Origin of the sequence: Acinetobacter chinensis (genome assembly GCF_002165375.2) — a bacterium.
Taxonomy (GTDB): Bacteria; Pseudomonadota; Gammaproteobacteria; order Pseudomonadales; family Moraxellaceae; genus Acinetobacter; species Acinetobacter chinensis.
Genome location: NZ_CP032133.1, coordinates 1 through 57671 on the forward strand (window position 1 = coordinate 1; position 57671 = coordinate 57671).

Sequence of the window (57671 nt, forward strand, 5' to 3'; positions counted from 1 at the left end):
GTTCAATTTGGTTAAAGCGATGAATTAAATGACCGTCAATATCCGGTCAGCGCTAACAAAAGAAACGTAAGAGAAATGGGGATTTGAGATAATGAAATCTTCATGCTGAGTACCTGTAGTTTAGATTTTACTATCTACAACCATCTTTTTCCACGAGATGGAGGTAGACCAAACAGGGGTGGAAATACCGCACTACAGAAGACGGCCAGTCATCGACTGCCCTGCCTGGCCTACCATAATGGCAAGCTAAGCATAATAAGCACAAAAAAACCGCTTAAAGCAGTTTTAATGCTTCTGTAGTAATTTTCAGGTTTCCACGCCTGATTACAGATTTTACTGTAATGTAATTATCATATTTGTATCTTTTTCTTTGGTCAAACCAAATTAGACTTTTTTTAATCATTAATTCTATGAAAGGACCTCAATAAATTAAAATATTGAGCATTATTAAAACAAAAAATCAAATTCGCGGATTCCCAGGCCTTTGCTTGGCAAATCAGATTTTGACAAAGCAAAGGCCTGGGCCCCTTTTGAACCACTTATTAAGCTTAGGCTATTTTTAGAATATTTATGATTAGCAGTTTTAACTAAAGGCTAGAATAAGGAATTTTCATTTATGAGCATTAACTCATCAAAACAGATTAATTCAACTTAAATACAGTTTCTATCTTCAGCAATGTATAAAATTGATTAAAAATTATCAACATAATATGAAAAAACGTACTTTTTATTTGGTTAAAAAACCAAAAAAATCAACCCAAAATAGAGGGTTACATTATTTAAAACTGATTCTCCAATTAATTTAAAACAACACTCAATTTCATATTAAATCGCTTTTAATTTATTATTTTATTAACAACAAAAGGTATTATTTATATCAATAATATTTCAATTAATTTTAACGTAGCGTGATTATTGTCTTGCGTCTCAACAATGCTGTTTTTTAGGCTAAAAAACACTCAAAAAGCCTAAAACCCGGGGTTGGATTTTCACCCTTAATTACCCAGTTTTTGAGCGATAAAAACTCACTTTTCTGCAAAAATATGCTAAAAAAAACAAAGCTGTAAAATCAACAAAAATATCCATCTGATTTCAATGTGTTTTTTTTGATGAATTTCCGTTGATATCGTCAACCTCTGATAGAACCTCTAGGCACTCTTTCATCTTGTAAAAGACGCTTTGCAACAGCATCTTTTGAATAAAATTATTATCTTTTTTATTCCATATTTTATATTTTTTTATTTTCACCTCACCCTTTTTTACATTATTAAATTCACCCGGAATATATTCATCCCATTCAAAATTATCTAAATCTTTTGAATAAAGTTTATTGATAAAATCTAAGAATCTTTGATAGTCAATCAAGTCATTTTTAGATGATGCCTTAAAGTTCAAAATAGGACGATCTTTTTCAAGTGAAATTTTATTTTCTAAACAATCAAAAAAATGTTTAAGATCTTTCTGGGTTACATTTTTATTTAAGTTAAAAGGTTGCTCAATCTCATAGAGAGTAGACCATGTCACCATTTTATTCCAAGTAAAACCGATAAGATCCTCATGATTAGCATCATTTTTGACGTGACTTGTATAGAGAGAAAACGGCTGGCTGATCGATTGAATGAACTTCAATACTTCAGGATCGATCGTTGCTTTTTCTTTTTTTTCCCGCCACTTCCGGTATTCCTCTAAAAACGTTTCACGGTATAAAAATACGTCCTGTTGTTGAGGCTGCTTCTGCTTTTTCTTGCTCTTTAATGCAGCAGTTTGAGAATTATTTTCTGTGTGTGAATGAATCTTCTTCATCAATTTTAAAATATCTCTTTCATTCGACTGAAATTCAACTTTGAAATCGCGATGCATCAACTGACTATCGCCTAATAATGCCTTGATCAATTGAGGTGAATATTCACGGTTTGCTTGATAAAACATGTCAGCAATCAGGATATTCAGATGATGCAGATAATGTCTTGCAGTGATCCGAATGTCTTCATGCCCCATCAGATGCGCAAGTCGAGACCAGGCTTGGGCACTACGCGATGAAGCATCCTTCATACTGGGTAAAATGTGCTTTTTAAGCTTACGCCCAAACTCGGAATCATAGTCAGTAAAACAACGTACCAGTGCTATGCTGCCTTTTAAAAGGATAGCCAAATGTGAAGCGGTACTATGCCTGAAAGCGTGAAAGGTATATTGATGATCGTTTGTCCCTAATACAGTATTAAACAGCAACTGGGTAATTTTTGATAAATTTGTACTGGATAAAGGTTGTTCACCCAGCATAAAGAGCTGTTTGGTTTTTCTATTGCAGACTGCTGCAGTCGGTTTAGAGCCAGGTAACAGGTTTTGATAAAAGCGACAAAATCCTGTGAACTCGTCCGGTGCTAAGAAATGAACTAAATCAAACTGACGCGTGGCATTATCACTTTTCAGATCACGCTCAGAATTTAGACGAATCCTGAGGGTGAGATCATCAATATCACCCATTGTTTTTCTCATTTTATGGTCAGATCGATCGTCTTTCTGCTGATCTAAAGCGGATTCAAACACATAATAGAGCTGTCGATTGTCAGGATGTTTTCGTAACTGCGGAGATACAAAATCATCGATACAGATCCCGGCAGCTTCATCAATACGCAAGCCCAGTCTAAATGCCAATGTATAAACCCATTCTAGACAGGTTGCATCCTGCTCAGTCAGACCCAAAGCTTCTGGGTATCCTCTAAGAATCCGTATCATCAATTGAAACATCTGCGGACTAATGAGTCTGGTTTTTAAAAATAAACCGTCACTTTGACGTTCATATAAATATTGCACAATCGGTGCACGATGATTCTTGACTAAGTATTGGTGAAAAGCTTTCAGCCGATCAAAGGCATAACCCGAGGTATTGTATTTTTTATTGTTGTTGGTTTGGGCGGTCGTTTTATGATTTCTCTGATCATTCAGCAGTTTTTCTTCAACAATCGTGCGATACATTTCCTCAAACTGCTCTTCAGTGGCTGTATCTAGATTGATCTGCTGTTCTAGAATACAACAAAGTAGGTCAAGCACAAAACTACTATAGTAACGCTTGATCGTGGAGACTTTAATCGCTGCTTTCACATGATAAGCAAATTCGTTTTCTAACCACTGACACACGCGTAAATGTGCAATAGCCACTACATAATCTAGGTACTCGCCATTTCCAGCCTCATACGCAGATTTATAGTCCTCAGATTTTTGGATGCTTTCTTGGAGTTGATCCGCAAGCTGTTTGGGTTTGATATCCTGATGAAAAGATAAAAGCCAGGATTTCAGCTCATGACGTTGACCGGTTCGTCGATCATGAAATGTTTTGACTGTAACTGTAGGCATCTCCAAGTCTAAGAGTTGAGGCTTTTTTTCAAGATTTTTGATTCTAGCTTGAATAGTTTTCCAGCAATCGGGTTGATCATAGAGCTGTGTATACTGCTCATAGATTAAAGGCGAAGTGATGATCTGATTGTTCAGTACACTGGTACTTAACACATCCAGATTAGGAATCTCTTGCCACAAGACATAATCCATATGCTTAAAAATGGCAAAACCGGTCTTTTCCAAGCCTTTTAAAAATAGCTTCACGTGATTAAGCTGTGCAAATGGCTGATCCTCACGTGCTTTTCTAGAGTCCCCCTCCTCCGCCATATTCAGTACAATGTTTAAATGGATTTTAAGTTTTTCTAGCAGTAAGGCTTCAGGCTGATTCCCCGTTTCAATTTCACTCTGTTCTTTTTCCCAGTACAGCAATGGCGAAGTGCTTTGTAATACATACCCTTGCGGTCCATTGATTAGCTCCTGAATCCGTCGATAACATAGCATCGCAAAGGCATTGAAATAAATGTGTTGGGTTTGCCATAACTCCGCCTCTTCTTCGCCATCCTGACGATAGATGTTGCCATACTTTGTCGAGGGCAAGGTGTATGAAAAGACATAAGCCTTTTGAACCTTTTCGGCATCTGAATAGATCGGAAGCAAGCCACTATCTAGGTTCATATGAAAAATCGCATCATGAATGGCTATCAGTCGTTCAGGTTGCATGCATCCCTGATCAAAAATTAATGAAATACAAAGACATTCAAACAAGGTATTCACTAATTTTTGTTGCTCTTTAGCCGTAGAGTCTAAGAGGATACCTTGAGTTTGTTGTTTGAGATAATCCGCCCAATTCACATACAGTTTTTCTTTTACCTCGACGAGCATAGTACCCTGCTGTAACTTTCGTCCTGAAAAAACGTTGTCTAGACGTTTAGGTGTGTAGACTATCCAATCGGGCAACTTAATCTCATAGCTCTCGGCATAGGAAGGGTAATCCTTTTGCCACTGCTGGTTTTTCTCGTTACAAATCCGTTTCACTTGTTTAAAACAGAATTGAAGGTAATCTGCAGCATTGCCCTTAAATTTGGATATTTGGCAGAGCTGCTCTAAAACTGCTCTATAGAGAGTAAACTTGTCCAGAATTTGCTGATCAAGCCACTTAAAATCAATTTGAGCAAGGTCAGAATTTACATCTGTGTATGTAGCAGTGATCAGCTGAGAAATTTCCTTAAAAATGTCACCGATTTCTCTTTTAATGGCATTTTCTAATTGCGTAACAAGTGATGTATCAAGCACAAGATGGTCCTTTAAAGCACTTCAAGCTTTGCGATTTCTAGTTTGTTGAGCAAGCTTTTAACTTGTTGCTGAATGTCGTGTTTGTAGAGATAAGGGCTTAATCCAGAAATGTGACTGAATCCCATGCTCTGCTTATCATGGGTATATAGCGTATTGTGAATGTCACCACTCAGGGCGAGATGATTTTTAGTGAAATGCCTTGGCCAGTTTTTATAAATCTGTACAGTCTCTTTAAGGTAATTCGTGACAAAATCAGCAGACATGGGCTGTAACTCCAAATGCTCCACGACTTCAGCAAGATTCACCTGACCTTTTTGGGACTTGATCCGAGGATGTGAGATGACATAGAGCATAAAACCATCGTTTTCCAATTGCGCTTGCAAACTTTTTATCCCGAGTGATTCGATGGTTTTCGTCAGATATTTTCGATATGCATTGAAATGATCCTGCCAGTAGCCTGTAACAGGAACAGGACGTCCTACTTTTCGTGAATCAGTTTTTTTATCATGCACGTAAAGCAGTTGTGCCTTAGGATCATAATGTTTCAGTAACCCCGGCATGCCGACTATTGGACGCACCGTCAGGCAGATTAAGGAAAGATGCCACATCCAAATGCTGTAAGCATTCAGCTTCTCGATCAGATTCGCTTGAGTATTGGCTAATGTGTTTTTGACAAAATGATAAAGCTGATTAAAAAATTTACTCGCGGCCTCTACAGTCCAGCATCGCTGACTGCCGATACGTTCCTCACGATGAAAAATATGACCAGGGTGTTCATCCTCAATCCATGGTTCACCTTTTCTACGGTCTAATAGAACATTAATATAGCCTTGAAAATGCTGGTCGATTTGATCGATCTGACGCCCTTCATAGTTCCATTGCACGATATGACGGCTATCTCTGTTGGCCAGCAAGTGTGCGACCAGGTTATCATCCGTCTCCATATCCATATAAAAATAGATTTGCCGCTCTAACATACCACAGGTGATTTCGCCAATTGCATGCTCTTTAAAAATTTCCCGCAAAAAATTATTGTACTCAATCACACAAAATTCAGGTTCCTCTAAAGCCTCTAAACTGGTGATCCAGGGTGCTGGCATGCGCCATTCCAGGGTTAAGGCCCGATTATAACGCTGTGCTTTATCTTGCATGGCACCGGAATGATTGGCATTCAACTTAGGATCGATCACCCAATAATAATGGATGACTTTTTTGACTGATTTTTTTTTAATTCTACCAATATCAATCAAATACTTGATCTTTTGAAAGACCGTTGGACTCAGACCGGTCAAGAGACACATCAGACCACACACAGCTAAAGCCGATTGATATGCATCATTTCTCTTATTTTCTTGATAACACTTCTGCAATCGCTGATATACCTCAGTTAATAAACTGGGTTTCAGATAAAGCGGATTAGTTTTACAGGCTAAGTCACGTCGCTGAATTCTCTTAGCTTGCTTTTCGAGCTGTTTCTGTTTGTCATCAGAGAAACTCCCCTTCACCCGCTTGGCGATCTCATCCTGTTCAGGATCGACAAGATTGGCCTCTGTATCCTGTCCAGTATCCTCATTCTCTACATCCAACGATGATGTGCCTGAATCAGATTTATAGGTCATGCCCTTTTTAATATCGTTAATTAAAGCCTGAACATTAATTACTGTTGAATTTAATCTACTATTGGCAATCTCGTTGAAAACAATAATAAATTGTTGAATATAACGGCCAAGATTAAGCTGTTCAAAATCATTTTTTATTGTTTTACGCTCTAAAAGAATTTTTAACTCGTTGGCATCAAATTCATCCATAGCTTGGAGTTTGCGTGTAACTTTTTTATACAACAGTTTATTTTTCTCAGTATTCGATAACTGCTTTTGCAAAAGAAGTTTTAAATTATAAGATACTGTGTTGATTTTATTGTTGTTTTTACAATTATTTAGAATAACCTGTTTTTCATCCTTTTCATCCTTTTCATCCTTTTCATCCTTTTCATCCTTTTCATCCTTTTCATCCTTTTCATCCCTTGTAATCTGAGGCTCTAACAAGATGATTTCCTTCAGTATTTCACACAAGGCTGCAGTACAAAGATAGGAATAGATGAATACTGCTTTTTGTTGGTCGCTTAGTTCTCCTATAGATGCACTTTTAGCCCATTGCGTTAACCCTGCTAATAATTTCTGTTGTGTCACTATCCGATTATTTTTAATCACCACATGTATTTTGTGAGCAGCAGCATACAGTTCCTGTGCCTGCTGATCTTGCGCCAAGAGCTGAGTCAAAATTTGTTTTTTTACACTCAGGGGTTGATTGACCCATTCTTCCAATAGTTTAATTTGCTTGTCAGCTGACAATTCATCAGTTTGGCTCATAAAGCTACCATAATTTTTCAGGGTAAAAATTGATATTCAGGTTTCGTTCGAACTTGAGCTTCAAGTCTTTATTCAGGCCAAAGTATTTTTTATAAGTGTTTGCACTCAATTGAACACAACGCTGCGGATTTTTTCCCACCTTCATATACCGTGATAATGGCAAACCTAAGGTATCGGACAATTGAGTAAAAAAACATGTAAATAGAACAGCATGTACCTCTTTATGTTTGTGCTTTGGAACCTGTTCCAAATCTAAAGAAATTTTATGGATTAACCATTTTAGAATTTCAAATTCATCAACACCTTTATGGGATTTTTCACCCTTGTTAAGAATTCTTTTGATATAAGCATCCAGCTTGTTTTTAAGATTCAAGATAAAATGTCGAATAAAATCTGGTAAATCTAATATCAAAACTGCACTTAACTTGGTCAGGACTTCAAGTGATTTTTTTTGCATTTCCAATTTTTTTCTATCGTAACCATCTCAGCTGATACTGGCTGTATAAACTCAATACTGTTGAAATGGCTAATTTTTAAATTTACAACTTAGGCTCAACAGAATCTGTTAAGCCTAAAAAGGCAGATCATGAAGATAAAAATATTGTTGATTCTGATATGGATGAAATTTTAGATCCATCAGAAGATCAGTTACCGTTCTGGTAAGCATTTTTCCCTTTAACACTTTTTAATTCAATATGTATGATAAATAGCAGTACCCAATATTTAAAAAAATATTGGATACTCAATTATAAATTTCCACAGTGGAAATTTATAATTTTTATGGGTGGTCATCTAAACCGGCAAGAAATTCTTCTAACTTTTCAATCTTTTCTTGATTAAATTCAGCATTTAAACTGGTGCGAATATTTAGGACTGTTTTCCCATTGAGACTTTTCTCGATCTTAATCGAACCAAATTTAAGACCATTTTTATTTTTTAAGATCATTTTGTTTACTAGAGAGGCATTTTCGATGCTTTGATCTTGTTTTTTAGCTGTCTCTTGTACCGTTAGTGCTTTTTCTATTTGATAAATGAATTTTTTTGATGGACGATTTGTTTCTGTAAATTCATTTAGGTACTTTTTCCATATGGTTAACGTGGTATCTTCAACTAGTTGATGGTTAAACTTTAAAACCAGTTTATTTAATTCAGTTAACAATTGTTGTGCGGTTGCACCTGAAATCGCTTTGGGGTGGATTTTTAGATCTTCTTTTATATAGTTTGGCAGTTTATAAAAGCTCATTAATCTAAAGTATTTAGATTGATCTAATTGATATTTTTGAGTAATAAATTCTATATTTTGTATAGTATAACCAAACTCATCGCAGTGTTTTTGTATAGCATTGACTAATTCAAAATCACTAAGATTTGACCGATGTAAATTGTCAATCAATGAAATTAAAGCTGTCTTTTCTGTAGATTTATCATCTCGAATAATTGCACGAATAGTCTTATGTTTTAATACATCACGAACAGCTCGAAACCTTTTTTCTCCACCAACAAGCTCATATGTTTCTTCTTTTTTGATCACAACAATCGGATAAATTTGCCCATTCGTTTCAATACTTTTGGCAAGCTTTTCAACATCTTGTAAAACTTTGTCTGTAATAATGCGAGGTTGATGCTCTGAGAAGTCAATAAGCTCTATAGGTAGATCAACAATATTATTTTCAGTCGATGATACCAATGCAACTTTGCCTGTTCCTGCTGCATTAATAAATGCTTGTTCCATTTCAAAGGCATCATCAAAATCGACAATGAGTGGTTTTTTCGCCATTACAGGATCTCCACCAAAAATTCATTTAATTCATCTTTTGCTTTACTACTACCCATTTCTAATACTGATTTTCCTTCGATCATTGCATCGCGAAATTGTTTGCGATCACGCACAATGGTATTTAGTGTTTTCACAGACTTGACTTGTTGTAGCAACTCTAAAGCAGCATCAATTTCTGTAGATTTGGTATTGGTTGGTGCTTTATTTAAGACTACAAAAGTTTCTAATTTCTTATTTACTTGCTTAGCAGCATTTACCAATCTAAGCACAAATGGCAGCACTTCGATATCTGTTTGACTAGGTTGCGTTGGAATAATAAGAACATCTGCTATTAATAATGCTGAACGAAACTCAGCTGAATCACGTCCTGCAACATCCAATACAATATATTTATTATTATTTTTTAACTGTTGTAGTTCTTCTTTTAAATTATCTTTGAGCGAAATGGTTGTAATCGAGTCTTGTGTTCTACGTTTACTCCATTTTATAGAGGATTGTTGATCATCTCCATCTACAAGAATAGTCTGACCTTTTTTGCTCAGAGCAACAGCTAAATTGGTTGAGAGTGTGGTCTTTCCAACGCCACCTTTCTGATTGGCAATTACGTATATTGTCATGGATTAAATATATAAAAATTAAATTTATATTAGCATAATTTTAAAAATTAAAAAAATATTTTTAATTTTCCACAGTGGAAATTTAAAAAACTAAAAGCCTTTTTTTTCTTTTGTGTAGTCCCGGCATTTGATGGATCGGATCAATCTTAAAAAGTTCAGGTTCATCTATCCACTGTTTGCAGATGAATTCGTAGGGAGTCAGGCCCCTGAGTGTTTTGAGTCTGCGGTCGAAGTTGTATGTAGCAATAAAATCAGCAAGGTGAATGCATAGCTGAGTGTGATCGTCGTAAGGCTTTGTTGCACAAACCTATCTGTAAAGGGTTTTTCAGCGATATAATTTTCAAATGAAGAAGCCTACACACAAAATCTACCGCACAACCAATTGGCCCGCATATAACCGAGCACTCATGAGTCGCGGAAATATTGTCATTTGGTTTGATCCTGCTACGCAATGGTATGCTCCATCAAAAGGCAAACAAGGGCGAAATCAAACCTACTCCGACGCAGCTATCCAATGCTGCTTAATGATTAAATCCTTATTCCGTCTATCTTTACGTATGGTCACTGGCTTTGTGCAAAGTCTGATTAAACTTTGCGGATTAAATTGGACCGCACCAGATTACAGTACGCTTTGTAGAAGACAAAAGCATATTGATATTGCAATCAGCTACCAAAAAAGTAGCGATGGGCTGCATCTACTCGTAGACTCTACAGGCATGAAGTTTCTAGGTGAGGGCGAATGAAAACGCAAGAAACATGGAGCTGAATATCGTCGCCAATGGCGTAAACTACATATTGGTATAGATGCCAAAACCCTACAAATACGAGCAGTTCAGCTTACAACCAATAATGTCAGTGATTCACAGGTGCTTGGTGATTTACTTAATCAGATTCCACAAGATGAGCAGATTGACTCTGTTTATACCGATGGAGCTTATGACACCAAGCAATGCCGTGAGGTCATTGCAGATCGGCAAGCACATGCGGTGATTCCACCTAGAAAAAATGCGAAACCATGGAAAGATACAAAGAGTAGCTCGCTAGAGCGAAATGAATTACTTCGAACAGTTAAACGTTTAGGCAGGACACTATGGAAAAAATGGTCAGGCTATCATCGGCGAAGTTGGTTGAAACTAAGATGCATTGCATCAAATTATTAGGAGATAAACTCAGTGCAAGGAGTTTTGATAGCCAAGTGAATGAGATCCATGCACGTGTAGCAGTCCTTAACAGATTTACGGAATTAGGTCGACCACTTACCCAAGTTACGCCTTAAATTTGGCTCAATTAGGGGCGCTTTGCATTTCAAATCTTTGTGCAACAAAGCCAATTTAAACTAATTCTAACTGTTCGGCTTCTTCTGTAACTTCAATATCTTCAGCAGCAGAATTTTCAAATTCATCATTTAACCAACGCTGTAATAAACTACGCATTCTTGAGCTTGGTACATAAATATTGATTGGGTTACCTTCACGAATAGCAGAACGCCATATCCATTGGACCATCTCAGATAGAGCGAATACATCTTCCTTAACAGGGAATCCCTTCATAGCTGAAGCTTTAACAACCATTGGATTTGGATATAGGTTCATCAAGTAAGCTAAGTTGGTTTTGTCTTTGTATTCGTTAGTTGCCTTTGTATTGAAGGCTAACCATTCTTCTTTATAGCGTGATCCAGCAATTGCTGAATGTGCTTCTTTAAATGAAGTCCAAAGTCTATCTGACTTTTTCGCTTTAACATGGTTACGGAAATAGTTATCAAGATTTTTTGACAACTGCTCACATAAAGCTTTCTTATTTGATTTGAATTGGCTTGAACTCAATGCTGTAGTTTTAGTACCAATCTCATTAATAAACTTGTTATCTGAAATAGTGACTAAATGCTTAATTTGAGAAGGCTTGTTACCAAAACGGATCAGTTCATACTCAACGCCATACGATTTCAAATACGCTGACATTTGAGAGCCTTCAAACATATAAGTAGCAATCCAGACTTCTTTAAAAGATCTCAGTGTGTCGATACTCAATTCCCAAACAATCAGCTTCTGGTCCACATACAAGAGCTGACCGAGATCACACATTGTTGCTAGGTTTTCATATTTCGTACCCGTCGGGTCACCACCGTTATCACCATACTTTTCACGGTTGAAACGAAGAGTGACAGCATCATCATCAACATGAATCCAACCTAAACGGAAAAGAGCTTCTAACTCTGTAGATGAATGCTCTGTATATACATCATAGACTTGAATTGTTTCGTCAATAATCAGTACATAGTCTTTCGCATCATCCAACATATTTGGTGTTAGGTTCATAAAAAGCTGATGTGTACTGACTACGTTTTCTTTGTTCTTTAACAGGTATTGCAAGCTTTCAGCTTTATTTCCACCCTTATAGCTTGGATGCTTGAAACGTCTTTCCTTCAAAGGAGCATCATCTAAATATGCGTAATGAACGCTTGTATCGTCTTCTGTGGTAATTAAAGGACGTTTTAATACATCTTCAGGATCGTATGTTGTACCTGAAATACGATGGCATTCATCAAGTAATGGAGTGATGTAAAGAAAGTTCTGGTCTTTTTCTGCTGTTCTAATGTTTTCTATAATTTGAGTAGTCTTACCGCTACCCATCATTGCATCATAAACTTTAAACACTGTGCTTATTTTTCCTATTTGCACGTTTTATTATCCTCATTGCATATTGTTGTAATGGAAGACTGTTCTCCCCTCTTGAGACAGATTATATTACATCAAGACAGATAATGTCAATAACTTGTCTTGTGGATCTATTTTTGTCTTGAATTGCTTTATTTGTCTAGCTAAACACTTGTTTTGTTTTTAAATTTAAAACTGTGGATAAGTAAGACAGATTTCGGTCTTAATTGATCTTAGGTTTTATACGGCTTTCGCTGCAATTCGATACTCAAATTACAGTGAATTTATAAAGGAAAATTTAAAGGCTGTAGACAAAACCTTGTCTTAGACATTTTATAACTACTTGTTTTTAAAAATGAAAAAAGCAAAAACCTTAAAACAAAAATGTACGGATTCTAGGTACACATAAGCGCACACAGACATAGCACCTAAAGCCTATTTACTGACCGCCCTCTGTTCCTTCCATTACTGTAGCTATTGCATACAGTCGGTTGGTTGCTCAAACATTTACTTCAGCATAGCTTCGTTGTTACTCGCTATACTTCGTAAAGTTTCGAGCTGAGGTCCATTCTTTTATAACTCAATGTTTTCAACTGATTTTGAAGGAAGCTTAAAAAGTCTTATAAAATAAGGCTAGACAAAACCTTGTCTTGGGACTATCAAAAAAGTCAATCTTTTAGGGCTTTTTTTAACTTGAATCTTAAAGAAGAAATTATAAAAAAATACAGATAACTAATTAATAAATATTTAATTAATTTTTCAAATAAAGAAAAAGAATAGAGCGATATATCGAACTCCTTTCAGTCGTTCTCATATCTTCTTATAGAAAAATAGTTGTTCAACCTATAACAAGCTTCTTATTCATTTCCTTAACAGTCAATGAATAACAACCTTTAACAGTCAGATAATCAATCTTTAATCTGTATCCGTACCTTAACAGGCACGTATCCATATCAAACATTGAACTGACTGCCTACTAATCTGTTTTGTATGCTGTTTATTTTTCAATACTAATCAAATAGAATGAAGCTACAACTTTACATATAACTGTTTAATATGAAAAAGATAGTTTTAACTTTACTGTTGGCTTGTACTGGTACTATGGCTCAAGCTATTGAAGTGGATCATAATTACAAATTTAGTCTTTGTGCTGTAGCGGAGGATATAGCCAAAAGTTCTGTCGAAATACAAAAATATGAAGACATAGGAAAAGAAGAATTTAAGGTAGGTTATTTCAATACTTTAGAAACACAGTTAAACAAGCATTCCTTTTATAAAAACTATTATAAGCAACTAATTAATGCAGTTGTAGATGAGTTCTGGAACGTAAGAGATGAACAGTTAGCAAGTGATGTAGCTTTCCTTACGTGTATGACACTTGTAGAGGGAACTGATTTTAAAGACTACAAATACGAATAGCCTATGCAGAATAGGTATTCTTATTCCTAAAAGTTATAAGGATTGACAGTATAATAAAAATATGTTATATATGTATCTGTTTTCTATAACTAAAAATTATAAGCAAACAGAAAAACAATAAGAATAAAAACAACTTCAAATAAAAAGAGATACAACCATGTATTCAGTATTCATCATCACCAATAAAAAGAAATTCGTATTAGCAACATATCAAGACTTCAGTCCTGAGCTATCAGATCAAACAAAGCTACAGCTTATTCTAAATGGACCTACTGTTCCTGTAACTGTATTTGAACAGTACTTCAAAGCTCCTGAAGACTTTGAAATTAAAACTTTTAAAAGCGGTATCGACAATGCTTTAGAAGCAAGCCTAGAAGTCAACAACATTAATCTGGTACAAGCCAATAAGAAAGCAACAGCAGATGCACGTGTACCTGTATTACCAAAAACAAGAAAGCCACGTACTAAGAAGACAACAAATGAAGATCAAGGGCTGTAAGCGTCAAGCCTTCCTAGATCAAGCTATACTGAATGGCGGTCAACCAATCTTCTACCTAATCAAATGCTGGAATAAGGAAGTGAACCGTACCGGGTTTGTCGGAGACTCAATATTCTGAGAGACTATTCCGATGAAAAAACCAACCTATACCCCCGAAATTAGAGAAAGAGCGGTTCAATTACTAATTGAATCTGAAAAAGATTATCCTTCTACTTGGGCTGCAATCACAGCAATTGCGCCTAAGATTGGTTGTACTCCTGAAACACTTCGTGCCTGGCATCAAAAGCATTTAGATCAGCAAAATCCTATTAAAGTACAACAGATATCTGATCAAGAAAAAATGAAGCAAATGGAACGTGAAATTAAAGAATTAAAGCGTGCCAATGAAATTCTACGTAAAGCAGCCGCTTTTTTCGCCCAGGCGGAGCTCGACCGCCCACACAAATAATGGTGGATTTCATCCATAACAATAAAGACTTATATGGTGTTGATGCGATTTGTAGGATTTTACCGATCGCAGCTTCAACTTATTACCGAACTTTAGATCTCGCTGACAATCCAGAACATCGAGCGAAACGAGATCTACATTATAAGCATCATGCTGAACAAATTAAACGAATTTGGAAGGAAAGTTCAGGTCGATATGGTGTACGTAAAGTTTGGCAACAATTGAAACGTGAGGGTTATGTTATTGCACGTTGTACAGTTGCTCGATTGATGCAGAAGCTAGATATACAAGGTGTTTGGCGTGGTAAGAACAAACAAACTACCCGCAACCGAGATGATCAAAAACGAGCAGATGATTTAGTGAAACGTAATTTTAGTGCTGATCGACCTGACCAATTATGGGTCAGTGACTTTACGTATATTCAAACTCATTCAGGCTGGGTCTATACCGCCTTTATTATTGATGTGTTCTCACGAGCAATTGTTGGATGGAAAGTATCTACACGGATGAATACAGATATGGTGCTCGATGCACTTGAGCAAGCATTGCACGATCGAGGCATGCCAAAGAATGTGATTCATCATTCCGACAGGGGTGTGCAATATCTTTCGATTCGCTATACCAATCGTTTAGAAGCAGCAAATTTACGAGCATCAGTCGATACAACTGGTGATTCATACGATAATGCTTTGGCTGAAACGGTGAATGGCTTATACAAAACAGAGGTGATTGAATATTTAAAAGCAGATTGGCAAGGTTTAGCAGATGTACAACTTGCGACACTAAACTGGGTAGATTGGTTCAATAAAAAGCGTGTACACAGTGCACTAGGTTATGTGTCGCCTTTTGAGTTTGAAGCAATGTACTATGATAAGATTAACCCGTTAGGTCAGGTGGCTTAACTTAAATAAAAAAGTCTCCGACAAAACCGGTACGGTTCATGATTTTCATAGTGGTTTCCTTTGGTTTGGATTTGCATTAATCGGTTATCCCAAAACACCGCCGAAGGCGGCACTAACTATTCTTCCTCTTGGTTTGACCTCTACGTTGACATAAGTAAAGGTCTGCTCAAAGGAACATCATTTGATGATTCACATCAACCATTCATCGTAATTTCATTGTCTTCGATTAAGCTCATCCCCTATCATTTGATTATGTTACATATTCAATTGTTGGGGAGTGAATTGTATGGTTGGACAACGTGGAGGTAGTCGAGATGGTGCAGGTAGAAAGCCTCTATATGATGAACCTACTAAGGTCATTCGTGTGCCTGAGTCTAGAATTCTTGAAATAAAGAATTACCTAACAGGATCAAATAAAGCCAAGTTCAATGATGTAGCATCTATAACCCTAGTGAATCCAAGCTCTGTAATGAGTATTCCTTTGGCTTCAGAAAAGGTTGCTGCTGGCTTCCCTTCTCCTGCCCAGGATTATGTCGACAAAACATTAGACATGAATGAACACCTCATCAAAAATGAAGCAGCAACATTCGTTGTGAGAGTCGCTTCACTTTCCATGAGGGATGCAGGTATTGAGATTGATGACGAACTGATTGTAGACCGTAGCATTGAAGCCAAGCATGAAGACATCGTGATTGCACTGATCGACAATGAGTTCACTGTAAAACGCCTCATGATCGAAGGTGATGATAATCGTTGGCTTAAAGCAGAGAACCCTGAGTATTCCGACATTCATCTGCAAGATGGGCAGGAAATGCTAATTTGGGGTGTAGTGACTTTTGTCATCAAGCCATTCAGAAAGCGTTAGTAGCGTTCATCATTCTTCTTGGTTTCTTAACATGGAATGTAAAAACAAGATCTACGCTTTAGTAGACATCAATAACTGCTATGTCAGTTGTGAACGCATCTTTAACCCAAGCTTGAACAATAAGCCTGTCATTGTGCTATCCAACAATGATGGCTGTGCTGTAGCACGTTCCCAAGAAGCCAAAGACTTGGGCATCAAGATGGGTGTTCCTCTCTTTCAGATCAAGGACATCGTAGAGCAGCATCAGGTGCAGGTGCTATCGAGCAACTATGCATTGTATGCAGAGATGTCTCGCAGATTCATGAAAATCCTGTCCGATTTTGTATCTCCCAAAGAGCAGGAGATTTACTCAATTGATGAGTGCTTTCTGGATCTGACAGCTCATTCAGAGAATTACGACTTGACTGAATATGCCCATCAAATTCGTCAGCGTGTGTTTTCTTGGCTTGGTTTACCTGTATGTATTGGCATTGGCCGCTCAAAGACTGAAGCGAAACTAGCGAACCATATTGCCAAGAAGAACGCTTACTTCAATGGTGTTTGCAACTTGGTTTCAATGGATCCATGCTCTGCTGAAACTCTGCATCAAGCCATAGATGTTGGTGAAATCTGGGGCGTAGGCCGAAAGCATTCCAAGAAGCTCAACAGCCTGGGGATTCATTCAGTTATGGATTTTGTCTTGACTTCCCCTGTGATGATCAGGGACCAATTTTCTGTAGTGATGCACAGAACCTTATTGGAACTCCATGGAATTGCTTGCATTGAACTGGAACATACGCCACCAGCCAAGAAGCAAATTATTGCGAGTCGCTCTTTTGGTCAACGCATCTACCATATTGATGATCTCAAGGAGGCTATGTCGCTATATGTCATGGATGCGGTTAGCAGACTGAGAGATGATAATCTGTTGTGTGGTTGTCTGATTGGTTTCGTACAATCAAACCCATTTGATAGCTCAAAGCCCTTCTACAACAAGTCTTTATCCTTGGCTTTACCAGAACCTACCGACAACTTATTGCTGCTATCTAAACTCGCTACAGCGATGATTGATGGCCTGTATGCCAAGGACATTGCCTTCAAGAAATGTGGCGTGATTCTAACGTGTCTCGAACCAAAGGCAAGCCATGTATATGATATGTTTACCGACATGAAGCATATCGAGATCAGTGACGCTTTGATGGATTCCCTTGAAGCGATTCATCTTAAGTATGGCAAAACCAAGATTGCCTTGGGCGCGAGTTTAATGCCGAACAGAACATGGAATATGTCACGAAATCGGCTAACACAGAACTACTTTAAATGGGATCAACTGCTAACAATTAAAGATTAATCCTTAAAGCTTTCATTCAATGCTTGTTGTACTGCATCAATGCGTTGCTTACAGCTTTTATAAGCTGCCATGGATTCTTCAACAACTTTCATCAGGTTATCAATGTCCGGCTCCTCTTGAGACTCTAGAAGCTCAGCATTCTTCTTTAAGATGTCATAGCCTTCTTTAAATGTTAGTTGTTGTTCACTCATTTGGTTTCACCTGTAAAACTTGTGTATTGATTAAACCATCATGTAATTGAATCGCCAAAGTTTGATCCTTGGCTTGATGAATGGATGTTATAGCCTTCCCTCCACTACGAACGATGGCATAACCTCTAGCCAATACATTTGTAGGGTTTTGGATCAGCGTCATTCGCATCAGCGTTTCCACATTAAGCGTTGCTCGTTTCAATTGTTGCTGAGCAAAGTAATGGACATTCGTCTTCACTTGGTCAGCTTGTTTGCTGGTTTGATTAAGTTGTGCCTGAGCCATAGATTTGGTGATTTGCATTAACTGATCATTTTGGCTTTGGTACGCTTGGATCTGCTGCTGAGAGTACAGTTGGATGGATTGAATGAAAACCTTGACCTCATCTACACGTTCAGCAATATGGTTTCTAATACCGCCAATCACTTTACTTGGTGTATCAAAAGATCGATGTGCAATTTCATCGAGAATGGTCTTATCTCGTTCATGTCCAATACCAACCCAAATAGGTACTGATCGTTTGCAAAGCAAAGCAGCTAGATCGTAATCATTCAAGTAAGCCAAATCATTGACAGCACCACCACCACGAATGATGACAATCAAGTCAGGAGGTGTTTTGTATTCATTGGCCCACTGTCTTAATCCTTGGCTTAAAGAAGCAATTATACTTGCTGCTGCTGTATTACCTTGAAATGTTGCTGAGTGATAGATGAATTCACAGACCCCTGCTTTATACAGAATATCAGCATCCTTTCTAAAGTCTCCTAATCCTGCAGCTTGTTCAGGTGCAATGACGAGAACCTTGTTAATGTCAAATGGTGTAGGGAGTTTCTTATTCTTGTCAATCAAGCCATCTTCTGTGAGTTGCTTTACGATCTGTTGGTAACGTCTCGCAAGATCACCGAGCGTAAAGCTTGAATCAATGTCTTCAATGTTTACTGAGAACCCATATTGTGGGCTAAAGCTGGCTTTGACTTTAATCAGAATATTCAGGTCCTTTGACAGCTCCATTCCACTTTCGTTCTGAAACTTGTACAGAAGCTTAGCTGCAGTGGACTTCCAAATGGTTCCTTTACAAGATGCAATGACTTTATCAGTGCCCTCTTCTTTTTCAGCAAGTTCTAGGTAGCAGTGACCACTCTTGGTGTTCAGGCTTCTAATTTCAGCTTTAACCCATACAGGATCACCAAAGGCAATCTTTACGATCTCTTGGACTGTTTCGAGGTATTCACTGAGGGAAAGCTGTTGATCAGGCATACTTAGTTTTTATGAATTGTAATTGTCAAAGACTATAGAAAGTTTGGCGGCACTGTTGCAAATAGTGATTTGAGTCGATGATGTTCCCTTTAAAAAGTGCTTAGAGACCGAAAACCCTGTTGATTAGACACACTTCACCCTGAGGCTGACCATAATAAAATGACGATGCTTGTCCTTTACGTAGTGCACGCATGACTTCAATACCTTTAATTGTGGCATAAGCAGTCTTCATAGATTTGAATCCTAATGTGGCCCTGATGATTCGCTTTAACTTACCATGATCACATTCAATGACATTATTTTTATACTTAATCTGCCTGTGCTCAATATCTACTGGACATTTTCCTTCTCGCTTTAATCGTGATAAAGCATGGCCATAGGTCGCTGCTTTATCTGTATTGATGACCCGTGGAATTTGCCATTTTTTCACCGTATTGAAGATCTTTCCTAGAAAACTATAGGCTGATTTACTGTTCCGTCTAGCGGAAAGGTAAAAGTCAATCGTATGACCCTGTTGATCAACTGCACGATACAGGTAAGTCCATCGCCCCTTCACTTTGATATAAGTCTCATCCATATGCCATGAATGTAAATCTGTAGGATTACGCCAATACCAGCGTAACCGTTTTTCCATTTCTGGAGCATAACGCTGAACCCAACGATAAATTGTACTGTGATCCACATTTATGCCTCGTTCAGCGAGCATTTCTTGAAGTTCACGATAGCTGATGCCATATTTACAATACCAACGAACAGCCCAAAGAATGATTTCACCTTGAAAGTGCCGACCGTGGAAGGGATTCATCTGCTGTATCTCGAAATAAATAAGATATTTAGCTTATCATGTCAGCCTATTTGCAACAGTGCCCCTTGATTTGCTTCTGACAGTAGCTTATTCAATTCAGGTCGGTCTAACTTCGTACCACTATAGTTTTCCACGTACACAATGGTTTCGCCCAAATTCAAATTTTGGTTTAGATCCTGAAGAATCTGCAAAGCCCTTTCTGCATCTTGATCTTTAGTTGAAGCTCGTAGATAAATACGTGTATTCATTTCTATCATTTAGCCTTAATTCGATTAGATAAATGATAATACTATCATTTAATTATTGCATTAAGTTTAATGATAGATGCTTTATATTATTTGGCTCGCTATCATTCAGCTATACTCTTTTGATAAAAAAAGCATGACTAAAAGCCATGCCTTGGGATTCGTATAACGTGTATTATGTTAATTTTAGGAAAACTTAAGAGACTGTAAATAAAACTGTGTAAACGCTTAAACTATCGTTAAAAGTGTCATTCTAGGTATTCCATTAAATATGGTCATAGCTTATTTATGATTTCACAATCTTTATTTAATCGGCGAATTGATCTGATAAATTTTTTCGGGTCATCAATGCACAGCGGTTGTTCCTGACCATCACGTAAAATTATATACTCGTCTAATTTTTCATAATGCACAGCGGCAACTGGTACGCCTTTATTTTTTTTGTTGAACTCATGATGATTGCCAGGTACTAGTTCCGCATAGGTAAAAATAATCTTATCCGCAATACGAATATAGCTGGCGCTTGTTTTTGACATTCTTGACATATAAAAACCTCCATAGGTGTGAAATTAATATACAACTATTTTACAACTAATTTACAACTATTTCAAGGCTTTTTTAATCACTTAACATAATGGCGATTATAAGAAATTAATGGATGTCCATATAGATTACTTGCATATTGTATTCGATCGAATACAATATGGTGAGAAAACAAGGAATCCTCATGATTGAAATTAAACGTCTGCCAGAGTTTGATGAATGGTTGGATGGCATTAAAGACAATATGACCCGTATTCGCCTGAATCGTAGATTGGATAAGGTTCAACGTGGAAATTGGGGAGACATTAAGCCTCTTCAAGATGGCGTTTGGGAAATGAGAGAGTTCTTCGGTGCTGGATGGAGAATGTATTACATCCAACATGGTGACGTAGTGATTGTAATGCTTGGTGGAGGAGATAAATCGACTCAACAACAAGATATCGATCGTGCAGTCAAATTATCGAAAACATTGGAGGATTAAAATGGTTAAAGTCGCTGATTTACCAAGTTTTGATATGGCTGAGTCGCTCAAAACTGAAGAAGACATTGTGATGTATCTCAATATGGTTCTTGAAGAGAATGATCCAGCTGAATTAGCCCATGCACTTGGCGTTATTGCTAAAGCTCGTGGCATGACTCAAATCGCTAAAGAAGCAGGGATTGGACGTGAGGCACTCTACAAAGCCCTACGTCAGGATTCAGCACCACGTTTTGATACGATTAATCGTGTTGTGAATGCTTTAGGCCTAAAACTCACAGTACAACATGCCTAAGACTTTAAAAAATATAGTAAAAATGGGAGCTAAAGGCTCCCGTTTTTATGTAAGCCCCAAGTAGAAATGTCCGGTTTCTCCAAAGTAAAAATGTCCGCTTTTAGAATATGCACTTTTGCAATTTTCTTAGCGGACGGTTTGATATGTTGGTGTCTATGTCGGATAAAGAACTTAAACGATTGTCGGTCTTGCAAGAAATCTGTGATCAACGCATAACCCAGTCCCAAGCTGCTCAGCTACTTCATATTTCAGAACGTCAGATCAGACGTTTATTGCAAAAATACAAAGCTCAAGGCCCAGCTGCATTAGCACATGCTGCACGTGGCCAAATCAGCAATTCCAGGCTTCCTGAAGAGCTCAGACTCAAGTGCCTCAATATTGTTTCGGATCAACTGCATGGTTTCGGACCCACTTTAGCGCATGAAAAGCTCACCACTGTTCATGGATTCGATATTTCAGTGGAAACACTGCGTTCCTGGATGATTGCAGCCGATCTGTGGATTCCTCGCGCCAAGCGCCTGAAACGCCCGTATCAGCCTCGTTATAACCGAGATTGTTATGGTGAACTGATTCAAATCGATGGCTCACACCATGACTGGTTTGAAGGACGCGCTGCTAAGTGCTGTCTGCTGGTATTTATCGATGATGCCACAGGAAAATTACAGCATTTACGTTTCTGTGAGTCGGAATCAGCATTTGACTATATGATTTCAACACGTTTGTATGTTGAGCAGCATGGTAAGCCGTTGGCGTTTTACAGTGATAAACATTCAGTCTTCAGGGTGAATCAAAGCAGCAAGAAAGACACCAAGATTACCCAGTTTGGACGCGTACTCAGTACCCTCAATATCGATATCATCTTCGCCAATTCACCACAAGCCAAAGGCCGTGTAGAACGGGCGAATAGAACGCTTCAGGACCGTCTGATTAAAGAAATGCGCCTGGAAGGCATCTATTCGATTGAGCAAGCGAATGCCTGGCTGCCCTGCTTTATCGAGCAATTTAATCGTAAATTTGCCAATATGGCCTTTAATCCCAAGGATCTACACCGGACTGTCACTGAAACAGCCGAAGAATTAGATGATGTTTTTACCTGGCGTGAACCCCGCAGAGTCACGAACAGCCTGACGATTACTTATGATAAATGCGTATATTTACTGGAAAATACCGAAGAAAATAAAAGGTTGATCGGCAAGTATCTTGAGTTTCTGGAATACCCGGATGGCACGGTAGCCATTGAACATCAAGGAAGAAAAATCAATTACAGCATCTTCGATAAATTAAGTCAGCTCAACCAGCGAGAGGTTGTTGAGAATAAACGTTTAGGTGCTGTTCTCAATCATATTCAACAACAGCACGAAGAATTAGAACAGCAAAACAAACGCAATCGTTCTCAAAAGATGCCGAGCAGACGTGCACAGAAAACAGTAATCAAAGAACGAAATCTGAATCCTGTGCTTGACTTGGAAGTGTCTGTATAGGACATTTCTATTTGGTTATTAGGTAGGACATTTCTACTTAGGAATAACACAAAAATGGGAGCCTAAGCTCCCATTTTTATTGATGATTTTTTAATTCTTTAAGCATGGCATCCCGTAAAATTTTATTCATTCGTGTTTGATAGCCTTTGCCTTGGGCTTTTAGCCACTGCATGACATCTGCATCGATGCGAACCGTAGTTACTTGTTTAGTCGGCTTGTAAAATGGATTTTGCACTGCATTTTTCCAGAAGCTGTCATCAAGTTCAGGAATATCTGAAAAATCGATTTCACTGTCTGGACGTTTAGCTAACGCTTCCAGTCTTGCCTTTTGTTCTTCAGACAAAACAGGAGGATTATTCAAATCCATTTTGTAGGTAACGGTTTTGCTCATATTGTTTCCTCTCTTTTTTCTCTGCCTGTCGTGCTGAAATAATACGGATATGATCAATCCCATTATGATCTTGTACAGTATGAGCCACCAATAAAACTGTCTGCCCGTGTACGAGACCTATCGCTTGCCAACGATATTCACCATTTTCAAAGCGATCCTGTTTGAAGACGGCATGAGCATCATAAAAAACCAAGGTTGCATCTTCAAAAGCTACACCATGTTTTTTGAGGTTTGTTTCTGCTTTATGCTCATCCCATGAAAACTCAATTTCCATAGTTGCATCGCTTTTGTTAATATAAAAATGTTAATACAAAATTGTAAATTTTGCAAAGTTGTTCCATTTTCTATTGGCAAAATCTTACAGAATCGAACATAAAAAAGCCGACTTGTTTCAAAGTCGGCTTTTTACGGATTTTAGGGTTGAGTGTGAAATTTTAAGTCATTGATTTTTATATTAATATACAAGTGTATTGCGTATAACCACCATTATGTTAAATAGCATGCAATATTGGATACCATACTGAAATAAGTAAAACAGTACCTAATACTCGATTAAAGAGCACCATATGATGAGCTGTAGAAAGTATTTTTTTTGTGATTTTTCCTAAATAAGCCCAAATAAATAAACAAGGTAGAGAAATCAGCATAAAGATGAATGAAAATAGAATGAGTGACTGATAGTAGTTAGCTAGTTGTGCTGTATAAACAGGGCAGAGTAAAACTTGAAGTGCGACATAAACCACCTAATTAATTTAAAGGGTTTATGGAGTATATAAAATTGTCATACCATCATCTTAACTTTGAAGATCGTACTGCATTAATGCTTGAGTCAAGAAAAGAAGGCTTTTCAGCCAGAAAATTTGCTGAACTTATTAAAAGACATCCTAGTACGATCTATCGTGAGCTTAAAAGAAATAGCATCAATGACGTTTATCAAGCTCGATATGCTTCTGATAACACTTTTGCTAGACGTAGACGTGGTCACAGAAAACTCAAAATCGATTCAATCCTCTGGAAATTTATTGTTGAAGCGATCCGTTGTTTATGGTCTCCTCAGCAAATAGCAAAACGTTTAAAGACATTTCCTGATTTGGATCAAACAATGAATGTAAGCCATACAACGATTTATTCAACGATACGAGCATTACCAAAGGGTGAGTTGAAAAAAGACTTATTATCCTGTCTGCGTCATGAAAATAAAAAGCGAAAAGCTAACGGTGAACCTAAAAAAGATTCTATATTACAGGATATTAAAACTATTCATGAGCGCCCAGCCGAAGTTCAAGAAAGAAAAATACCGGGTCATTGGGAAGCTGATTTAATTAAAGGTAAAGACAATAAAAGTTCGATAGCAACACTTATTGAACGAAATACACGGCTCTGTATCTTGGCAACATTACCTGATGCAAAGGCAGAATCAGTGCGCAAGGCTTTAACTGAAGCTCTGAAATATTTACCTGCAGAACTGCGTAAAACGTTGACCTATGACCGTGGACGTGAGATGGCAGAACATAAAATACTCGAAGAAGATTTAGGCATAGATGTATATTTCTGTGACCCACATTCACCCTGGCAAAAAGGCACATGCGAAAATATGAATGGTTTAATTAGGCAATATTTACCTAAAGGGATTGATTTAAATCAGGCAGATCAGCATTATTTAAATCAAGTTGCCATGTCACTGAATACTCGTCCTAGAAAGGCGTTAGATTGGCTTACACCATTAGAGAAATTTGCTCAGCTTGTTGATTATCATAAGACTTTTCAAACTGTCGCACCTCATGTTTGAATTCGCCCCATATTTTTGCTACAGTGAACCAAATTAAGATCATCTATTTACTAGGCCTCGCATTTGCGGGGTTTTTAATGCTGAATAAAAGGAAAACTTGATGGAATTGCCCAATATTATTCAACAATTTATCGGAAACAGCGTTTTAGAGCCAAATAAAATTGGTCAGTCGCCATCGGATGTTTATTCTTTTAATCGAAATAATGAAACTTTTTTTCTTAAGCGATCTAGCACTTTATATACAGAGACCACATACAGTGTCTCTCGTGAAGCGAAAATGTTGAGTTGGCTCTCTGAGAAATTAAAGGTGCCTGAACTCATCATGACTTTTCAGGATGAGCAGTTTGAATTCATGATCACTAAAGCGATCAATGCAAAACCAATTTCAGCGCTTTTTTTAACAGACCAAGAATTGCTTGCTATCTATAAGGAGGCACTCAATCTGTTAAATTCAATTGCTATTATTGATTGTCCATTTATTTCAAACATTGATCATCGGTTAAAAGAGTCAAAATTTTTTATTGATAACCAACTCCTTGACGATATAGATCAAGATGATTTTGACACTGAATTATGGGGAGACCATAAAACTTACCTAAGTCTATGGAATGAGTTAACCGAGACTCGTGTTGAAGAAAGATTGGTTTTTTCTCATGGCGATATCACGGATAGTAATATTTTTATAGATAAATTCAATGAAATTTATTTTTTAGATCTTGGTCGTGCTGGGTTAGCAGATGAATTTGTAGATATATCCTTTGTTGAACGTTGCCTAAGAGAGGATGCATCGGAGGAAACTGCGAAAATATTTTTAAAGCATTTAAAAAATGATAGACCTGACAAAAGGAATTATTTTTTAAAACTTGATGAATTGAATTGATTCCAAGCATTATCTAAAAATACTTGGCAGAGTAAAACTTGAAGTGCGACATAAACCACCTAATTAATTTAAAGGGTTTATGGAGTATATAAAATTGTCATACCATCATCTTAACTTTGAAGATCGTACTGCATTAATGCTTGAGTCAAGAAAAGAAGGCTTTTCAGCCAGAAAATTTGCTGAACTTATTAAAAGACATCCTAGTACGATCTATCGTGAGCTTAAAAGAAATAGCATCAATGACGTTTATCAAGCTCAATATGCTTCTGATAACACCTTCGCTAGACGTAGACGTGGTCACAGAAAACTCAAAATCGATTCAATCCTCTGGAAATTTATTGTTGAAGCGATCCGTTGTTTATGGTCTCCTCAGCAAATAGCAAAGCGTTTAAAGACATTTCCTGATTTGGATCAAACAATGAATGTAAGCCATACAACGATTTATTCAACGATACGAGCATTACCAAAGGGTGAGTTGAAAAAAGACTTATTATCCTGTCTACGTCATGAAAATAAAAAGCGAAAAGCTAACGGTGAACCTAAAAAAGATTCTATATTACAGGATATTAAAACTATTCATGAGCGCCCAGCCGAAGTTCAAGAAAGAAAAATACCGGGTCATTGGGAAGCTGATTTAATTAAAGGTAAAGACAATAAAAGTTCGATAGCAACACTTATTGAACGAAATACACGGCTCTGTATCTTGGCAACATTACCTGATGCAAAGGCAGAATCAGTGCGCAAGGCTTTAACTGAAGCTCTGAAATATTTACCTGCAGAACTGCGTAAAACGTTGACCTATGACCGTGGACGTGAGATGTCAGAACATAAAATACTCGAAGAAGATTTAGGCATAGATGTATATTTCTGTGACCCACATTCACCCTGGCAAAAAGGCACATGCGAAAATATGAATGGTTTAATTAGGCAATATTTACCTAAAGGGATTGATTTAAATCAGGCAGATCAGCATTATTTAAATCAAGTTGCCATGTCACTGAATACTCGTCCTAGAAAGGCGTTAGATTGGCTTACACCATTAGAGAAATTTGCTCAGCTTGTTGATTATCATAAGACTTTTCAAACTGTCGCACCTCATGTTTGAATTCGCCCAGTAATAACAGCAATAGCCATCAACCAGCTTTTAGGGTTGATAAACTGTAAAAAGAAGCCTGTAAAAAAACCATTTTTCTTATTTTGATTTTGGATTTTAGATTTTAGATTCTAGATCAGGTCTATAATTAAAAATTTTCCATCCAATATAGCTTAACCAAATGCCGCCAGTGAAACTTAATATTAATTGAATCTTGGGGTATTCATTGAGTGTTGTACCAATTCCAAGTCCTGTAATTAAGACTAATGATGCAGCACCAATACTTCCACCGAAGATTAAGCCTAATGTTTTTTTAATACTAAATTGATGACTTGTACTAAGAATAAGGAAATTGGTTGGTCCAGGAGTAATTGATGCAACAAAAGAAAAGGCACAAAAAGCTAAAATCGTTTCCAAAATAAAATCCAAAAATTAATAAACTATTTGGCTAGTTTGATAAATATCTTCAAGATATATCTAGAACATTTGTGCACGCTTTTTGATATTGATTCAATGTTATGCCATAACAACGTTTAAACCATCGACCTAGATGACTTTGATCAGAAAAACAAAGATATGAAGCAACAGTTGTTGCTGATAATCCTTTTCTTAACAATTCTTTTGCCTTATTTAAACGGAGTTGGATCAGATATTGATGTGGAGAACAGTTAAAGTTTTTTTTAAATACACGGTTAATATAAAAACGATCTGTTTTCACCAATGTTGAGAGTGTTTGTAAGTCTAAATCATGAAAGAGACTTTCATGTAAAATTTCTTTTAGCTTTAATGCAATATTAGGTAATGTCTGGATAGACTTTTCACGTTTATATAAAATTTTTTTATTTACTAAGGGTAATCCTCCCTAAAAATAATTGAGTTTAAAAGTAGAAAATCGAATAAAGAGGTGGTCCCACTTGTTTGAACAACTAAAAGCGTATTTATAAGTGATATTCCGCTCTAGTTAAGCCACCTTGTTTTGTTGGGGTAGCTGATCATAGTAAAACTCATTTGGTGTCATTTTGTCTAGACTCGAATGAGGTCGTTTCAAATTATAAAACTCAAAATATGCACTTAATTGCTTTTTCGCATCTGTGACACTGCTATAAGCTTTGAGATACACCTCTTCATATTTAACGCTCCGCCATAATCGTTCAACCATCACATTATCTACCCATCGACCTTTACCATCCATACTGATTTGAATGCCATTTGATTTCAATACATCAATAAATGCATCACTGGTAAACTGGCTGCCTTGGTCTGTATTAAATATTTCAGGTCGACCATATTTTTCAATCGCTTCATTTAAAGCCGAAATACAAAAATCCACCTCCATACTAATCGATACCCTATGCGCAAGTACCTTGCGGCTATGCCAATCAATCACAGCACATAAATAAACAAAGCCTTTTGCCATAGGGATATACGTTATATCCGTAGACCACACTTGATTACTGCGCTGAATAGCCAACCCTTTGAGCAGATATGGATATTTACGGTGAGCTTGATTAGCCTGGCTTAAATTTGGTTTGCAATATAACGCCTGAATACCCATTTTCTTCATTAAAGTACGTGTATGACGTCGTCCTATATGATGTCCTTGACGATTCAACAAATCACGCATCATACGACTGCCTGCAAAAGGATATTGCATATGTAATTCATCAATACATCGCATCAGCTTCAGATCTGATGCACTCACAGGTTTTGGGCGATAGTAATAACAACCACGGGAGACTTTCAGCAGCTTAGCTTGCTTAGATACTGAAATCTGAAGTGAGTCGTCGATTAACTTTTGTGGTTGAAGCGGCCCAGTTTCTTCAACACACCTTCTAAAAAATCAATTTCTAATGCCTGCTCACCGATTTTTGCATGTAGTTTTTTTAGATCGATGGGTGGTTCTGTTGGAGCTTTTGATTGATCGAAAGCTTGCGAGGAAGCTGAGATCAATTGATTTTTCCAGTCAATAATTTGGTTTTGATGAACATCAAACTCAGCACTCAATTCAGCAAGTGTTTTTTCTGCTTTAATCGCAGCAAGTGCTACCTTAGCTTTAAAATCATTTGAATGATTTCTTCTTGGTCTACGTGCCATAAAATACTCCATATATTGATGTTTATAACATCATTTGAGGAGCAGAATATCACTTATAGGAGTTGTTCAAATTTACGGATCCATCTCTTAACCTTGATTTAAGGAGATTTTCTATGAAAACATCTAAGTATTCAGACAGCTTGATCATGAGTATCTTGAAGCAAGCTGAAGCAGGAACACCCATACCGAACTTGTGCCGCGAACATGGTATGAGCTCTGCTACATTCTACAAGTGGAAGTCCAAATATGGCGGCATGGATCTTTCAATGATGACGCGGCTTAAAGAACTTGAGGCTGAAAATGCCCGTTTAAAACGCATGTATGCTGATGAGCGGCTAAAGTCAGACATCTTGCAAGATGCACTTTTAAAAAAGTTTTAAGGCCTGTTCAGCGAAAGTCACTTGCTCAGCAAGCTACTGAGCAATTTAAGATTTCAATCAGCATGGCCTGCTTAATTTTTAAAGTCAGTCAAACGTGTTATCGCTATAAAGCTCGTTTAGATGAAGAGAATCAACAGATTGCCGAATGGTTGATTCAATTAACCAATGATCATAAAACATGGGGCTTCAAGCTTTGTTTCCTGTATTTGCGTAATGTTAAAAAATACAAATGGAACCACAAACGTGTCTATCGCATTTATAAGGAGCTTGAGCTTAATTTAAGAATCAAGCCTAATAAGCGGATTAAACGAGAACAGCCAGAAACCCTTGCAGTACCGACAGCTAAGAATGAATCATGGTCAATGGACTTTATGCATGATCAACTCAGTGATGGACGTAGTTATCGAGTTCACAACGTGATTGATGACTATAATCGCGAGTCATTGGATATATTGATTGACTTTTCATTGCCAGCAGAACGTGTACTGAGAGGACTTGATCAGCTCATTGAATGGCGAGGCAAACCTAAACGCATTAGAACCGACAACGGCCCAGAGTATATAAGTGAGCTGATGGAAAAGTGGTGTGATCAGCATGGTATTGAGCATGTATTTACTCAACCAGGCAATCCACAGCAAAATGCATATGTTGAGCGATTTAATCGTACAGTACGTTATGAGTGTCTAAATCAATATTTATTTCGAGATCTGAGCGAGGTGCAGGACTATACAACTGACTGGCAGTACTTTTATAATCATGAACGACCTCATATGTCAGTAAATGGTTGTCCACCTATTTTTAAACAATAACAAGGCTTTAGATTTTCTACCCATTAATTCAATTAAAAATGGGGGTATTACCTAAGTTTTCTAATAAAAGATCTAAATACGTATCTTTCATCAATTGAGATTCATTGTTATTCAATATATTGTAGGTTGAAAGTATCAAATGTGAAAGTTGAGGATCAGAACGTAGGGTTGATTCGATAGCAAGTTCGATAGGCTCATTAAATATTCCTTCATAGCTTTTTTTTAACCATGCTGGATCTAAATGCATCATTTTATAAGTGAAGCCGAGAGGATCTGGTGCATTACCATCATGAACTTCTTCAGGTTCAAGCATGAAAGTTTGACCTTGATAGCTATCAATAATTTTTTTTCTACAATTGAATTGTTGATGTCCTAACTCTGTTACCCCTATAAGATAACTTGAGTGTAGATGAGGATCGTATGCAAAGCCTTTGAAGTGGGCATGAATTAGTTCTATACCTGTAGACTTATCCTGTGTGACATTGACCCAATTGCTCATATTTACTTAATTAGTCCTAATGGATTTAGCTTATCAAAAATTATCTAATGAAGAAATTCTAAAATTAACATAATACACCTTATACAAAATGCCCTTGTAAGCCCTTAATCAAGGGCATTTTTAGTCTCTACTTAACATAAAATTTTGGTGGTGCTTCAAAAAGTATGCTGCCTTTAAATGAAGCCATTATTGATGTAAAAGAAAAGAAGGCTAAATCAAAAGCTTTAAAATGGTTTTCAAGCTTTTTTGAAAAATTACAGCTTCTTCTGAAGCTACGCCTAATTCTATGCCTTATTTTGCAATTATTGCCTTCAATACCTACAGTAAAAAATTTACCAATACTTTGCTTACCATTTTTAAAAGCAGTGATGAAACTGTCCCAATGATCACTTGCAATTCGGGTGTAGTGAATATCTAATTGTTTAAGCTTTGTCTTCAATTGTTAGACTGTAGCTAAATCTCGTTTACCCCAAACATAAGCAACAATTTCACCTGTTTCTCGATGATAGGCGTAAATAAGCCATTGTTTATTCTTTTTATTTCCAACAAAATTCCAGAACTCATCTACTTCGAGAGATTCATAATGACTTTGCTGAGGCTGAATTTCATAGGTTGATTCAGTTAAAGTACGTAAAACTTTACCGATACTGATGCGCTCAACTTCAGCAATATCTCGTATACCGCTGCCTCTGACCATCAACTGTAATATTTTACGAGTAATACCTGACTTACATCCTAGATAGCTCAGTGCATGATCACCAATAAACTGACGTTTACAGTCTTTGCACTGATAGTTTTGTTTCCCATCTACTTTGATACCATTTTTCTTTATACTATCACTGAGGCAGGTTGGACATTTGATTGCTAGAGTTATTTGCATTTCTCTATTTTATCAAAATCCAATCGGCTTTTTCTTCAGCATACTTTTTGAAACACTACCAAAAATAGATTAACCTCAAACTTCTAATTCTTATAAATAATGAAAAACACCCAACTTATCTAGCACATCTAAAGACAATTGTTTACGTAGAGCAATATCATCACCAGCTTTCATTTGCATATTTAAAGCAAATGCCACCACTTGCCCATCTGCCTTTTCAACAAAACCCACATACCAACCCACTTGCGGGTCTACAGCCATTCCCCAGCCACTTTTAGCATATAGACGATTCTCCCCTCTGCGCTCTACATACAACATCTCTTTCACTTGTTGCTGAACTTCAGGTTTAAAAGGCAATTGCCCTTGGGCTAAATCATACACAAACTTTACTTCTTGTATAGGTGTAATTGTCAAAGGCCCTTTCAACCAAAATTGATCAACTTCCGTGCCTATTTGCATATTGCCATAACCAATACGTTGCAATTCACTTTGCATTAAGCTTGGACCAATACGACGTGCCAATTCTTGATATACAGGCACTGTAGATGCTTGCATGGCTTCGCCCAAAGTAAAATCTTTGTCCCATGCTTTAAAAAAACGTGGCTTTCCATCCCACTTAAATATTTCTGTAGATGTTGCTTTATGATTTTCTAAACCAATTAGTGCATTGGCAATTTTAAATGTAGATGCAGGAATATAAGCTGTTTTTGCTCGGTCTAAATGCGTGCCATATTTTTTAATATTTTGACCATCATATGTGACAAACACAGCATCAGCTGAGATTTCATTAAAAAGCGCTTGAACATTCTGATCGATGATTGAGTTATTCACTTGTGGAATTGTACTTGTTTTTGCTCGACTCATACTATGCTCAGCACAAGCCCCAATACTTATGCTTAAGCAAACTAAACTCAATATTTTTAATAATTTCATGATATACAACTTTAAAATTTGGTAGTGTTTCAAAAAGTATGCTGAAGAAAAAGCCGATTGGATTTTGATAAAATAGAGAAATGCAAATAACTCTAGCAATCAAATGTCCAACCTGCCTCAGTGATAGTATAAAGAAAAATGGTATCAAAGTAGATGGGAAACAAAACTATCAGTGCAAAGACTGTAAACGTCAGTTTATTGGTGATCATGCACTGAGCTATCTAGGATGTAAGTCAGGTATTACTCGTAAAATATTACAGTTGATGGTCAGAGGCAGCGGTATACGAGATATTGCTGAAGTTGAGCGCATCAGTATCGGTAAAGTTTTACGTACTTTAACTGAATCAACCTATGAAATTCAGCCTCAGCAAAGTCATTATGAATCTCTCGAAGTAGATGAGTTCTGGAATTTTGTTGGAAATAAAAAGAATAAACAGAGGTGGTCCCACTTGTTTGAACAACTAAAAGCGTATTTATAAGTGATATTCCGCTCTAGTTAAGCCACCTTGTTTTGTTGGGGTAGCTGATCATAGTAAAACTCATTTGGTGTCATTTTGTCTAGACTCGAATGAGGTCGTTTCAAATTATAAAACTCAAAATATGCACTTAATTGCTTTTTCGCATCTGTGACACTGCTATAAGCTTTGAGATACACCTCTTCATATTTAACGCTCCGCCATAATCGTTCAACCATCACATTATCTACCCATCGACCTTTACCATCCATACTGATTTGAATGCCATTTGATTTCAATACATCAATAAATGCATCACTGGTAAACTGGCTGCCTTGGTCTGTATTAAATATTTCAGGTCGACCATATTTTTCAATCGCTTCATTTAAAGCCGAAATACAAAAATCCACCTCCATACTAATCGATACCCTATGCGCAAGTACCTTGCGGCTATGCCAATCAATCACAGCACATAAATAAACAAAGCCTTTTGCCATAGGGATATACGTTATATCCGTAGACCACACTTGATTACTGCGCTGAATAGCCAACCCTTTGAGCAGATATGGATATTTACGGTGAGCTTGATTAGCCTGGCTTAAATTTGGTTTGCAATATAACGCCTGAATACCCATTTTCTTCATTAAAGTACGTGTATGACGTCGTCCTATATGATGTCCTTGACGATTCAACAAATCACGCATCATACGACTGCCTGCAAAAGGATATTGCATATGTAATTCATCAATACATCGCATCAGCTTCAGATCTGATGCACTCACAGGTTTTGGGCGATAGTAATAACAACCACGGGAGACTTTCAGCAGCTTAGCTTGCTTAGATACTGAAATCTGAAGTGAGTCGTCGATTAACTTTTGTGGTTGAAGCGGCCCAGTTTCTTCAACACACCTTCTAAAAAATCAATTTCTAATGCCTGCTCACCGATTTTTGCATGTAGTTTTTTTAGATCGATGGGTGGTTCTGTTGGAGCTTTTGATTGATCGAAAGCTTGCGAGGAAGCTGAGATCAATTGATTTTTCCAGTCAATAATTTGGTTTTGATGAACATCAAACTCAGCACTCAATTCAGCAAGTGTTTTTTCTGCTTTAATCGCAGCAAGTGCTACCTTAGCTTTAAAATCATTTGAATGATTTCTTCTTGGTCTACGTGCCATAAAATACTCCATATATTGATGTTTATAACATCATTTGAGGAGCAGAATATCACTTATAGGAGTTGTTCAAATTTACGGATCCATCTCTAAACAATGGCTTATTTTTGTTCAAAAGTCATATTTTACCTCGGAGAAACCGGACATTTTTATTGGTGAGAATATAGACACTTTAAATGGGTTCTAACACTCTCTGTTATTCCTAAGTAGAAATGTCCTACCTAATAACCAAATAGAAATGTCCTATACAGACACTTCCAAGTCAAGCACAGGATTCAGATTTCGTTCTTTGATTACTGTTTTCTGTGCACGTCTGCTCGGCATCTTTTGAGAACGATTGCGTTTGTTTTGCTGTTCTAATTCTTCGTGCTGTTGTTGAATATGATTGAGAACAGCACCTAAACGTTTATTCTCAACAACCTCTCGCTGGTTGAGCTGACTTAATTTATCGAAGATGCTGTAATTGATTTTTCTTCCTTGATGTTCAATGGCTACCGTGCCATCCGGGTATTCCAGAAACTCAAGATACTTGCCGATCAACCTTTTATTTTCTTCGGTATTTTCCAGTAAATATACGCATTTATCATAAGTAATCGTCAGGCTGTTCGTGACTCTGCGGGGTTCACGCCAGGTAAAAACATCATCTAATTCTTCGGCTGTTTCAGTGACAGTCCGGTGTAGATCCTTGGGATTAAAGGCCATATTGGCAAATTTACGATTAAATTGCTCGATAAAGCAGGGCAGCCAGGCATTCGCTTGCTCAATCGAATAGATGCCTTCCAGGCGCATTTCTTTAATCAGACGGTCCTGAAGCGTTCTATTCGCCCGTTCTACACGGCCTTTGGCTTGTGGTGAATTGGCGAAGATGATATCGATATTGAGGGTACTGAGTACGCGTCCAAACTGGGTAATCTTGGTGTCTTTCTTGCTGCTTTGATTCACCCTGAAGACTGAATGTTTATCACTGTAAAACGCCAACGGCTTACCATGCTGCTCAACATACAAACGTGTTGAAATCATATAGTCAAATGCTGATTCCGACTCACAGAAACGTAAATGCTGTAATTTTCCTGTGGCATCATCGATAAATACCAGCAGACAGCACTTAGCAGCGCGTCCTTCAAACCAGTCATGGTGTGAGCCATCGATTTGAATCAGTTCACCATAACAATCTCGGTTATAACGAGGCTGATACGGGCGTTTCAGGCGCTTGGCGCGAGGAATCCACAGATCGGCTGCAATCATCCAGGAACGCAGTGTTTCCACTGAAATATCGAATCCATGAACAGTGGTGAGCTTTTCATGCGCTAAAGTGGGTCCGAAACCATGCAGTTGATCCGAAACAATATTGAGGCACTTGAGTCTGAGCTCTTCAGGAAGCCTGGAATTGCTGATTTGGCCACGTGCAGCATGTGCTAATGCAGCTGGGCCTTGAGCTTTGTATTTTTGCAATAAACGTCTGATCTGACGTTCTGAAATATGAAGTAGCTGAGCAGCTTGGGACTGGGTTATGCGTTGATCACAGATTTCTTGCAAGACCGACAATCGTTTAAGTTCTTTATCCGACATAGACACCAACATATCAAACCGTCCGCTAAGAAAATTGCAAAAGTGCATATTCTAAAAGCGGACATTTTTACTTTGGAGAAACCGGACATTTCTACTTGGGGCTTACACTCTCGTTTCGTATAACAGCCATTATGTTAAATGAATGATAATTGACATTTTGTTCATTAATACTGATATGCAACGAATTTTATTATATGTCACCCCTCAATTACAAATATAAATGACTGCTCGTCTAATCATCTCCATTACACAATTAAATGTTAAAATGCATAGCTACTTCATCTAAGATAAAATATATGTATCCAAATCTACAGCACAGCTTCGAAAACAGCGTCATTCTCGTTGTAGAAGATGATTATGATATTGGTGACATTCTTGAAAAATACATAAAAAATGAAAACATGCAGGTCATCCGTGCATTGGATGGACAACAAGCTTTAGAGTGCCTAAAAGCCAACTCTATCGACCTGATTCTCCTTGATATTAAATTACCCAAACTAAATGGCTGGGAAATTCTACAAATCATCCGTCAAACAAGTCATTTACCTGTCATTATGCTGACTGCCTTAGATGATCAAGTGAATAAGATCATGGGGCTAAAAATGGGTGCTGATGACTTTATTATTAAGCCATTTAACCCAAACGAAGTGATTGCACGAATACAAGCCGTACTTAGACGAAGTACAAGCCAAAATATGGAAATAACTAATATTATTCGTTATAGAAATATTGAAATTAATCCAGATCATCATCAAGTTTACATTTCAAATGGTCAAAGAAATCAGTTGCTCAACCTTACGTTAACTGAGTATAAGATACTGTTTTTGATGGCAAAAACACCGAATAAAGTCTTTACACGTAATGAATTGATCCAAAACTGTATGCCTGAAAGTGATGCTTTAGATCGCACTGTAGATAGCCATATCAGCAAATTACGCAAAAAACTTGAAGAAAATGATGTAAATGGCTTATTAATCAATGTCCGTGGCGTGGGGTATCGCTTAGATCAAAATCATGAAATTTAACTTTTTTAAAAATTCTGTTGGAATTAACTTCCAGTTTATTATCATGATGAGCCTATTCAATTTAGGCATTACGCTGTTATCTTTCATGATTGGCTATTTTGTTTATAGCTGGGCGATAAAAATAGGTTTTCTAAATACACAAGTTATTAATTCAAATGAATTTTCAGTTACCTCCGTTGACTTTATCTGGCTGTTTTTAGTGCTATTAACAGGCTTTTTTCTTTCTACTATCCTCGCCTTTAAATATGGAAAACGCTATACACAGCCAATTAGTGATTTAGCAGATGTTATTCAACAAATTCAACAAGGCAATTTAGCACTCAGAATTAAACAGCCACATCATGATATTCCACATGAAATCAAGTCTCTTATTGAGAACTTCAATGAAATGGCAAACCAACTTGAAGTATCAGTTAAGAATTCAACTGTTTGGAATGCTGCAATTGCACATGAATTACGAACACCTGTGACAATATTACAAGGTCGCTTGCAAGGTATTGTCGATGGTATATTTATTGCCGATAAAGCTTTACACCTAAGCTTATTGAACCAAGTCGAAGGCTTATCTTACCTTGTGGAAGATTTACGGACACTGACACTTATTGAAAATAAACAATTACGATTAGAACTAGAAAAGACCAATTTAAAAAATAGTATTGAAAAATGTCTGCAGATGTTTAATGAACGGTTTCATGTTAAAGGTTTAACTATTGTTTTAAATTTGACGGATAAATTGGTTTGCGTTGATATAAGAAGGATGGAACAGGTCTTTATTGCATTGTTCTCTAACTTTCTAAGATATTCGAATGCTGGAAAAATAAATATTACATCTGTAACCACAGCAGAACATTGGGTATTGACGTTTGAAGATGAAGGTCCTGGTATTGATGAATCGCATCTTAAACACCTGTTCAAACCCTTCTATCGACTGGAAGACTCTAGATCATGTCTAGATGGCGGTACTGGATTAGGCTTGGCAGTGATTGATGCAATTATTGAAGCACACCAAGGTCATATTTATTATTCTAAATCCAAAAACTTAGGTGGCAGCTGTTTTACTATTCAACTAAATCGTAAGACATCAACTCATTTATAATGTGTTAAGTTCAGATTAATACGGCTTAATTTAAACCATAAATTTAAGATAAATTGATGTCTGAACTTAACCATTCTGTTTGATGATCCTCAAATAAATTTCATCACAATGAATTCTCATCTCGATATTTAGCTAGCATAAAAAATACCACAATGGAGAGTATCCCGATGATAATCCCTGCTGTTAATAATAAATTAACATGAGCTGAACTGAAGGCAATTTTACCTGCGTTAATCAATGCTGTACCTTGTTCAACGGGTAACTGGCTCGCCACTAAATAGGTATCACCAATCGAAAGTCTGGCTTTTTCTGCTAAAACAGCAGTTAAATCTGACGGCACTTGAAGATGACTGCCAAATATATAGGCCATGAAAACACCAAATAAAGTAATACCTAGTCCTGTACCCAGTTCATAACCTGTACTTTCAAGTGAACCTGCCGCACCGCCCTTTTCTGCAGGTACTGAGCCCATGATCGCAATGGATGAAGCTGTTAAACCAATACTCAGTGTTAATCCAATCGAAGCTAAAATAAAGGGAACGATGATTCCCGGATGATGAAAATCTGAATAACTCAAACTGACCAACGCAATTGCTGCCAATATTAATGACATGGTCGCAACCAGACGGAGTCCAAATTTATTGGATAAAAAACCAGCAATAGGCCCGCCAATAGCGGCCGCAACCATAATCGGAACCATAAAAAGACCGGCTTGCAGCGGTGTTAAACGAATGACATATTGCAGCTCCATTGCCAAAGTTAACTCAACCCCTGCCAAAGCGCCTGCAGCAACCATTGCCATAATAATGCCGGCTAAAATAGCAGGACGTGAAAATAGCGAAAGATCTAGCATCGGCTGAGGAGAATTCAGCTGTTTGCGTACAAATATGGTTAATAAGCCGATAGATAAAACGACCAAAGGCAAGACAATCAACAACGACTGTTTACCGCCTAAGCCTGCTTTTAGTGCATATACAAACGAAATCAAACCGACAATCAGCAATAGCGCTTGACCAAATGCCCAATGTCCAGGGGTTATAGCTTCTTTTCGGGACAATAAGAAATAGCACATTGGTGCGACAACCAGCATGATTGGGACGTTAATCAGGAAAACTGAACCCCACCAGAAATATTCTAACAATCCCCCACCAATGAGCGGTCCAATGGCGGCACCGGCTGATCCGATTGTGCCCCAAATACCCAGCGCAATGGCACGTTCGCGACTGTCTTCGAAGGTTCTGCGAATAATACCCAATACACAGGGCATAATCATGGCACCGCCTAATGCTAATAAAGCACGTGCGGCAATCAGCATAGAAGCCGTTTGGGAAAATGCCGCAAGGACTGAGGCAATTCCAAATATAACCAAGCCAATCAGCAGAATCTTACGATTGCCGACACGATCAGCCAAAGTTCCCATCGGAACTAAAAGTCCAGCCATAAGTAATGGATAAATATCAATAATCCATAAGACTTGGTTACTTGTGGCACTCAGCGATTGGGTTAATGAGGGAACCGCAACATGCAGTACAGTCATATCAATCACAATCGGCAGAAATGCAAGCACGACAGCGAGCAATATCCACCAGCGTTTCGGATCAAGATTGGTAGCTTTCATGATTAAACCTATATTGATGGTTTATTAAATCAATTCTGAAATAAAGATGTAAATGAAAGATTTGTTGTGGGCTAAACTCGTTAACCCACAGCTTTTATTCTCAGTTTTGATGCTTAATGTGCCGCTTTACGTTTCGAGAATTTCTCAACCATGCTCATGACGACAATAAAGAAAATCGGTACAAAAATAACAGCTAGAATTGTTGCGCTGATCATGCCGCCAAAGACGCCTGTACCAATCGCTTTTTGAGTTTCAGAACTAGCGCCACTGGCAATGACTAAAGGAATAACGCCACAGGTAAATGCCAAAGATGTCATTAGGATTGGACGTAAGCGCAATTTAGCGGCTGCAACGGTTGCCTCCACTAAACCCATTCCTTCTTCTCTTAGTGCTTTTGCAAACTCAACAATCAAAATAGCATTCTTTGCAGATAGACCAATAATCGTGATCATGCCGACCTTAAAGAAAATATCATTTGGCATACCACGTAACATTACTGCTAAAAAGGCGCCAATCAACCCTAGAGGGACAACTAGCATCACAGAGAATGGAATTGACCAGCTTTCATAAAGCGCTGCCAAGACAAGGAAAACGACTAACATCGACAACAGTAATAAAAACAAGGTTTGTGATTCCGACTGTTTTTCTTCTAGAGAAATCCCAGTCCACTCATAACCCACACCTTTCGGAAGTTGTTCAATCAAATTTTCCATCTCAGTCATGGCTTGTCCTGAAGATATACCTGCTGCTGGACTGCCAGAAATACTCAATGATGGACGACCGTTGTAACGATTGTATTGTTGTGGGGAATGTTGCCAAATTGGAGTAATTATTTCAGACATTGAAACCAATTTACCGCTTTGACTGTTCACCTTAATCTGAAGAATATCTTCAATACTCATGCGTGATTTGGCATCAAGTTGCACAATGACTTGCTGCATACGGTCATGATTTGGAAAATCATTGATATACATCGAACCCATTGAGGTTGAAATAATATCGGTCACATCACTGAAATTAACACCTAATGCCTGCAATTTATCTCTATCAATTTTAAGCTGTACAGAACTGCCATCTGGCAAACCTTCAGGATAGACCTCCGCCACGATTTTACTTTGTGCTGCTAATGCTAAAAGCTGATCTTGTGCTTCTCTTAAAGCAGGCATGCCAATATTGCCACGATCTAATAATCTCAGTGAAAAACCAGATGAGTTACCCAATTCATCAATTGCTGGTGGTAACACAGACATGGTTTGACCTTCTGAACTTTCAGCCATCGCTATATTGGCATTATTCACGACTTCTTGTGCCGTAATAGTACGCTCTTCGAATGGCAATAGATTGGTAAAATACATCGCTGTATTCTGACCAGATCCACTAAAACCAAAACCTAAGACCGCCATATTGTCTTTAATCCCCGTTTCTTGGTCTAAATAATTTTGAAACTCAGCAACGACTTTACGGGTACGTTCTTGAGTTGCATCCGCAGGAAGTTGAATCGAAGTCATAAACCACCCCTGATCTTCTTCTGGCATAAACGCAGTCGGAACGTGTTTAAAACTAAAAATCAGCACAATGACAATGCCTAAGAAACATAACATTGCGAGGGTTTTATGTTTAATTACTTTAAATAAACTGCGTTCATAGCGATTGTTCAGCTTCTCAAAACTGCGATCAAACGATGCAAAAACACCCTTTTTCTGATGGTCTTGATCAATCGGTTTTAACATCGTTGCACATAACGCAGGGGTTAATGTCAGTGCAAGGAAAGCTGAGAATAAAATTGAAACCGACATGGTAATGGTGAACTGACGATAGATAATCCCCACTGAGCCTGACGCCAATGCCATCGGCAAGAATACAGCGGCTAACACTAAGGTGATGCCAATAATCGGATTGGTAATTTCCTTCATGGCTTTAGATGTGGCTTCAACTGGAGATAAGCCTTCTGTCGCCATAATGCGTTCAACATTCTCAATGACCACAATCGCATCATCGACAATAATCCCGATCGCAAGCACCATACCGAACATGGTCAGCACATTAATCGAAAAACCAGCAAGCAGCATGACTGAGAATGTGCCAAGCAATGCAATCGGTGCAACAATCGCCGGAATTAAGGTGTATCGAACATTGTGTAAAAAGATAAACATGACAATAAAAACTAATGCCATAGCTTCAAGCAATGTCATGATTACTTTTTCAATCGAGATTTTTACAAAAGGTGCAGTGTCGTAAGGTATAGAGAATTTCATACCATCAGGCAGTGCTGAACCTAACTGTTCAATTTTCGCTTTAACACCTTCTGCAGTCTTGACAGCGTTGGCACCAGGACTCATTTGTATCGCCACAGCTGTAGAGGCTTTGCCATTTTCTAAAATCGCAAAGTTATACATCTGTGCCCCGATTTCGACACGAGCGACATCCGACAGTCGAACATTGGCGCCATTTTGTTGAGCACGTAAACTAATTTTCTTGAATTGCTCTACAGTTTCTAATTGACCTTGAGCAGTTAAAGGAATAGTAATTTGTTGCCCCGTCAAAGCAGGAACATCACCAATACGACCTGGTGATATCGGCAAGTTTTGGTTTTGGATGGCTGTATTCACATCTTGAATACTCAATCCATAAGAAACCAAACGATCTGGATCGACCCAAATCCGCATGGCTTTTTCAGCACCAAAATTTTGGACTTTACCAACACCGTCAACCCGCTTTAATTCTTCAATCACATAGCGAGTCATATAGTCACTGACATCAATTTCACTATATTTGCCATTCGGTGAACTTAAGCCCACCATCATTAAAAAACCAGACGACGCAGCATCGACCATCAGCCCTTGTTGTCGCACTGTTTGAGGTAAGCGTGACTCAATGGCTTTAATTTTGTTTTGCACATCAATTTGTGCAAGTTCTACATCTGTACCTGGTTTAAATGTTGCGGTGATTGTTGCTGTTCCAGAACTATCTGAACTTGAACTGTAATAAAGTAAGTTTTTGACACCTGACATTTCCCGCTCAATCAAGGTCACAACACTATCATTCAATGTTTTTGGCGTAGCACCTGGATAGATTGCCGTAATACTAATCTGTGGTGGCGCAACACTTGGGAATCGTGCAATAGGTAACTTGGGGATGCTTAGTACACCCAACAGAATAATAAATAAAGCAATCACCCATGCAAAAATAGGACGCCTAATGAAAAATTGGGACATTATTGCTGTCCTCCATTTTCCTTAATATTTGTAGGTTGCCACTGCTTAATTTTTAATTTTTGCTCAGGCTGTATACGATCAGCCCCTTCAACAATGACTTTCTCACCTGCTTGTAACCCTTGTTTGATCACATAGTTATTTTGATAACGTTGACCAAGCTGAACAGGCTTGCTTTGCGCTAAACCTTTTTGATTAACAATCGTAACATTGGCTTTACCACTAATATCATGTTGAATCGCTTGTTCTGGAACTAGGAGCGCATTTTCAACTTGAGCTCGGCTCATATTGACTCGAACATACATGCCTGGCAAAAGTTTTTGATTTTCATTATTGGCTAAAATACGGATTGTGACATCACCCGTATCAGGATCAACTTTAGTATCCGAAAATAGGATTTCACCTGTAACGTTATAAGGTTTACCCTGACTATTTAGGATTTCAACCGTATGTTTGGTATTTGACACGTCACCTTGCTGTAAAGCTTCCTGTAGTTTTTCATAATCACTAATTGATTGCTTTACATCAACATAGACTTTATTAATCTGTTGTATTACGGCCATTGCATTAGTATCACCTTGACCAACTAATGCACCCTCAGTCACTAAGATTTCACCAATCGTTCCCGAGATAGGGGCTGTAACAGTCGCATATTTAAGATTAAGTTGTTGTCTGCTTAACATGGCTTGCATTTGCGCCACATCGGCTTTTGCTTTTTGATAATCTGCTTCGGTATTGTTGTATTCCTGCTGACTAACCGCATTTACTTTTACTAATTCAGTGTAGCGTTTTAACAGCACCTGCAAACGTGTCACCTCAGCTTGTGCACGGTTTAAAGTGGCTTGATTGCTTTTTACATCTGCCTGAAATATTTCAGAATTCAATTTAAAAAGCGGTTGACCTGCTTGCACATAAGAGCCTTGCTTAAAAAGTACTTTATCAACAATTCCACCTACTTGCGGGCGAATTTCAGCAATACGGTAAGCGACAACACGGCCTGGAAGATTTTCAATTAAATTCATGGAATGCGGTAATACCGTGATGGTACTGACAACCGCTGGTGGCATTTCTGTTGGGGACTGTTCAGCATCTTTGGCTTGTGTACAGCCGATTAAAAGTACAGTTGTAATAAGTATTGAACCTATTAAATGATAATGTGTTGACATGCTTTTTCAGAGGGGGGGTTTTAGATACTACTATTTTGAAATAGCAGTGTTTATGAATTGCTGATGTTGTGTGGAGATTGTGTGGAGATTGTGTGGAGAGATTAAAAGATTTATTTTTTAATGACACGCTTAAACAGCGTGGCTTGTAAATTAGTATAAATAATTTTGTTGTTCTACAATTTTGATCGTATCTTAGTTTTTTCTCATAGTTCATGAACTTTAAAATTCTAAACCAAGACTAATATTTATATAAGCAATTGAAAATACAATACATAGTTTCTTTATACACTTATGAAGTGAACTTTAGGTGAACATAAGTTAAATAGAAATTTTTAATTAGTTCAGCACAAACGTACAATCTTTAAGGCCTATAACTCGATACCGTTCTCTCTTTGATGTTTATTGCTATCTAATTGAGTGAACTCTGTGGAAATATTTCTTTATACATTAAGCGTTATGTATAGCCCAGGCCCTGTAAATTTTATGGGGCTAAATTCTGGCCTTACAGGTCAATTAAAAAAGACTATAGGATTTTACCTAGGCATTGGTTTCGCCATGTTGATCTTATTCGTATTGTTTGGCTATATAGGTGAAGCTGTTATTCCACATGGATTGATTCATTATATTGCTTTAGCGGGTGCAATTTATACATTCTACTTGGCTATAAAAATGATTAGGGCGAATGTAGAAACAACTCAACAGCAAGAAAGCCATCTAACATTCTTAAATGGCTTATTTATTCAGTTATTAAATCCAAAAGCCATTCTCGTCATTCTACCTGTTACGACAATTATGTACCCTGCAGCCAAAATCACAGGAATCATGATCTTGATAGTTTCTTTACTGATTTCACTTGGTGCTGTTGGCGCACCATTCACCTATGCTCTGGTTGGAAAAGTATTAGGCAACAAAATTGCTAATCCTATCTGGTTTAATCGGCTAAATAAGCTGATGGGTATACTCTTGATTTTATCAGGGCTTTTTATGTTCAAAGATTTTCTTAATGGAATAAATCTGCTGTAGGACAAATTAGCCGTTCAAATCGAACGGCTATCTTTTAATATTTATCATTTTCCATTGAGTGGGAGTTAAACCAAATGTTTTTATAAAATGTCTGGTCATATGACTCTGATCAAAAAAGCCTGCATTTAAAGCAGCATTAACAATAGACTCCCCTTGAGCAAGGTAGAACTTAACTGTTTCTAAGCGACGCATGATCATATAACGGTGTGGGCTAGTTCCAAATAATAATCGGAAATCACGAGAAAGGCTCCAGCGGTCACGATCAGCATGTTTCTCTAAATCTGACAAACTTAAGTTTTCATGTGGATACGCCAAAATACACTCACGCGCTCTCTCTGCTGCCTTGTAGTCAAATTTTTTGTTTTGGTTAGATGAAGTATCTGAAATTTCACACAGTGTAGTTGCCAAATCAAATAGAGCATCTTCCTCTTCTAGGGTATCCATATAATTATTTATATTATTTAGAAAGCTATCCATTGCCCTAAACAGGCGAATATCATTACTTAAGCCATGTCTGATAAAAGGCAAAGGTTTACCCTTTAAAATGGTTTGGATCATCGCTGGTTCGATGTAAATCATTCTATAGCGATAGCCATCTAATGTTCCTGATTCACCATCATGCTTTTCATCCGGGTGTAGAACCATAGTCATGCCTGGCAAGCTATGTTGCAATGTACCTTTGTAATGAAAGTTTTGAACTCCGGAAAGAGTCCTGCCAATAGCATAAGTATCATGTCGGTGAGGTTTATAAGCATAATTGGAAAGAAATGCTTCAATTCTTTCTAATTTATGATTTTGAGTGGGGGATCTCACAATCCAATTATTTCCACTGGAGAAATCAGGCATAATTGATGGCCAATTTTTCGTAGATTCTATTGTAGATTATTTTTCACTTTTCCTAAAATTAACATAATACACGTTATACGTAATGCTTGATATTTCTCTTTAAATATCATTATATTAAAGCAAGCCGTTCTGAAATATAGGGCACCAGCAGAGCGGCTTTTTATTGATTATTCATGTTCCACGCTTAAAATTCGAACAGTGTTTCATGATTTTTATAAGTTAAACTAAATTTAGTTGCTAATCCCAATAAGCTATTCACTAACTTGTAAATATCGGTATACCGCCTGACGACTAATCCCAAAAGCTTTCCCTAATGCCATTTTCGATGGATACTTCCCCTCCTTCCATGCTTGTCGTAAAGCTTCAGCTTGGTCAGGCTTTAGTTTATGCACCCGACCTTTGTACTTCCCCTGAGCAGAGGCGAGTTTTATTCCTTCCTTTTGCCGCTCTAAAATGATCTCACGTTCGAACTGTGCAAAAGCACCCATCATTTGAAGCATCAAATTATCCATCGGGGTGGATTCGGCTGTAAAAGTAATATTTTCTTTTACAAACTGGATGGCGATCCCTCGTTTGACCAGTTTATCTACTTCAGTGACCAAATCTTTTAGGCTTCGCGCAAAACGATCCATTGAATGTACAATCACCCTGTCCCCTTCCCGGACATAGTTCAACATTTCCTGAAATTTAGGTCGGTCAGTATTTTTACCTGAAGCACGGTCAACAAAAATCCGGTCGACCTCAATTCCTTCAAGTTGACGTCCAGTGTTTTGCTCGACAGAACTTACCCGGACATACCCTACTTTTTGGCCTTTCACTTTTTCACGCCCCAATTGGATAAAAATGAACAATTTCGTAAATTATAATTCTTTAACACTAAAGTTACATGTTACTTATGATTAAAAATCATTTAAATGATACATAATTTCATGAACTTCCAGATTGTAACTTTAGGGTATACTTTAAAGATACATTAAAGCTTATAAAATACGATAAGTGACTCTTGCCGTCACGTGACACATAAGTTGGCAAAGAACGACACATAAGTTGTCATAGACGACCAAATGAAAAGGCTGCAATTCGCAGCCTTTTTTACTATCAATAATAAATTATATGATTCAAAACCCAATAACGACCGTTGAACGACATGACAGGTGTCATTTAAATTTGGATTTCTAAAATAAAATTAAATGGTGTTCTACAAGAACTTTCGCTAAATGACAGCGCTGAAAGACAATTGATGTGAGATTTTTGGCACATATTTCGAGATTGTTACAAATTTCATTAATTTCACGAAATCAAAAAAATAGAGCCATTAGGCTCTATTTTTTAGTTCATCGCACTTTGCCGGGAAATGCAGCACGGATCTTGAGGAAGAAGTAGTCCGTGTCGCGGTATCCATAGGCCATCCGCTTAATGACTTTGATCCGGTTGTTCATGCCCTCCAGCACGCTGGTGTTCAGCCGGTGGAGGGCACTGGAAACGATACCCTCCATATATGGCTCCAGCTTCTTGGCAAATCGTACCAAAGCATCAATTCCGCTACCGAGGGCCATGCCGGCCCATTCCCGCCAGGCGCTTCTGGCCGTCGTCTCGCTTTCCGCAAACCATAGCGTCTTAAGTTGGTCCTTGAGCACGTACACCGTAGTCAAGAACGCATTGGCGGCCAGGAGTTCGTCCAGCTTGACCGCCTGCTCGGGCTCAAGGTTGTCAGCATTGCGTAACAGTATCCAACGGCTGCTTTTGATCACCTTGCGGGCGACCTTGTCATCTCGCAGTTGATTGGCCTGATCAACTCGCACTCTATCCATCACTTCGCGGCCATACTTAGCCACCACATGGAACAGGTCGTAGACCACCACCGCGTTGGGGCACTGGGCCTTCACTTCAAGATCGAAGGCTGAGTTCATGTCCATGGCCACTGCCTCGATCTGGTTCCGGGCATCGCCTAACCACTCGAAGAACGGCCGGATCGCCTCACGCGAGCGGCCCTCGCCAATCCACACCACTTGCTGGGTGTCGGCACAGGCGACCACCGTGGCGTAGCGATGACCCTTGTGCAAGGCGAATTCGTCCATCATCAGGCGGCGCAATCGACTTCGATCTGGCTCGTGCAAATCACGTTTGAGCCGCTCCATGTCAATAGTCTTGACTGTATGCCAATGCAAGCCCAAAAGATTGGCAACATGACTGACGGGCAGCATCTGTACTAATTTCTCAATCCAGTTGCGCAATGATTGCGTAATACGGGAGCGCGGTGGTAGCCAATCGATCCGCTCTCTGGTTGGACCGCATTGTGGACAACGCAGCCGCCGCACAGGTACATCCAACTCGACGCGATACTGCATAATTGGTGACTCGCGAACTCGGCGCCAATTGATGTCATGTACCAGGAAACAAGGGCAATCGCATCGGCTACAAATTGGCGTATGCTCCTCGTCGTGTGTAAGACGGATCAGCAAAGTCTGTTCATCTAGAAGCCCATGAGACGCTGGCGAAAAGCCCTTCCAGAACAGGCTCCAAACATCAGCGCTAGTCATGATCATGGACCGATTGCGCGCTATCGGTGCCTTGTAGCGCCAAGGCATCATGTTCTTCTTGGCTGAGATGGCGTCTGTTGGGATTGATGCAGGACAGACAAAGCACTGCTGTTGCGAGGATGAGGCAATAAGCGATGATCGGCCAGGTGGTACCAGTCGATAAAAGCGTAATAATGAGTGTCCCGATAATCCCTAACAGTAGTCCACCCAAACAGAAGTAGACTGCTGTAGCGGTCCCAGCGATATGATCGAAACCTCGAAGAGCGGCATTGGGTGCCACCGATACCGCAGTGGCGATACCAACACCCACGAGCCACATCGGGGCGATGAAGCCAAGCACCGAGACCGGTGCCAATGTCTCGCCAACAGCGAGCAACAGCGCTCCCGCCATCAGACACCCCATTCCCACTCGTAAGGTCTTCAGGCTTCCCCACCGGGGAATCAGTCGTCCCATGATTCGCGCTGTAGCCATCATAGCGATGGCCACTGTAGCAAATAGCAAGCTGAAGCTAAGTTGCGATAACCCTTGCCTCCCCATCATTAGCCAGGGGGCGGTCGAGAAAAAGACGAAAAAGCTGCCCATCCCCGCGCTGTAACAGAGCGTGTACAGCCAGAAGTTCAGGTGTTTCACAGGAGTCAATAGCTGCGACCACTGTAGGTCTGCCGTCCGGTGCCGCCGAGTCTCTGGCCAGAGTCGCCAGGCTGCGATAACAGCGCCTATCATTGCCATCCCTAGCAAGCCGAAGATTGCGCGCCATCCGAGCCACGCGTCGACCAGCGCTCCTAGCAGTGGGCCTATCGCAGGAACCATCGCAAGCATAGAGCCGAGCAAGCCATAGATGACGTTGCTTTCCTCACGGCCCGAATAGATGTCGCGTACCGTCGCGAAAGTGGAAACGAGACATGCCGAAGCGCCGCAGGCCTGAAGAACGCGGAAGCTCAGAAAAAGTTCTGGCGATGAAACTACGGTGAGGCCGAATGAAGCCGCAATATAGGCAATCCCGCCACCAAGTAAAACGGGGCGGCGACCCAGCCGATCCGACAGTGGGCCGAAGAGAAGCTGTCCGGCTCCAAGCAAAACCAGGTATGCCGTCAACGTCAGCTGGATCGTCCCTGCACCGGACCCAAGTGCATCCGCCATGAAAGGCACCACGGGCAGGTACATATCCATGCCCAGTGACGCCAGCAAATCGAATGGTGATAACAGCAATAGCGTGGCGGGAAGAGAATACCGCCAAGAAAAATCTTTTGAGCGCACGAAGCCATCTCCTTAAGTTAAGAATTTGGCGGCGCTCTTGCAGAGCAACTAGGTTCTTGAGAACGCCGCAACAACCGAAAACGAAGGTTGCTGCGGCTTACTTGTCTGCTTTCTTGGTAGCGCTCATGTGCGGGTTATCTCATGGATGAGTCCATATCGTAACAATCTTCACGCTAAAGTGCAAAGAACCTATTTTTTAGTCTTTATAATCATGCAGAGCAAATGAAACGTATTTGGAAAGAAAGTTAAGGTCGATATGGTGTACGTAAAGTTTGGCAAAAATTGAAACGTGAGGGTTATGTTATTGCACGTTGTACAGTTGCTCGATTGATGCAAAAGCTAGGTATACAAGGTGTTTGGCGTGGTAAGAATAAACAAACCACGCGTAACCGAGATGACCAAAAACGGGCAGATGATTTAGTGAAACGTAATTTTAATGCTGATCATCCAAACCAACTATGGGTGGGTGACTTTACCTATATTCAAACTCATTCAGGCTGGGTATATACCGCATTTGTTATTGATGTGTTCTCACGAGCAATTGTTGGATGGAAAGTATCTACACGGATGAATACAGATATGGTGCTCGATGCATTGGAGCAAGCATTGCACGATCGAGGCATGCCAAAGAATGTGATTCATCATTCCGACAGGGGTGTGCAATATCTTTCGATTCGCTATACCAATCGTTTAGAAGCAGCAAATTTACGAGCATCAGTCGGTACAACTGGTGATTCATACGATAATGCTTTGGCTGAAACGGTGAATGGCTTATACAAAACAGAGGTGATTGAATATTTAAAAGCAGATTGGCAAGGTTTAGCAGATGTACAACTTGCGACACTAAACTGGGTAGATTGGTTCAATAAAAAGCGTGTACACAGTGCACTAGGTTATGTGTCGCCTTTTGAGTTTGAAGCAATGTACTATGATAAGATTAACCCGTTAGGTCAGGTGGCTTAACTTAAATAAAAAAGTCTCCGACAAAACCGGTACGGTTCACTGCAGTTACTATTAATACATTCGCAAGGCATCGAAGTGTATCAAATGACGATTTACGTGAGCCAGCGACTAAAAATAGTCGATAGAACTTGGCGGCAAGCTAACTCACCCAGACTCCATTTATATAATTACCTAGTAGCTTTTAACCGTCCTAAAAAAAGCCTTAAAGCTGAAAGCTCATTATTCAATCTAATTCGTCATAAAACAGTTGATTAGTTTTTCAACATAAATTAAAAAAATAGTTTTATATCATGTCGATTTTGATATGTAACTTATGGAAAATACCCATGACCCGAGAACACGTAAGTCATCAAGATATTGCCCGTTTTGCTCAAGAAAGGGTCAATCTACCAAAAGAAAAAGCAAATGAATTTCGAGCACAAGCAAAACGTCTGCGCGATAGACTTGAGAATTATTTAAGTGAACATCCAGATTTCACTCTCAAAAAAATGATGTTGGCTGGAAGTCTAGCTAAAGGTACGGCACTACGCTCTCTTAACGACATTGATGTGGCATGTTATATCAGTGGGGCTGATGCACCACGTGATGTAAATACACTCATGGAGTATCTTGCAGAGCGGTTGCGTAAAGCATTCCCAAACTTTTCTCCAGATCAGGTTCAGCCAAAAACTTTCTGTGTAACGGTTTCTTTTCGTGGTTCTGGATTGGATGTTGATGTAGTACCAATATTGTATGATGGAAATCCGAATTGGTATGGGAATTTAGTAAGCCAAGACAACGGTTCATTTCTGATGACGAATATTCCTTATCATCTTGAATTTATAAGGAAACGTAAACAAGCTCAGCCTGAACATTTTTCTCAAGTAGTTCGATTAATAAAATTTTGGGCAGCCCGAATGAAAGCTGCTAATGAAGGGTTCAGATTTAAATCATTCATGATAGAGTTGATACTCGCACACTTGTGTGATCGAGGCTTGTCATTAGCCGACTATCCTGAAGCTCTTCAGCATTTTTTCACCTATCTTGCAAAGACTGACCTCAAAGAAAAGGTTTTATTTACTGATTATTATCCAGCATCTACGGTTGAAAACTTTAATACTCGTGTTCAAATCATTGATCCTGTGAACGCTTCTAACAATGTCAGTCAGTTGTATACAGACTCCAATGCTAGCGCAATTTACGAGGCTGCACTTGATGCAGGTGATGCTATTGACGCAGCTTTATCCGCACCGACCAAGCAAGAGACTGTGTACTACTGGCAAAAAGTTTTTGGTGCATCATTCCAGGGGTAAATGAAATATGTCTAGCTTTACTAGCACCGAGTCAACGACTTTTACTGTTACTCATGCACGTCATATGGCAGCAAAGGTTGCGGCAGACTTGAAGCGTATGCAACGATTTTATGAGCGACCTACAGACGATCATATTGCAAATATTGAAACAGAAGTGATTGAGCTTCTAAAGGCCGGCTATTTTGGTACTCTCACTTTGGGATTTAAACGCAACGATCAATGGATTGAACCCACGCTGAGATACACGGCACTTGATCTTTCTGGAACGGGAGCTACTGATGATGACCCTGGTCGCGTAAGGCCAGGGGCCGATACTTCAGGAGCATCATTCTATAATTACCATACTTATTCATCTACATGGAATGCCCTCAACCAAGCCCAAAAAGATGCTTTTGAAGCACGGATGCCATATCAGCGTACTGGTGCTCAAGAACCAACAGTAAACGGATATTTGGAAACTGATAAAAATTACTCAGCTGGAGGGAAAGCATTGAGTAGAGCAAGCGTAAGGAGCAATAAATGACTTCACATAATACACCATCACTTGATCAACTTTTCGAGAAAAGACTTAATTTCCCAGATTTCGAGCCTCAAGAAAGATTAGCAAAACTGGTTGGGCTTGATGATCAAAAAGCTCGTCTTACTAAGATACTTAGCCTTCTAGTTAACCCTTCAGGTTTAAGAACTTGGGCACAACAATTCCATCCTGATGCTGAAGATTTATTGAAGTATGTACTTCGTCGTCCACCACTTGTGGTATTAGCAGGAGATGTTGGTTCAGGAAAAACAGAACTCGCGGAAACTATCGGTGATGCTGTTGCACGACAGGACAATATTGATATCACCTTGTATCCTCTTAGTTTATCAAGTAGAGGACAAGGTCGTGTTGGAGAAATGACTCAACTTTTATCAGCCGCATTTGACTATACAGTAGAAGCCGCCACTAGACTTAAAAATGCAGACGGTACAGCACGTGGAGCTGTCATTCTTTTAGTAGATGAAGCAGATGCTCTTGCCCAATCTCGAGAATCAGCTCAAATGCATCATGAAGACCGTGCAGGAGTTAACGCATTTATACGGGGTATTGATCGAATTGCTAATGGTCAATTGCCAGCTGCCGTTATTATGTGTACAAATCGGATTGGAGCACTTGATCCCGCGGTTAAACGCAGAGCAGCAGATATTCTAACTTTTGAACGACCTAATGAAATACAACGTTATGCTGTTCTCAGTAAATCTCTTCAGGCTCTAGGTTTTAATGATGATGAAATTAATCACTTTGTGGCCGCAACAGGCGAGAAAGCAGATAGTTGTGGTTTTACTTTTTCCGATTTAACTCAGCGACTTCTCCCAACAATTGTTCTTGATGCCTATCCAGCGCATAGCGTTAAGTTTGAACGAGCATTGGAAATCACTAATCAAATGAATCCAACGCCACCATTTGAAGAGAGAAAAATATGAGTGAGTGGTCGTTATCAACATTATTTAGTAATTTCCATAAAGATATCCAACTTCGCCTTGAAATTGCACGACAATCATTTTCCCATCCTGGAACAAAAGGTGATGCTAGTGAGTCAGTATGGCTTGAGATGCTTAATACTTATCTTCCGCAACGCTACTCTGCGGATAAAGCTTTCATTGTAGATAGTAATGGCATTTTCAGTGAGCAAATTGATATCGTAGTTTATGATAGACAGTATTCTCCTTTCATTTTCAAATATGAAGGACAAACAATCATCCCAGCTGAAAGTGTTTATGCTGTTTTCGAAGCAAAACAAACAATTAATGCTTCACATGTTGCATATGCTCGACAAAAAATAGCTTCAGTAAGAGCGTTGCATCGCACCAGCTTACCAATACCTTATGCTAAGGGAACTTATCCAGCAAAACCATTAATTCCTATCTTAGGTGGAATTCTAACGCTAGAAAGTGATTGGTCACCATGTGATGGTGAACCATTAAGGAACGCTTTAGGGGATGGAAGCACAGAGATAGATCATATAGATATCGGATGTGTAGCAGCACACGGACACTTTATTTGGGATTCTACTAGTAAAGCTTATACATTTGTATCAGAAAGAAAACCAGCAACTGCGTTTCTATTCCAGCTTATTTCAATGTTGCAGTTTAGCGGTACTGTGCCAATGATCGATGTGAATGCATATGCCGAATGGTTATCAGATTAGTATGTTATTCCAAAATTTTATTCGTACAAATCACGATATTATTCAGGCAAATGAGTCAGAATTTGATTTCTTAGATCGTTGTGCTTGGCCAAAAGCCCAGCACATGCGATCACTTTTAGAGCAATGTTTGAATAATTATCCTGTAATCGAGCAACCCGAAATAATAGCTCGTTTAAAATCAGGCGATCCGAGACAATTTACTTCAACTACTTTTGAACTTCTGCTACATCAATATTTAATAAATCAAAATTTTACACTGTCTCCTCACCCGGAATTAGCAAATGATTCAGCTAAACGCCCAGATTTCTTGGTCACATGCCCAGACGGAAATCAGTTTTATTTGGAAGCAATTTGTACTTCGGAAAGTGATGGTAAAAATGATTCTACAGGGTAATCCCCCCCTAAAATACTAGCTCTTTAAAAGAGGCAGTATTATGCTTTTACAACATGGTGTTTAACTTGAGAAACTGAATTTAAAACAATCTACTGTAACTCTTCCAGACAGATATGAAATTAATCCACCCCTAGCCCCTTAAACACAGCATCCACCGGATCTGCATAAAAGCTGGTCTGGAACTTGGTAAACAGTTCCACAGGAATCGTTGGGATATCTGCCGCACTACTCATTGGCAAAGCAACCTTCTTGGCACCAGCATCAAAAGCAACTTGCAGACATTCGGCAATACTTTCCACCGGAGTCACAGAGCCACCCAAGCTCATATCACCCAGTACCACCATCTGACTCTGTACCGATCGTCCTAACAGGCCAGAAGCGAAAGCCACTAAACTTGGTAAGGCAAGATGGCTGAGCGGTCCGGTATTCTGTAATTCAACCACATGTAAGTGGAAGTCATGTTCCAACACCTTACTGCCACCCGATATTCTGGATGCATTGGCCTTGAAGTAGTCAAATGCGATCTTGACCTGCTCCTTGGCACTGCTTGAATTCCATAAGCCTGATGTCGCCAATTTTCCTGAACCTTTGGTCACTTGAAGTTCTAACCGGTATAACCCCGGCATGCCTTTATTACTGAGCCCGATGGTATATAAGAAACCTGGCTTGGCTGGACCTTCGGGAATCAGTCCGCCACCACCCTGCTCTTTGACTGATACAAAATGTTCTTCGAGCGTCTCATTATCAATGTAGCTGAAATGAACATCATAGAATTCCATACCACCAATTTTCTTCAGCTGTTCTTTGACCCGACGGCGCACCTGCAGTGCATATTCCAGGCATTGCCGTACATCTTCTTTGTTAAATTGACCATGTGGGTAGAGCAGCTTCATCAATCCAGAAACCGTCTTGCGAACGGCAATCACATCGCGCTGATTCAGGTTATTCCCTAGCTTGAAGTACTTCTCAATGGCATCCGCAAAACTACGCTTACGCATTTCCCGGAAGAATTCAGCCAGATAATCAACGATTAGACCATAACGGTTAGTAAAGAATTCCGGACGCATTTTTGGAATTTCCCAACCCGGGATATAGGCATGAAAGCGATCAAAGAATGCTGAATCGATCATTGCTTCAGGAAAAGGAGCCAATAAGTGGCTAGTCTTCACCAAGGATTCAACACTTTGGTTAATATTACCCACAAAAACCATCGAAGCAGAGGCTTCCATCTGTTCACGACCACGGGCAAAAGATCCTGAGGCCATGTAGTCTTTCATGATCTGAACGCCATCTTTGTCCTTAAAGGAAATACCGGCAACTTCATCAAAGGCCACCACATCCCACAACCCCACCAGACCAATACGGCGGCTACTCATGTTATAGAACAGATTGGCGACAGTGGTTTGCCCACCTGAAACTAGAATACTATTCGGTGAACACTCTTTGTAAATATGGCTTTTCCCGGTACCGCGTGGTCCAAGTTCACAGACGTTATAGTTATTTTCAACGAACGGAACCATACGCGCTAATAGGTGCCATTGCACGTCCTCTTTTAACGAAGCCGGTTCCATGCCGATCGAACGGATTAAACTCTCGCGCCACTGATCAGTGCTTAATGCTGCTCTGCCACTGAAAAGTTCATCCATATTCATATTCGGCATTTGAATCGGCTTGAGTAAACTCACCCCAAATGGAGAATTGGTTTGTCCTTCTTCAAAATAATAACTGAGCGTAGCAATGACCCAGATACCACCAACAAGTAATTTTTCATACTCTTTAACGATGCCTGCCGAGATTTCGGCATCTTTGATACCCAGATTACTAAAGGAGGCTTCGTATTTGTCCTTACGCTCATTCAGCTTTACGGTCACCCGATCAATGACCTTATAACTGCCACGTTCACGAACCAGGGATTTCACCTTCTCGGCTTCATCAGGTCGTACATAGTTCTCTGCCAGAACCGTCTTTACGTTACGTAGTCCCTGTTCAATGATCTCTGGATCATCCGAGGCACAGTACATCCCCAGCAGGTATTCGAGTACATAGACCGGGACATTGGCCCCTTCTTGGGGTTCTAGGGATTTTCCCCTCTAAAGTAACATAAATCGCCACAACCCTCGCAGTTAATGGCTTGTGGAGCTGGGTTACCTTTCATTTTAGACTTCATTTTCAACAATAGGCCTAGTTATTTCCTGTAAATCAGGTAGTTTGCGGTTACTAGCGAACTGATAAGTGCCGCTCAGATTAATGTTCTGCCATGCAACGGGTGATACTTGTCGAGTTATTGCTGCTTTTTCCTCGTCACCAACTTCTTCAAAGTGCAGTAATAGATGACTTAGGATCATCGAGTTAAAGTAGATAATAGCATTTGCCGTCAAACGGGCACACTCGTTCCAGACGACTATTTCTGATTCGTTTTTTCCACGGAACTGGTCACGATTGACCGATGCAATAGCTCGCCTGAGGAAATGCCAGGCTTCGCCTCGGTTCAGTGCTCGTTGAACATATTGGCGCAGACTTGCATCATCAATATAATCAAGTAAATATTGGGCTTTGATGAGCCTATTATATTCCGTTAATGCTTGTAATATAGGGTGTCTAGATGGATAACCAGATAATTTGCGTACTAGCAATGCCTGTGTTGTGCGTTTTTCTTGAAGGGATAACACAATACGCTGAATATCCTGCCAGCCTTCTTCAATCACATTCATTTTTATCGGCTTTTTCAGCGCCAGATGCGTGTTTCCGTCGTCGCTTTCAGTTACGTTAAATAGGTCATTGATCACACTGGTGAACTGAGCATACCTAGGCGCAAAACTATAACCGCATAAATCCAATAAGGCATAATTAACATGATTAACACCATGGGTGTCGGTTGAGAGGACATCTGGCTTAAGATCACTAGTATTAGATTGTAGTAAGTCGTAAATATAATGGGACTCATGCTCATTAGATCCTATGATACGGGCATTTAACGCACTATGATTGGCAACTAACGTCATGGCCGTAATACCTTTGTTGGTGCCGAAGTATTTCGAGGAGTAGCGAGTTTTAAAAGTCTCAAGGTGAGTTTCAAATTTTTGCCCATCGGTACTGGCGTGCAGGACGTCTTCTTGGATGTGATAGTGGCGGAAAATAGGGAGTGCCGCTACTGCGTTATTGATGATATCACTAGCCTCTTGCAAGGTTTCAGGCCTAATATAATTAGCTTGTATAGTGCTTAGATGCTCATAACTGCGATCAGATATTTGTGCCATCCCATATACGCCGCGATGTGTCGCATTCGCAATTAGAATAGCCAATAAAT

General features: G+C 38.9%; 46 protein-coding genes, 8 pseudogenes and 1 other annotated feature (1 of these 55 running past the window's edge). Of the genes and pseudogenes, 23 read left to right on the forward strand and 31 right to left on the reverse strand.

Annotated elements, in window-relative coordinates:
- Nucleotides 1-1092: 1092 nt before the first annotated feature.
- From CDG60_RS00420 to CDG60_RS00445, 6 genes and pseudogenes are all read right to left on the reverse strand, one after another.
- The gene (locus CDG60_RS00420; protein WP_020753590.1) at nucleotides 1093-4629 is read right to left on the reverse strand and encodes a hypothetical protein; all 3537 of its coding nucleotides are present in this window, start codon (nucleotides 4627-4629) and stop codon (nucleotides 1093-1095) included.
- Nucleotides 4630-4640: 11 nt separating this feature from the next.
- Entirely contained in the window at nucleotides 4641-6998 is a 2358-nt protein-coding gene (locus CDG60_RS00425; protein ID WP_087513995.1) for a hypothetical protein, read from the reverse strand.
- A gap of 4 nt (nucleotides 6999-7002) precedes the next feature.
- Nucleotides 7003-7455: a hypothetical protein gene (locus CDG60_RS00430; protein WP_031974804.1), complete on the reverse strand. Its 453-nt coding sequence runs from the start codon at nucleotides 7453-7455 to the stop codon at nucleotides 7003-7005.
- A gap of 321 nt (nucleotides 7456-7776) precedes the next feature.
- Nucleotides 7777-8775 (reverse strand): ParB/RepB/Spo0J family partition protein, encoded by a 999-nt coding sequence (locus CDG60_RS00435; RefSeq protein ID WP_001085468.1) that lies wholly within the window; start codon nucleotides 8773-8775, stop codon nucleotides 7777-7779.
- Nucleotides 8775-9392, reverse strand: coding sequence for an AAA family ATPase (locus CDG60_RS00440; RefSeq protein WP_000158575.1), 618 nt, complete (start codon nucleotides 9390-9392; stop codon nucleotides 8775-8777). The genes CDG60_RS00435 and CDG60_RS00440 overlap by 1 nt, the downstream gene beginning before the upstream one ends.
- Nucleotides 9393-9474: 82 nt before the next feature.
- Nucleotides 9475-9681: pseudogene (locus CDG60_RS00445) on the reverse strand (hypothetical protein); the annotation flags it as partial.
- Nucleotides 9682-9736: 55 nt separating this feature from the next.
- Between CDG60_RS00445 and CDG60_RS00450 the strand changes: the two are divergent.
- Nucleotides 9737-10668: pseudogene (locus CDG60_RS00450) on the forward strand (IS5 family transposase).
- A 55-nt stretch (nucleotides 10669-10723) separates the two neighbouring features.
- Here CDG60_RS00450 and CDG60_RS00455 read toward each other — a convergent pair.
- A complete protein-coding gene (locus tag CDG60_RS00455) occupies nucleotides 10724-12070 on the reverse strand; it encodes a YonV C-terminus-related protein (protein WP_020753597.1) in 1347 nt (448 codons plus the stop codon).
- A gap of 1077 nt (nucleotides 12071-13147) precedes the next feature.
- Between CDG60_RS00455 and CDG60_RS00460 the strand changes: the two genes are divergently transcribed.
- The 5 genes from CDG60_RS00460 (at nucleotide 13148) to CDG60_RS00480 (ending at nucleotide 17509) form a co-directional block, all read left to right on the forward strand.
- Nucleotides 13148-13465, forward strand: a complete 318-nt coding sequence (locus CDG60_RS00460; protein WP_160116943.1) for a hypothetical protein — start codon at nucleotides 13148-13150, stop codon at nucleotides 13463-13465.
- Nucleotides 13466-13622: 157 nt separating this feature from the next.
- The gene (locus CDG60_RS00465) at nucleotides 13623-13964 is read left to right on the forward strand and encodes a hypothetical protein (RefSeq protein WP_020753599.1); all 342 of its coding nucleotides are present in this window, start codon (nucleotides 13623-13625) and stop codon (nucleotides 13962-13964) included.
- 130 nt (nucleotides 13965-14094) lie between these two features.
- A protein-coding gene (locus CDG60_RS00470) for an IS3 family transposase (RefSeq protein WP_087513996.1) occupies nucleotides 14095-15314 on the forward strand; the annotation gives its coding sequence in 2 pieces (ribosomal slippage) (nucleotides 14095-14371 and nucleotides 14371-15314; 1221 coding nt in all).
- Nucleotides 14370-14486 (forward strand) — a sequence feature (AL1L pseudoknot). It overlaps the preceding gene by 117 nt.
- Before the next feature lie 286 nt (nucleotides 15315-15600).
- Entirely contained in the window at nucleotides 15601-16179 is a 579-nt protein-coding gene (locus CDG60_RS00475) for a LexA family protein (protein WP_020753601.1), read from the forward strand.
- Between the two features lie 31 nt (nucleotides 16180-16210).
- The gene (locus CDG60_RS00480; RefSeq protein WP_020753602.1) at nucleotides 16211-17509 is read left to right on the forward strand and encodes a Y-family DNA polymerase; all 1299 of its coding nucleotides are present in this window, start codon (nucleotides 16211-16213) and stop codon (nucleotides 17507-17509) included.
- On the opposite strand, the gene xseB is transcribed toward CDG60_RS00480, so the two are convergent.
- The 5 genes and pseudogenes from xseB to CDG60_RS00505 all read right to left on the reverse strand — a co-directional run bounded on the left by xseB (nucleotide 17506) and on the right by CDG60_RS00505 (nucleotide 20550).
- Entirely contained in the window at nucleotides 17506-17700 is a 195-nt protein-coding gene (xseB, locus tag CDG60_RS00485; protein WP_020753603.1) for an exodeoxyribonuclease VII small subunit, read from the reverse strand. The two genes, CDG60_RS00480 and xseB, sit on opposite strands and share 4 nt — an antisense overlap.
- Nucleotides 17693-18955, reverse strand: coding sequence for an exodeoxyribonuclease VII large subunit (gene xseA, locus CDG60_RS00490; protein ID WP_020753604.1), 1263 nt, complete (start codon nucleotides 18953-18955; stop codon nucleotides 17693-17695). The genes xseB and xseA overlap by 8 nt, the downstream gene beginning before the upstream one ends.
- A gap of 100 nt (nucleotides 18956-19055) precedes the next feature.
- Nucleotides 19056-19760, reverse strand: coding sequence for an IS6-like element IS1008 family transposase (locus CDG60_RS00495; RefSeq protein ID WP_020753605.1), 705 nt, complete (start codon nucleotides 19758-19760; stop codon nucleotides 19056-19058).
- Between the two features lie 47 nt (nucleotides 19761-19807).
- A pseudogene (locus CDG60_RS00500) lies at nucleotides 19808-20017 on the reverse strand (recombinase family protein); the annotation flags it as partial.
- A 263-nt stretch (nucleotides 20018-20280) separates the two neighbouring features.
- Nucleotides 20281-20550, reverse strand: coding sequence for a hypothetical protein (locus CDG60_RS00505; protein WP_039048204.1), 270 nt, complete (start codon nucleotides 20548-20550; stop codon nucleotides 20281-20283).
- Between the two features lie 182 nt (nucleotides 20551-20732).
- Between CDG60_RS00505 and CDG60_RS00510 the strand changes: the two genes are divergently transcribed.
- The 3 genes from CDG60_RS00510 (at nucleotide 20733) to CDG60_RS00525 (ending at nucleotide 22802) form a co-directional block, all read left to right on the forward strand.
- Nucleotides 20733-21029, forward strand: coding sequence for a type II toxin-antitoxin system RelE/ParE family toxin (locus CDG60_RS00510; RefSeq protein WP_005175534.1), 297 nt, complete (start codon nucleotides 20733-20735; stop codon nucleotides 21027-21029).
- Nucleotide 21030: 1 nt separating this feature from the next.
- Nucleotides 21031-21321, forward strand: a complete 291-nt coding sequence (locus CDG60_RS00515; protein WP_004969304.1) for an addiction module antidote protein — start codon at nucleotides 21031-21033, stop codon at nucleotides 21319-21321.
- 155 nt (nucleotides 21322-21476) lie between these two features.
- Nucleotides 21477-22802, forward strand: coding sequence for an ISNCY family transposase (locus CDG60_RS00525; RefSeq protein ID WP_079393426.1), 1326 nt, complete (start codon nucleotides 21477-21479; stop codon nucleotides 22800-22802).
- A 76-nt stretch (nucleotides 22803-22878) separates the two neighbouring features.
- On the opposite strand, the gene CDG60_RS00530 is transcribed toward CDG60_RS00525, so the two are convergent.
- Together CDG60_RS00530 and CDG60_RS00535 are read right to left on the reverse strand one after the other, a co-directional pair.
- Nucleotides 22879-23193 carry a BrnA antitoxin family protein gene (locus CDG60_RS00530; protein WP_038350244.1) on the reverse strand — a complete coding sequence of 105 codons (315 nt, stop codon included), beginning with the start codon at nucleotides 23191-23193 and terminating at the stop codon, nucleotides 22879-22881.
- Nucleotides 23156-23467, reverse strand: coding sequence for a BrnT family toxin (locus CDG60_RS00535; RefSeq protein ID WP_038350243.1), 312 nt, complete (start codon nucleotides 23465-23467; stop codon nucleotides 23156-23158). The genes CDG60_RS00530 and CDG60_RS00535 overlap by 38 nt, the downstream gene beginning before the upstream one ends.
- Before the next feature lie 489 nt (nucleotides 23468-23956).
- On the opposite strand from CDG60_RS00535, the gene CDG60_RS00545 reads away from it, so the two are divergent.
- From CDG60_RS00545 to CDG60_RS00555, 3 genes are all read left to right on the forward strand, one after another.
- On the forward strand, nucleotides 23957-24982 hold the full coding sequence (locus CDG60_RS00545) for an IS30-like element ISAba125 family transposase (protein ID WP_010326927.1): 1026 nt from the start codon (nucleotides 23957-23959) through the stop codon (nucleotides 24980-24982).
- Nucleotides 24983-25082: 100 nt separating this feature from the next.
- Nucleotides 25083-25862 carry an aminoglycoside O-phosphotransferase APH(3')-VIa gene (locus CDG60_RS00550; RefSeq protein WP_000422636.1) on the forward strand — a complete coding sequence of 260 codons (780 nt, stop codon included), beginning with the start codon at nucleotides 25083-25085 and terminating at the stop codon, nucleotides 25860-25862.
- A 79-nt stretch (nucleotides 25863-25941) separates the two neighbouring features.
- Nucleotides 25942-26967 (forward strand): IS30-like element ISAba125 family transposase, encoded by a 1026-nt coding sequence (locus CDG60_RS00555; RefSeq protein ID WP_119023814.1) that lies wholly within the window; start codon nucleotides 25942-25944, stop codon nucleotides 26965-26967.
- Between the two features lie 105 nt (nucleotides 26968-27072).
- Here the strand turns inward: CDG60_RS00555 and CDG60_RS00560 are convergent, their stop codons facing one another.
- From CDG60_RS00560 to CDG60_RS00570, 3 genes are all read right to left on the reverse strand, one after another.
- Nucleotides 27073-27372 carry a LysE family translocator gene (locus CDG60_RS00560; protein ID WP_020753609.1) on the reverse strand — a complete coding sequence of 100 codons (300 nt, stop codon included), beginning with the start codon at nucleotides 27370-27372 and terminating at the stop codon, nucleotides 27073-27075.
- A gap of 49 nt (nucleotides 27373-27421) precedes the next feature.
- A complete protein-coding gene (locus tag CDG60_RS00565; protein ID WP_227501981.1) occupies nucleotides 27422-27673 on the reverse strand; it encodes a helix-turn-helix domain-containing protein in 252 nt (83 codons plus the stop codon).
- A gap of 243 nt (nucleotides 27674-27916) precedes the next feature.
- A protein-coding gene (locus tag CDG60_RS00570; RefSeq protein WP_223155595.1) for an IS3-like element ISAba14 family transposase occupies nucleotides 27917-29049 on the reverse strand; the annotation gives its coding sequence in 2 pieces (ribosomal slippage) (nucleotides 27917-28797 and nucleotides 28797-29049; 1134 coding nt in all).
- A gap of 113 nt (nucleotides 29050-29162) precedes the next feature.
- Between CDG60_RS00570 and CDG60_RS00575 the strand changes: the two genes are divergently transcribed.
- Nucleotides 29163-30238 (forward strand): IS3-like element ISAba20 family transposase gene (locus tag CDG60_RS00575; protein WP_087514472.1). Its coding sequence is split into 2 segments (ribosomal slippage): nucleotides 29163-29415 and nucleotides 29415-30238, totalling 1077 coding nucleotides; the frame shifts between segments, so codons are not numbered across the junction.
- A 28-nt stretch (nucleotides 30239-30266) separates the two neighbouring features.
- Here the strand turns inward: CDG60_RS00575 and CDG60_RS00580 are convergent.
- The 3 genes and pseudogenes from CDG60_RS00580 to CDG60_RS00590 all read right to left on the reverse strand — a co-directional run bounded on the left by CDG60_RS00580 (nucleotide 30267) and on the right by CDG60_RS00590 (nucleotide 32550).
- Complete coding sequence (locus tag CDG60_RS00580) at nucleotides 30267-30737, reverse strand: AraC family ligand binding domain-containing protein (RefSeq protein WP_020753607.1); 471 nt, start codon at nucleotides 30735-30737, stop codon at nucleotides 30267-30269.
- Nucleotides 30738-30910: 173 nt separating this feature from the next.
- Nucleotides 30911-31617 (reverse strand): annotated as a pseudogene (locus CDG60_RS00585) (IS1 family transposase).
- Nucleotides 31618-31707: 90 nt separating this feature from the next.
- Nucleotides 31708-32550: a carbapenem-hydrolyzing class D beta-lactamase OXA-58 gene (locus tag CDG60_RS00590; protein ID WP_002002480.1), complete on the reverse strand. Its 843-nt coding sequence runs from the start codon at nucleotides 32548-32550 to the stop codon at nucleotides 31708-31710.
- A gap of 80 nt (nucleotides 32551-32630) precedes the next feature.
- On the opposite strand from CDG60_RS00590, the pseudogene CDG60_RS00595 reads away from it, so the two are divergent.
- Nucleotides 32631-32987: pseudogene (locus tag CDG60_RS00595) on the forward strand (IS1-like element ISAba3 family transposase); the annotation flags it as partial.
- Nucleotides 32988-33046: 59 nt separating this feature from the next.
- Here the strand turns inward: CDG60_RS00595 and CDG60_RS00600 are convergent.
- Nucleotides 33047-34179 (reverse strand): IS3-like element ISAba14 family transposase gene (locus CDG60_RS00600; protein ID WP_223155595.1). Its coding sequence is split into 2 segments (ribosomal slippage): nucleotides 33047-33927 and nucleotides 33927-34179, totalling 1134 coding nucleotides; the frame shifts between segments, so codons are not numbered across the junction.
- A gap of 240 nt (nucleotides 34180-34419) precedes the next feature.
- Nucleotides 34420-35745 (reverse strand): ISNCY family transposase, encoded by a 1326-nt coding sequence (locus CDG60_RS00605; protein ID WP_079393426.1) that lies wholly within the window; start codon nucleotides 35743-35745, stop codon nucleotides 34420-34422.
- Nucleotides 35746-36041: 296 nt separating this feature from the next.
- Between CDG60_RS00605 and adeR the strand changes: the two genes are divergently transcribed.
- Both adeR and adeS read left to right on the forward strand, forming a co-directional pair.
- Nucleotides 36042-36770 carry an efflux system response regulator transcription factor AdeR gene (gene adeR / locus CDG60_RS00615; protein ID WP_032073130.1) on the forward strand — a complete coding sequence of 243 codons (729 nt, stop codon included), beginning with the start codon at nucleotides 36042-36044 and terminating at the stop codon, nucleotides 36768-36770.
- A complete protein-coding gene (gene adeS / locus CDG60_RS00620; protein ID WP_032073131.1) occupies nucleotides 36760-37866 on the forward strand; it encodes a two-component sensor histidine kinase AdeS in 1107 nt (368 codons plus the stop codon). Before adeR ends, adeS begins: the two co-directional genes overlap by 11 nt.
- 103 nt (nucleotides 37867-37969) lie before the next feature.
- Here the strand turns inward: adeS and aadT are convergent, their stop codons facing one another.
- The 3 genes from aadT to CDG60_RS00635 form a co-directional block, all read right to left on the reverse strand.
- On the reverse strand, nucleotides 37970-39484 hold the full coding sequence (aadT, locus tag CDG60_RS00625; protein WP_032073148.1) for a multidrug efflux MFS transporter AadT: 1515 nt from the start codon (nucleotides 39482-39484) through the stop codon (nucleotides 37970-37972).
- A gap of 113 nt (nucleotides 39485-39597) precedes the next feature.
- Nucleotides 39598-42699, reverse strand: a complete 3102-nt coding sequence (locus CDG60_RS00630; protein ID WP_032073149.1) for a multidrug efflux RND transporter permease subunit — start codon at nucleotides 42697-42699, stop codon at nucleotides 39598-39600.
- On the reverse strand, nucleotides 42699-43862 hold the full coding sequence (locus CDG60_RS00635; RefSeq protein ID WP_032073150.1) for an efflux RND transporter periplasmic adaptor subunit: 1164 nt from the start codon (nucleotides 43860-43862) through the stop codon (nucleotides 42699-42701). The genes CDG60_RS00630 and CDG60_RS00635 overlap by 1 nt, the downstream gene beginning before the upstream one ends.
- 426 nt (nucleotides 43863-44288) lie before the next feature.
- On the opposite strand from CDG60_RS00635, the gene CDG60_RS00640 reads away from it, so the two are divergent.
- Nucleotides 44289-44885: a LysE family translocator gene (locus CDG60_RS00640; protein ID WP_074163998.1), complete on the forward strand. Its 597-nt coding sequence runs from the start codon at nucleotides 44289-44291 to the stop codon at nucleotides 44883-44885.
- A 27-nt stretch (nucleotides 44886-44912) separates the two neighbouring features.
- Here CDG60_RS00640 and CDG60_RS00645 read toward each other — a convergent pair whose 3' ends face one another.
- The 4 genes from CDG60_RS00645 to cml all read right to left on the reverse strand — a co-directional run bounded on the left by CDG60_RS00645 (nucleotide 44913) and on the right by cml (nucleotide 49529).
- Entirely contained in the window at nucleotides 44913-45731 is an 819-nt protein-coding gene (locus tag CDG60_RS00645) for an AraC family transcriptional regulator (RefSeq protein WP_032073151.1), read from the reverse strand.
- A gap of 251 nt (nucleotides 45732-45982) precedes the next feature.
- Entirely contained in the window at nucleotides 45983-46549 is a 567-nt protein-coding gene (locus tag CDG60_RS00650) for a recombinase family protein (RefSeq protein ID WP_000678311.1), read from the reverse strand.
- 516 nt (nucleotides 46550-47065) lie between these two features.
- On the reverse strand, nucleotides 47066-48271 hold the full coding sequence (locus CDG60_RS00655) for an ISL3 family transposase (RefSeq protein WP_020753573.1): 1206 nt from the start codon (nucleotides 48269-48271) through the stop codon (nucleotides 47066-47068).
- Nucleotides 48264-49529, reverse strand: a complete 1266-nt coding sequence (gene cml / locus CDG60_RS00660) for a CmlA/FloR family chloramphenicol efflux MFS transporter (RefSeq protein ID WP_020753574.1) — start codon at nucleotides 49527-49529, stop codon at nucleotides 48264-48266. The genes CDG60_RS00655 and cml overlap by 8 nt, the downstream gene beginning before the upstream one ends.
- A gap of 207 nt (nucleotides 49530-49736) precedes the next feature.
- Between cml and CDG60_RS00665 the strand changes: the two are divergent.
- The 6 genes and pseudogenes from CDG60_RS00665 to CDG60_RS00690 all read left to right on the forward strand — a co-directional run.
- Nucleotides 49737-50492, forward strand: a pseudogene (locus CDG60_RS00665) (IS3-like element ISAba19 family transposase); the annotation flags it as partial.
- Nucleotides 50493-50818: 326 nt separating this feature from the next.
- The gene (locus tag CDG60_RS00670; protein WP_020753576.1) at nucleotides 50819-51784 is read left to right on the forward strand and encodes a CBASS oligonucleotide cyclase; all 966 of its coding nucleotides are present in this window, start codon (nucleotides 50819-50821) and stop codon (nucleotides 51782-51784) included.
- Between the two features lie 7 nt (nucleotides 51785-51791).
- On the forward strand, nucleotides 51792-52307 hold the full coding sequence (locus CDG60_RS00675) for an HORMA-1 domain-containing protein (RefSeq protein WP_020753577.1): 516 nt from the start codon (nucleotides 51792-51794) through the stop codon (nucleotides 52305-52307).
- Nucleotides 52304-53245, forward strand: coding sequence for an AAA family ATPase (locus tag CDG60_RS00680; protein ID WP_020753578.1), 942 nt, complete (start codon nucleotides 52304-52306; stop codon nucleotides 53243-53245). Before CDG60_RS00675 ends, CDG60_RS00680 begins: the two co-directional genes overlap by 4 nt.
- Nucleotides 53242-53970 (forward strand): DUF6602 domain-containing protein, encoded by a 729-nt coding sequence (locus CDG60_RS00685; protein WP_020753579.1) that lies wholly within the window; start codon nucleotides 53242-53244, stop codon nucleotides 53968-53970. Before CDG60_RS00680 ends, CDG60_RS00685 begins: the two co-directional genes overlap by 4 nt.
- Nucleotides 53942-54364, forward strand: a complete 423-nt coding sequence (locus CDG60_RS00690; protein ID WP_041922162.1) for a hypothetical protein — start codon at nucleotides 53942-53944, stop codon at nucleotides 54362-54364. The genes CDG60_RS00685 and CDG60_RS00690 overlap by 29 nt, the downstream gene beginning before the upstream one ends.
- Before the next feature lie 119 nt (nucleotides 54365-54483).
- On the opposite strand, the pseudogene brxL reads toward CDG60_RS00690, so the two are convergent.
- Nucleotides 54484-56433, reverse strand: a pseudogene (brxL, locus tag CDG60_RS00695) (protease Lon-related BREX system protein BrxL); the annotation flags it as partial.
- A gap of 87 nt (nucleotides 56434-56520) precedes the next feature.
- Nucleotides 56521-57671 (reverse strand): annotated as a pseudogene (locus CDG60_RS00700) (Tn3-like element ISKox2 family transposase) (its annotated part continues 787 nt past the right edge of the window); the annotation flags it as partial.

What these genes read in the sequence shown, in the direction of transcription:
- CDG60_RS00510 (WP_005175534.1), top strand. Translation starts at nt 20,733, where the DNA reads ATGATTGAAATTAAACGTCTGCCAGAGTTTGATGAATGGTTGGATGGC.
- adeR (WP_032073130.1), top strand. Translation starts at nt 36,042, where the DNA reads ATGTATCCAAATCTACAGCACAGCTTCGAAAACAGCGTCATTCTCGTT.
- CDG60_RS00630 (WP_032073149.1), bottom strand. Translation starts at nt 42,699, where the DNA reads ATGTCCCAATTTTTCATTAGGCGTCCTATTTTTGCATGGGTGATTGCT.
- CDG60_RS00670 (WP_020753576.1), top strand. Translation starts at nt 50,819, where the DNA reads ATGACCCGAGAACACGTAAGTCATCAAGATATTGCCCGTTTTGCTCAA.
- xseA (WP_020753604.1), bottom strand. Translation starts at nt 18,955, where the DNA reads ATGCCTGATCAACAGCTTTCCCTCAGTGAATACCTCGAAACAGTCCAA.
- CDG60_RS00655 (WP_020753573.1), bottom strand. Translation starts at nt 48,271, where the DNA reads ATGACTAGCGCTGATGTTTGGAGCCTGTTCTGGAAGGGCTTTTCGCCA.
- CDG60_RS00440 (WP_000158575.1), bottom strand. Translation starts at nt 9,392, where the DNA reads ATGACAATATACGTAATTGCCAATCAGAAAGGTGGCGTTGGAAAGACC.
- CDG60_RS00580 (WP_020753607.1), bottom strand. Translation starts at nt 30,737, where the DNA reads ATGAGCAATTGGGTCAATGTCACACAGGATAAGTCTACAGGTATAGAA.
- CDG60_RS00535 (WP_038350243.1), bottom strand. Translation starts at nt 23,467, where the DNA reads ATGGAAATTGAGTTTTCATGGGATGAGCATAAAGCAGAAACAAACCTC.
- CDG60_RS00495 (WP_020753605.1), bottom strand. Translation starts at nt 19,760, where the DNA reads ATGAATCCCTTCCACGGTCGGCACTTTCAAGGTGAAATCATTCTTTGG.
- CDG60_RS00430 (WP_031974804.1), bottom strand. Translation starts at nt 7,455, where the DNA reads ATGCAAAAAAAATCACTTGAAGTCCTGACCAAGTTAAGTGCAGTTTTG.
- CDG60_RS00530 (WP_038350244.1), bottom strand. Translation starts at nt 23,193, where the DNA reads ATGAGCAAAACCGTTACCTACAAAATGGATTTGAATAATCCTCCTGTT.
- CDG60_RS00465 (WP_020753599.1), top strand. Translation starts at nt 13,623, where the DNA reads ATGTATTCAGTATTCATCATCACCAATAAAAAGAAATTCGTATTAGCA.
- CDG60_RS00480 (WP_020753602.1), top strand. Translation starts at nt 16,211, where the DNA reads ATGGAATGTAAAAACAAGATCTACGCTTTAGTAGACATCAATAACTGC.
- CDG60_RS00590 (WP_002002480.1), bottom strand. Translation starts at nt 32,550, where the DNA reads ATGAAATTATTAAAAATATTGAGTTTAGTTTGCTTAAGCATAAGTATT.
- CDG60_RS00555 (WP_119023814.1), top strand. Translation starts at nt 25,942, where the DNA reads ATGGAGTATATAAAATTGTCATACCATCATCTTAACTTTGAAGATCGT.
- CDG60_RS00675 (WP_020753577.1), top strand. Translation starts at nt 51,792, where the DNA reads ATGTCTAGCTTTACTAGCACCGAGTCAACGACTTTTACTGTTACTCAT.
- CDG60_RS00690 (WP_041922162.1), top strand. Translation starts at nt 53,942, where the DNA reads ATGCATATGCCGAATGGTTATCAGATTAGTATGTTATTCCAAAATTTT.
- aadT (WP_032073148.1), bottom strand. Translation starts at nt 39,484, where the DNA reads ATGAAAGCTACCAATCTTGATCCGAAACGCTGGTGGATATTGCTCGCT.
- CDG60_RS00605 (WP_079393426.1), bottom strand. Translation starts at nt 35,745, where the DNA reads ATGTCGGATAAAGAACTTAAACGATTGTCGGTCTTGCAAGAAATCTGT.
- CDG60_RS00515 (WP_004969304.1), top strand. Translation starts at nt 21,031, where the DNA reads ATGGTTAAAGTCGCTGATTTACCAAGTTTTGATATGGCTGAGTCGCTC.
- CDG60_RS00475 (WP_020753601.1), top strand. Translation starts at nt 15,601, where the DNA reads ATGGTTGGACAACGTGGAGGTAGTCGAGATGGTGCAGGTAGAAAGCCT.
- CDG60_RS00505 (WP_039048204.1), bottom strand. Translation starts at nt 20,550, where the DNA reads ATGTCAAGAATGTCAAAAACAAGCGCCAGCTATATTCGTATTGCGGAT.
- CDG60_RS00680 (WP_020753578.1), top strand. Translation starts at nt 52,304, where the DNA reads ATGACTTCACATAATACACCATCACTTGATCAACTTTTCGAGAAAAGA.
- CDG60_RS00635 (WP_032073150.1), bottom strand. Translation starts at nt 43,862, where the DNA reads ATGTCAACACATTATCATTTAATAGGTTCAATACTTATTACAACTGTA.
- adeS (WP_032073131.1), top strand. Translation starts at nt 36,760, where the DNA reads ATGAAATTTAACTTTTTTAAAAATTCTGTTGGAATTAACTTCCAGTTT.
- CDG60_RS00685 (WP_020753579.1), top strand. Translation starts at nt 53,242, where the DNA reads ATGAGTGAGTGGTCGTTATCAACATTATTTAGTAATTTCCATAAAGAT.
- CDG60_RS00525 (WP_079393426.1), top strand. Translation starts at nt 21,477, where the DNA reads ATGTCGGATAAAGAACTTAAACGATTGTCGGTCTTGCAAGAAATCTGT.
- CDG60_RS00545 (WP_010326927.1), top strand. Translation starts at nt 23,957, where the DNA reads ATGGAGTATATAAAATTGTCATACCATCATCTTAACTTTGAAGATCGT.
- xseB (WP_020753603.1), bottom strand. Translation starts at nt 17,700, where the DNA reads ATGAGTGAACAACAACTAACATTTAAAGAAGGCTATGACATCTTAAAG.
- CDG60_RS00435 (WP_001085468.1), bottom strand. Translation starts at nt 8,775, where the DNA reads ATGGCGAAAAAACCACTCATTGTCGATTTTGATGATGCCTTTGAAATG.
- CDG60_RS00460 (WP_160116943.1), top strand. Translation starts at nt 13,148, where the DNA reads ATGGCTCAAGCTATTGAAGTGGATCATAATTACAAATTTAGTCTTTGT.
- CDG60_RS00425 (WP_087513995.1), bottom strand. Translation starts at nt 6,998, where the DNA reads ATGAGCCAAACTGATGAATTGTCAGCTGACAAGCAAATTAAACTATTG.
- CDG60_RS00550 (WP_000422636.1), top strand. Translation starts at nt 25,083, where the DNA reads ATGGAATTGCCCAATATTATTCAACAATTTATCGGAAACAGCGTTTTA.
- CDG60_RS00645 (WP_032073151.1), bottom strand. Translation starts at nt 45,731, where the DNA reads ATGCCTGATTTCTCCAGTGGAAATAATTGGATTGTGAGATCCCCCACT.